Here is a 57,671-nt window from a genome sequence, read left to right as displayed (position 1 = left end):
CTGGGCGGTGCGCCATAACAGCGGTCAGCATTTTCTCGTAGCGGTTGGTCATGCCATCCAATACGTGATGTACTTTTTGCTCAAACTTGCTTGGCTCTTCATTTGCCTTAAGCATTTTTGAACACATCATCGGCGACAGAGTCAGAGCGATGATACCAGACACAAATACCGCGCCAGCTAGGGTTAATGCGAACTCTTTAAATAGCGAGCCCGTGATACCGCCCATTAGTGCGATCGGCGCGTATACCGCACCTAGTGTCAGTGTCATTGCGATTACTGGCACAGCGATTTCACGAGTACCAATGATAGCGGCACGGAACGGCGATTCCCCTTCTTTGATGTGACGGTCGACGTTCTCAAGAACCACGATCGCGTCATCCACCACCAGACCGATGGCGAGTACCATTGCCAGAAGTGTCATCAAGTTCCACGAGAAGCCCATCGCCTGCATTACCATCGCAACACCAATCAATGATAGTGGGATAGTAACGATAGGGATGATTACCGCACGGAATGAACCAAGGAACAGAGTGATTACCACAAGTACGATAACTGCCGCTTCAAGAATGGTTTTCACAACTTCGTGAATAGATTCGTTGATGGCGATAGTTGAGTCGTACATCACGTTCATTTTGATGTTGCTTGGCAAGTTACGCTCTAATTGAGGTAAAAGTTTCAGCACATCTGCCGCGATGTTGATTGGGTTAGCACTTGGTGCCGCGTTGATCGCTGCAACTACAGCCTCTTGACCGTTCGCACTTGCGCGGTAAACGTCGTGGCTCTTCTCTAAGGTCACTTTCGCAATGTCGCCAAGACGAATGACGTCACCTTCACCAGTTTTAACAACCAGCGCTTCGAGTTCAGCAACGTTGGATACTTGAGTATCTGCGCTACCGTTGTAAAGTACGAATTCACCTGTCGCCTGACCGGTTGCCGACTGATAGTTGTTGGCGTTTAGTACCGTCATCACGTCGGTTGCTGTCAGCTTAAGTGCGCCCATTTTCGCTGGATCTAGCCATACGCGTAGCGCGTATTTCATACCACCGTATAGGTCAACTTTCGATACACCATTTACCGTAAATAGCTGCGGGTTGATTACACGCTCAAGATAGTCGGTGATCTGGCTAGAAGACAACTCGTCACTGGTGAAACCGATGTACAGTACCGCGGTAGTCGAGCCAGTCGACATCGTTACTGTTGGGTCTTCCGCTTCTTTTGGAAGTTGTGAGCGAACGGAGTTGGTTTTTGCCAGAATGTCAGACAGCGCCGCATTCGGGTCGGTGTTCAACTTCATGTTTACGGTAATGGTAGATGTACCAAGCACCGAGGATGAAGTCATATAGTCGATATTATCGGCTTGCGCTACCGCTTGCTCCAAAGGCTGGGTAATAAAGCCTTGGATCAGGTCGGCACTCGCACCGTAATAACTGGTGGTTACAGTAACCACCGTGTTTGTCATTTCAGGGTATTCACGAACTTGCATCTTGAATACGGCTTGCAAACCAAGCAACGCAATCAAAAAGCTGATCGATACCGCTAAAACTGGACGTTTAATAAAAACATCAGTAAAGCGCATGATGCCTCCAATTAAAGCATTGGTGTTTCAGCAGGTGGTGTCAGTGCTGCATCTTCAACGATAGTCACTTTTGCGTGGTTACTTAGACGGATTTGACCCGATGTGACCACGACGTCACCTGGTTTCACGCCTTCTAGGATATGCGCGATGTCTTTAGTACGCTCACCCACTTTCACAACGTGCTGTTTAACGCGTTTTTCACCGTCTTCTTCAGTCACGATGTAGACGTTGTCGCCGTAAAGCGTAAACGTGATAGCCGTTTGTGGCAGCGTTACTTGGTTCTCTAGCTTAGGCAGAATGATGTTTGCACGCGCGAACATACCGCTGCGAAGTTTGCCATCGCTGTTAGGAATGTCGGCTTGAACTTGGATCAGACCACTTTGAACGTTAACTGCTGGTTCAATCGCTGAGATAGAACCTTTGAAAGGCTTATCAGGGTAAGCATCAACAAAGATGTCCACTTCTTGGTCTAGCATGATGCGAGATATGTCTGTTTGTGGAACAGTGAAACGTAGACGCATCACGCTGGTGTCTTCAAGACGAACGATATCGGTACCTGCTTGTAGGTACTGACCAAGATAAACATTACGAATACCAACCACGCCAGCAAAAGGCGCTTTGATTTCACGGCGGTCAATGGTCGCTTTCAAGCTTTCGATGTCCGCTTTAAGTGAGAAGTAGTTTGCTTCAGCTTCGTCGTATGCTTCTTTAGAGATAGAGCCTTTTTTGAAAAGACCTTGGTAGCGTTTGTACTTAGCTTGAGCTGCTGGCAGTTTTGCTTGTGAGCTCTTAAGGTTTGCTTTTTCTACCTCAGAGTCCAGAAGAACCAAAGGTTGGCCTTCTTCAACTTGAGTACCAGAGTCGAAAGAGATCTTATCGATCACGCCGCTGGTTTCGTTCGCAACAGTGACACCTTGGTTAGGTTCAATGAAGCCGATTGCCTCGATAACAGGAACCCAATCAACCGCTTTTACTTCTGTTACGGTTACTGGGAATTCTGGTTCCGGACGATTCGCCATGTATTCAGCAATTTTCTGTTGCTTGAATAAATTGAAACCTATCACGCTCCCGAATAGGAGAATCGCGATAAGCAACATAAAGAAAGTCCACTTTTTCATTCTATTAAGAACTCCAAGTTAGTGTTTAATAATTGCATCCCAGCTAGCTTCAACGGCTGCTTCCAGCGCGTCTTCATCCAACTGATAAAATCCCAAAGCATGTTTTCTAGCAAGCGCAACACTAGCTTCGAAACTCAACCCTGAAAGAATCTCGTTATCTAGGAGTTTGAATACCCCTTCCGCCTTACCTTGATCGAAAAGACGATCTACTTGGGCAAACATTTGCCTTTCAAGTTCCCGAGTTCCTTTACGATTTGTACAAGGTAGTGATTCATATTGGACACGGTTGCTTAAGGTGTCTAAATTTGAACCAGCAAGGTGCCAAATATTGAGCCACATGGTGCGGTAACGCTCTTTCAGAGGCATATCGTCATGAACATCCGCTTGAACGGCGTCCGCAATACGTTTGGTAACAGTAAGGCGAACCTCTTCCAAAAGATGTTCTTTATCTGAGAAATATCGGTAAATCGTGCCCGCTGCGACACCTGCTTCAGTTGCGAGCTTTTGCATGGAAAGACCATGAAAGCCCGACTCAGCGATTAAGCGTTCGGCAGCTGCAATGATTTGCTCGTATTTATCTCCAGTAGTGCTATTGGTCATAACCCCACCACTCAATGAATGAACGTTCATTCATTATAGCGTAAAGAGTGGTCGCTTATGCAACAAAATGTTGCAACTCTCTGTGTAAAAATTACGTGAAAATGACCGTAGCTTTCACACACTCACCCCTTTATCATAGGCGCCACTATTTCCACCCGCAGAGAATTTTTATGAAGCTGAACCCAAGACAAGACGAAGCCGTTAAGTACGTATCAGGCCCATGCTTGGTACTTGCGGGTGCTGGCTCGGGTAAAACTCGTGTAATTACCAATAAAATTGCTTATTTGGTTCAGCAGTGTGGCTACAAGGCGCGTAATATTGCTGCGGTGACCTTTACCAACAAAGCTGCACGTGAGATGAAAGAGCGTGTAGGGCAGACATTAGGCAAAGCTGAATCGAAAGGCTTGATGGTCTCGACGTTCCATACTTTGGGGCTAAACATCATCAAGCGCGAGTACAAGCACCTTGGTTTGAAAGCGGGCTTTTCTTTATTTGATGATCAAGATCAGCTAGCGCTGCTTAAAGAGCTGACAGAAAAGCAGCTAGATGGCGACAAAGATCTGCTGCGTCAGTTGCTAAGTTGTATTTCCAACTGGAAGAACGACATGCTGACACCAGAGCAAGCCAAAGCGTTGGCTCAAGGTGAGCAACAACAACTGTTTGCTTTCTGTTTTGAGATGTATCAGAAGCAAATGAAGGCGTACAACGCGCTCGACTTTGATGACCTGATTTCTCTGCCAGTGCAATTGCTACGTAACAATGAAGAAGTGCGTCAACGTTGGCAAAACCGCATTCGTTACTTATTGGTGGATGAGTATCAAGACACCAACACCAGCCAATACGATTTGGTGAAGTTAATCGTTGGTGAGCGCGGTCGTTTGACCGTAGTAGGTGACGATGACCAGTCTATTTATTCATGGCGTGGTGCTAAGCCGCAGAACCTTGTGTTACTTGGTGAAGACTATCCTAACCTGCGTTTGATCAAGTTGGAGCAAAACTACCGTTCGACGAGTCGCATTCTGCGCGCAGCTAACATCTTGATTGCGAATAACCCGCACGTGTATGAGAAATCGCTGTTCTCGGAAATTCCTGACGGTGAAAAACTCAAAGTGTTGCTGGCGAAGAACGAAGAGCACGAAGCGGAGCGCGTAACGGGTGAGTTGATTGCGCACAAGTTCCTAAACCGCACCGAATATAAAGATTATGCGATTCTATATCGAGGTAATCACCAATCGCGTTTGATTGAAAAATCACTGATGCAAAACCGCGTGCCATACAAGCTATCTGGCGGCACATCGTTCTTTGCTCGTGCCGAGATTAAAGACATCATGGCTTACCTGCGCGTGTTGGTGAACCCAGATGATGACAACGCGTTCCTACGTATCGTGAATACACCGCGTCGTGAAATCGGTCCGGTCACACTAGAGAAGTTAGGCAGCTATGCCAACATGCGTGGTAAAAGTCTGTTTGAAGTCAGCTTTGAAATGGGATTGGAGCAACACCTTACAGGCCGAGGTTTGGAAAACCTGCGTCGTTTTACACAGTGGTTAGTTGCGATTGCCGATCAAGCCGAGCGTGGTGATACCGTTGAAGCGGTACGTTCACTTGTACGTGATATTCATTATGAAGACTGGCTGTATGAAACGTCAGCAAGCCCGAAAGCGGCGGAAATGCGCATGAAGAACGTTTCTGATCTTTACTCGTGGATTGTTGCTGACTTAGAAGGTGATAACTACGACCAAGAAGAAAAGACGTTAAAAGAGGTGGTTCAGCGTCTTACTCTGCGCGACATGATGGAACGTGGTGAGGAAGATGAAGACAGTGATGCGGTGCAATTGATGACACTACATGCGTCGAAAGGCCTCGAGTTCCCATTTGTTTACTTGATTGGTTCGGAAGAGGGTATTTTGCCACACCAAACCAGTATTGATGAAGACAACGTCGAAGAAGAGCGTCGATTGATGTACGTAGGTATTACGCGTGCACAGCGCGAGCTGACTTTTACCATGTGTAAAGAGCGCCGACAGTTTGGTGAATTGATCAAGCCGACCCAAAGCCGTTTTCTCGATGAGCTGCCATTTGATGACGTTGAATGGGAAGCAAACAAAAAGCCAGTATCAGCGGAAGAGCGTATGGCAAAAGGTCAGGCACATATTGCCAATATCCGTGCAATGTTTAAAAAGTAGTCACGGACGGTTCTAATTTGTCAAAAATAAAAAGGCTTGCCACGCGGCAAGCCTTTTTCATTGATGTCTTTATTATAGACCTTCAATCATGTGGTCGATGGCTGCGATGATTTCGTCATCAGAACAGTCCATACACGTACCTTTAGCTGGCATCGCGTTGAAGCCTTGGATTGCGTGGTTGGTCAGTACGTCTTTGCCTTGTGCAATACGAGGTGCCCAATCGCCAGCATCACCAGTTTTTGGTGCACCGTTCACGCCAGATGAGTGACAAGCAATACAGAAGGTACCGTAAACTGCCGCGCCATCACGTGGACCAGTTGGTTCTGCTTTTACTGGTTCCGCACCTGCAAGGTAAACATCACCGACAGGTTTGATGCGTTCTGCGATCGCATCGTATTCAGTTTGGCTGATGTCAGAAGCTAAAGCTGCCGTAGAGAAAGTTAAGGCAGCGAACAAAACGCTAATCATTCGTCGAGACATATCCATTAAACCCACTTCACATTCCGAGGTAAGTGACTTACCTATTTATATAGTTAGAGTATTTAGAGCTGTTGGATAAAGTTTTAGGTGGTTGCTTCTATAGTGAGCAAAAAACCTTATCTAACAGTCTAGAGTGATTGAACAACCAAGTTGCAGCTGTTAAATCAATGTAAATAATGGGTGATTATATCCCGATAACTTGTTGCAATAAACAACAAGTTATCCATGACAGGGCGTGAATCACATCAAAAATTCACTTTAAAGGCAGATAACTGTCGAAAAAGAGACCAAACGAGAAAAAAAGTAAAAAAAGTACTAGACGGCATAGTGTGATATCCGTATTATTCCTCTCCGCCGATGGGGCATGCGCCCGTAGCTCAGTTGGATAGAGCGTTGGCCTCCGGAGCCAAAGGTCGAAGGTTCGAATCCTTTCGGGCGTGCCATTCCGGAATACAAATTAAAGGCACGAACAATAGTGGTGGCTATAGCTCAGTTGGTAGAGCCCTGGATTGTGATTCCGGTGGTCGCGAGTTCGAATCTCGTTAGCCACCCCATTATTTCGGTAACTCATTAAATTAGTGAAGTTTCCAGTTTTGATTCAAATATCCCAAGAGTCGAAACAAAATTCGTCGGTGAATAGCGCAGCTTGGTAGCGCATCTGGTTTGGGACCAGAGGGTCGGGGGTTCGAATCCCTCTTCACCGACCACTATTTAGTTTATGGCTATAATAGAGCGATAAACAGCAAAATTGATGGTGGCTATAGCTCAGTTGGTAGAGCCCTGGATTGTGATTCCGGTGGTCGCGAGTTCGAATCTCGTTAGCCACCCCATTAATTTAGGTGACTTCTTAGTTGAAGTATCCTGTCTGATTTGAGAGAATCAGAAAATACAGTTCGGTGAATAGCGCAGCTTGGTAGCGCATCTGGTTTGGGACCAGAGGGTCGGGGGTTCGAATCCCTCTTCACCGACCACTATTTAAAGCCTCAGTCGAAAGACTGGGGCTTTTTTACATTTGAAATTTAGAATGTTGGAACCTGAGGGACGTGGGCTGGATTGCCAGCCCAGTGGAACGCCAGTCCGCAGGGAGCCCTGCCGCGTCGAATTTCTTCACCGACCACTATTAGAAAGTCTGATTTTTAGCAGGCTTTCGTCGTTTTAGAGCTTATGATCTCACTTGGACTAGATGAGTCGGCAATATTTCAATGGATTTGAACCCATATGGGGTTCGCCTGAAGTTAGAATATGGCTCTTCATCGACCGCTATTTAAAGCCTCAGTCGAAAGATTGGGGCTTTTTTGTATTTCTCACCCTAAAAAATCTGCATTCCATTTCAATATCAGTAAACATGTACAGCTCTGGAAGGTTTTGGTCACCTATGATCTAAATGCGATTCGAGCTGATAAAAGAAACCCCAGCACGTTGGCTGGGGTTATGTGTTTCTTGAATTAAGCGCTTTACTGAGCGAGCGTTTTTAGGATTTCATTCAGCTCAACCGTCTCTCGCACTTGATAGTTGGGTTTGATATCGGTTGTATTTTCCGTACCTGTTGCGTTTACCCACACGCTCAGAATACCCATATTGTTGGCACCCGCAATGTCTGCTGGTAGAGAGTCGCCAATATGAATCACCTCTTCTGGCTTTGCATCCACAAGGTTGAGTGCTTTGCGGAAAATGCTGGCTGCTGGCTTCTCTTCTGGCTCTTCCCCACCGACGATAATGTGATCAACCCATTCGCTCATTTGTGTTGCTTTGAGTTTTGGGTGCTGTGAGAAGATTGGACCGTTAGTGATCACCACTAATTTGTAGTGTTGACGTAGCTCGGTCAGCATCTCTTTTACGCCAGGGAAGAAGTCAAAAGCCCCCATGCGAGCCGAGTCAAAATAGCTCTGCGCCTGTTGAGCCTTTTCTGTATCAATCTCTATACTTTGCTCTGCCAAGATGGCCTGAATTAAACCGCAGCGGAAGGCATTTTCATCTGGCAGTAGAGCAATAAGTTGAGGAAATTCGTTATTGAGCTTTTTGTATACGCCTTGCAAGTAGCGCTGAACAAAAGCAGTTGAATCGGCGACTTGCGGGTAATTTTGAGCAATCCAAGCAGCAAATTCTTCTCCTGCCACTTTATCGGCTTGAGATGTGCCGCATAACGTTTCGTCCATATCAAAAAATATCGCTTTAAGCACAGGGGCTCCTTCATTCACTACTCGATGTTGGAGCTTGATTATCGCTGATCTCACTCAAAATGACAGTGGAAAGCGTAAAACTGATGGCTGAACTTCTCTTTTCCCCCACCAAAGCTCCCAGTTCGGAGAGTGTTTTAAATCCATAGAAAATTAGCTTAATCACAAAATCGCATAACAGACGCATAACTTGGGGTAGGTGACAGATTTCATTTGTTTTGCTGAACTGCTCACGTTTTCGCCTCTGTTTACTAGAGTGAATTTTGGCTTTTTATGTATGCAGACTATTTTGTTAGTAACATTTTATGTCGAAATATCCCAATGAGAACGGAATATTGTTTGGTTAATGTTAATAATGACGCGTGAATAATAGGGATACTATCAATAGTGACTTTATGCGTAATTTTAGAGCATTTTTCTGTTTTTATTGGTGCGTATCGCACAAAAATGGGGTGTTATGAAAATGGTTAAATACTTGTTAATGCATTTCTATTCGCTCATTGTGCGTGTAAATAATGTTTTTTCGGCGGAATATACTTTAATTGTTGCTTTTTTGTGTAATTTTTGCCAAATTGTCTCCGCATTAAGATTTCAGAGTATTATTCTGAATTTGAACGGATTCATTCAGGTGATGAATGGCGCTTTTATTGCGCGATTCGATACCACAGACAAGGCAGTAGAGGTCTGAAATGTCACTATTAGAGGTGAAAAACCTTCGTATTGAATATCCATCCCGTCACGGTGTCCATGCGGCCGTGAAATCGCTTTCTTTTCATATCGATCGTGGCGAAATTGTGGGTGTTGTTGGCGAATCAGGTGCGGGTAAATCCACCGTTGGTAACGCCGTTATTGATTTGCTTAGTCCTCCGGGACGTGTTGCTAGTGGCGACGTGTACCTTGATGGGGAGAAAATTTCTGGTTTAACACCGGAAGCGATGCGTAAGGTTCGCGGCTCTAAGATTGGCTTTATCTTCCAAGATCCAATGACCTCACTTAACCCTCTATTTACGGTTGAGCAGCAATTGAAAGAGACCATTCACGCCAACATGAAGGTGTCGGATGAAGAGGCGTATCAACGTGCGCTTTCTCTAATGCAGCAGGTTGGCATTCCTCAACCTGAAAACCGTCTTAAGCAGTATCCGCATCAATTTTCTGGCGGTATGCGTCAGCGTGTGGTTATTGCTATCGCTTTGGCTGGTGAGCCAGACCTGATCATTGCCGATGAGCCAACGACAGCGCTCGATGTATCTATTCAAGACCAAATCCTAAACCTTATCCGCGAACTGTGTATCAAGAACAACGTAGGTTGTATGTTGGTTACGCACGACATGGGCGTGGTTTCAAACGTGACTGACCGTGTGGCGGTTATGTACCGTGGCGATTTGGTGGAGTTTGGTCCTACAGCTAAGGTATTGGGCGACCCTGATCACCCATATACGCGCAGCTTGATTTCTGCCGTTCCGCGTTCTGATGTAAAGCTCGATCGTTTCCCATTGGTGAGCTACATCGAAGAAGCTACAGAGTTACAAGAGCTAGACATTAAGAATCACTGGTTGGGTCAAAGCCAAGACCAACGTGAGTACACAGGTCCTTTATTGGATGTGAAGAACGTTAACCTGCGTTTTGTAACCAAAGATTCATTGTTTGAAAGCCGCCGTGAATACGTGCAAGCATCAAACAATGTTAGCTTTGAAGTGCATGAAGGTGAGACGTTTGGTTTGGTGGGTGAATCTGGTTCAGGTAAATCGACCATCGCACGTGTGATTGCTGGTTTGTATGAACCAAACTCAGGTCAAGTAAGCTTTGAAGGCATTGACCTGACGGCGCTTAAATCGGAAAAAGCACGCCGCCCATTGCGTCGTCAGATGCAGATGGTTTTCCAAAACCCATATACCTCAATGAACCCGCGAATGAAGATTTTTGACATCATCGCGGAGCCAATTCGTTTCCATAAGCTAACGAAAAATGAAGCGGAAACGCGCCAGATTGTGAATGACCTACTTGATCACGTAGGTTTAGGCAAAATGGCAGGTGTGAAATACCCTCATGAATTCTCCGGTGGTCAGCGTCAGCGTATCTCAATTGCGCGTGCGCTGGCGACCCGCCCTCGATTACTGATTTGTGATGAACCAACATCTGCGTTGGATGTATCGGTACAGGCACAAATTCTAAACTTGCTGAAAGATCTGCAAAGTGAACTGAATCTCACCATGCTGTTTATTAGTCACGACTTACCGGTTATTCGTCAGATGTGTGACCGAGTAGGTGTGATGCAGATGGGTACGCTACTGGAAGTGGCTCCGACAGAGCAATTGTTTACTGCTCCTCAGCATGAATACAGTAAGAAACTGATTTCTCTGATGCCTGAATTCACAGGTTTGAGAGAAGAAATCAAAACGGCATAAACCAAGTTTTTCGCTTGGCTGACCATCAAGGTCAACAAACCTTAGTCATAACAAAGACGCAAACACAACAAGGGATTCGAATTCCCGCATGAAGGAGTTATGCAAATGAAAACCATGAAAAGCAAGTTAGCAGTGGCGCTAATGGCAGCAGGTCTAAGCTTTAACGCATTGGCAGCAGATATCAAAGTTGGCTATGCAGCTGACCCAGTATCTCTAGACCCGCACGAGCAGCTATCAGGTGGTACGCTGCAAATGTCACACATGGTATTTGACCCTCTAGTTCGTTTCACACAGGACATGGACTTTGAACCTCGCCTAGCGGAAAGCTGGGAGCGTATCAATGATACGACGGTTCGTTTCAAACTTCGCCAAGGCGTTAAGTTCCACTCAGGCAACGACATGACAGCGGATGACGTTGTGTGGACTTTCGAACGTCTACAAAGCTCTCCAGACTTCAAAGCTATCTTTGACCCGTACGAAAAAATCGTGAAAGTGGATGATTACACGGTTGATCTAGTGACTAAAGGGCCTTACCCGCTAGTGCTACAAACAGCAACGTACATCTTCCCAATGGACAGCAAGTTCTACACGGGTAAAACCGAAGATGGTAAAGACAAGTCTGAGCTAGTGAAGCATGGTAACTCATTTGCATCAACACACGTTTCTGGTACTGGTCCGTTTATCGTGACGGCTCGTGAGCAGGGCGTAAAAGTAGAATTCGAACGTTTCAAAGATTACTGGGATAAAGAGTCGAAAGGTAACGTAGACAAACTGACGTTACTTCCGATCAAAGAAGACGCGACTCGTGTTGCAGCACTGCTTTCTGGCGGTGTTGATATGATCCACCCAGTAGCGCCAAACGATCACAAACGTGTGAAAGACGCAAAAGGTATCGATCTAGTAACACTACCTGGTACGCGTATCATCACGTTCCAAATGAACCAAAGCAACAACGAAGCACTGAAAGACGTTCGCGTGCGCCAAGCGATTGTTCACGCAATCAATAACGAAGGCATCGTGAAAAAAATCATGAAAGGCTTCGCAACAGCTGCAGGTCAGCAAAGCCCGGCAGGCTACGTTGGTCATGATGACAAGCTGGTTCCTCGCTACGATCTTAAGAAAGCAAAACAGCTGATGAAAGAAGCGGGTTACGAGAATGGCTTTACGCTAACGATGATTGCACCAAACAACCGCTATGTGAACGATGCGAAAGTGGCACAAGCGGCGGCGGCAATGCTGTCTAAGATCGGCATCAAGGTTGACCTGAAGACTATGCCTAAAGCGCAATACTGGCCTGAGTTCGACAAGTGTGCGGCAGACATGTTGATGATCGGTTGGCACTCAGATACAGAAGATTCAGCAAACTTCAACGAGTTCCTAACCATGACACGTAACGAAGAGACAGGTCGTGGTCAGTACAACTGTGGTCATTACTCTAACCCAGAAATGGACAAAGTGGTTGAAGCGGCAAACGTAGAAACGGATCCAGCTAAACGTGCAGAAATGCTGAAAGGTGTTGAAGCAACGTTGTACAACGACGCTGCATTCGTACCGCTACACTGGCAAAGTGAAGCCTGGGGCGCGAAGTCTAACGTGAAAGCTGCAGACATCGTTAACCCAATGGTAATGCCTTACTTCGGTGACCTAGTGGTTGAATAATCACGGTTAGTCGATGTTGAGGAGGGATGGATGTCCCTCCTCAACTCTACGTACTCGGCTCAGTTTTGTTTCAGTCGGACTGAGTTGTTTTTAGACTGAATTTTCTCTCTGAATAGAGATCTATGGATAGTTAAGGGGCAAGGAATGTTTTCGTTTCTGGTCAAGCGCCTGTTTCAGGCACTGATAGTGATGTTTGTGATCAGTTTGGTGGCGTTTGCCATTCAGGATAACCTGGGTGACCCGCTACGTGAGCTTGTAGGTCAGTCGGTTTCAGAAGCGGAGCGTCAAGCGCTGCGTGACGAACTGGGCCTGAACGATCCCTTTATCACAAAGTACACTCGCTTTGTGAGCAATGCGCTACAAGGTGATTTAGGTACGTCTTACTTCTTCAAGCGACCTGCAGTTGAGGTCATCCTCGATAAGCTGGTGGCTACATTAGAGCTCGTGTTTGGTGCGACGCTCATTATCATTGTTTTCTCTATACCGCTTGGGGTGTATTCAGCGATACATCCGAAGAGTATTTTTACAAAATTCGTTATGGCGATGAGTAGTGTCGGCATCTCGATTCCGGTGTTCTTAACCGCAATCATGTTGATGTACGTCTTCTCCATAGAACTCGGTTGGCTACCTTCCTTTGGACGGGGTGAAACGTCTAATATACTCGGATGGGAGTCTGGCTTCTTTACCATCGATGGTATTAAGCACCTGATCCTGCCGTGTATTGCACTCGCATCTATCATGCTGCCGTTGTTCATCCGTTTGGTGCGTTCAGAAATGCTGGAAGTACTGAGCTCTGAGTACATTAAGTTCGCCAAAGCGAAAGGCTTGAACTTACAAAAGATTTATTACCAACATGCACTTAAAAACACCATGCTACCTGTATTGACGGTCGGTGGTGTGCAAATTGGTACCATGGTGGCATACACCATTCTGACAGAAACCGTGTTCCAATGGCCGGGTACTGGCTTTCTTTTCCTAGAGGCAATCAACCGTGTAGATACACCGTTGATCACTGCCTACGTTATCTTTGTTGGTCTGATCTTCGTGGTAACTAATACCATCGTTGACTTGCTGTACGGCATCATCAACCCAACTGTGAACCTAACTGGAAAAGGAGCTTAATCATGAGCCAATCAAATGTAACACCAGCTCCTGCTGCCGCACCGTCAGCCTGGCAGCGTTTCAAAGAGTCGGACTTCTTGTATTACTTCAAGCGCGACAAAGTTGCGATGGCAAGTTTTACCGTCTTCATGATGTTTTTAGTCTTGGCTGTAGCAGCACCGATTCTAGCTCCAACTGACCCATACGATTTGACGTCTATCGACATCATGGACTCAGAGCTACCTCCATCTTGGATGGAAGATGGCGATGAGCGTTTCGTATTGGGCACTGATGAGCAAGGTCGTGATATTTTGTCGACCATTCTTTACGGCTCTCGTTTATCTTTGACGATCGGCTTCCTCGCGGTTGGTCTTCAGCTTATGCTGGGTATCATCATTGGTTTGTCAGCAGGTTACTTTGGTGGTCGTATTGATAGTTTCTTGATGCGTTTTGCTGACGTTCAGCTGTCGTTCTCGACCATGATGGTTGCGATCATCGTGTCAGCTATCTTTAAAGCCAGCTTTGGCAGTGATTTTTACAGCCAATACGCGGTAGTCATGCTTGTCGTGATTATTGGTGTGGCGGAGTGGCCGCAATATGCACGTACCATTCGTGCTTCAGTACTGGCTGAGAAGAAGAAAGAATACGTAGAAGCGGCACGAGTGATGGGCTTTAAAGCCCCGCGAATCATGTTCCGTCATATTCTTCCGAACTGCCTATCACCAATCTTGGTTATCTCGACGGTACAGGTAGCAAACGCAATCATGTCAGAAGCGGCATTGTCATTCCTTGGTCTAGGTTTGCCTGTAGACCAGCCATCATTGGGTGCACTAATCAGTATTGGTTTTAACTACATCTTCTCTGGTGCGTGGTGGATTACCGCCTTCCCAGGTATCGTGCTAGTGACATTGGTACTGGTGATTAACCTACTGGGTGACTGGTTACGTGACGTGTTCAACCCGAAAATCTACAAGGGTTAATGACGCGATAAAATCGACGTATTATTTGCCTATTTAATAAATTTCTTTCTAAACTGAGAGCCGGATGCAATTCCGGCTCTTTTTTTGCTTATCACTTTTTATGCATGTTTTATTGACGCTCTGTCGCGATAATTTCATCACCTACTGTTTAGAGTGAAGCTATGGAAATGAAAAAGGCACTACATTCCTCCCGTATCGTCCAATCTGGCTTGAGCCTTGGGCTGCTGGTGGCGTGCGCTCAATTTTCGACTCCGGTTTTGGCGAGTGAATTTCTTTGCCAAGCCTCTCAGGCCAGTAATAAAGAATTGCCTGTGCTTGAGCAATCTTGTCCGATCGGTAAAGGGCTATGGGGAAAGAAAGTGCCGCAAGGAGGCAATGATTTCTTCTGGATCCAGTGTGGTCTATTGCCAAAACCGATGTCTTTAGCCAAAGCAAAGCCGATTTACGGCAAAATCACCACCGATGTTTGGATGAAGCCAGAACAAAAAGGCTATCGTTGCCTCATTGGTCCTTATACGGAATTTGCTAAAGCATCTCAGGACTTGCAACGAGTCAAAACCTTGTCGACCTATAAAGAAGCATTTATTCGTGTGGTTGGTAAAGGTGGCACAGTCCCTGCGAAACAGACTAAGCCAATGACCAAGCCGGTGGTAACACCTGTCGTACCAGCTGCTACTCGTGCTAATACGGACGCATTTAAGACAAAAGATGCGCCAAAGCCAAAGTCGCCAGAACCAGTTGCCGCTAAGCCTGCTAAAATGACCAAGCCAGCTCAACCAACTATCAAGAATGACAACGTTGAAGTGCGTTTGAAAACGGTACTGAAGGGCAAGACATTTGTGGTGCCGTATTTAATCGAGAACAACAACCAGTTCTACATGGAACATAGAAAACCATGGAATCGTCTTAGCTACTCGAGCTCAATGAAAGTTTGCCAACAGCTAGGAATGCACTTAGCAACTGCGTCAGAGTTTAAAACATTGCGCGATTCTGGCGTGATGGAGAAGAACAAGTGGCCTTTGCAGTTACCTTACTGGGGTAAAGATAAAAAGGGCTTGTTTGCTGACCGAGAGCCAAATCAGCTAACGGGCACCTCGTTGCTTAACGTGATTTGCGTGAAGTAAAAAATGGATTAAAAAAGCCCCGCAAGAGCGGGGCTTCGTGTTTATGAGCTTCTAGTTATCACTTTTCAAAACTAAAGATAATGCGTTCTGCTTCATCAGTACGCTCTGGAGTGGCTTCGATAGTGTAAAGCCCCGCAGGAATTGCTGCTGAATGATCTAAAGGCATGAAATCGATGTAACAAGAGCCTTCAGCATCTCTATATTGTGGTTGGCTGCTGAAGTAGTTGTCAGCACTGTAGCTGTCACCGTGAACTTGGATACGACCGTAGTCGAGATAGATATCTTTTAGGATTTCACAAGTTTTTGCATTACGACCATAGATTGAAGCTGAAGTGTATGGACTGCCTTGGTAATCAAATTGTTGAACGATGCCAGAAACTTTCAGTTCAGTTACCACAATATCATTTGCGCCTTCTTCAGATGGCATCGCAATGAATGTTTCACGGTCTACCCAATTAGCATCTTCTTGAGATTCGCTAACGTCGTTGTTAAGCGCTTCTTCGACATATTGAGCATTTGTGTGGTAAGAATACAGCTCGGTTGATTTTTCATCGCCTTCTTCATCTGTGAATGACACGAGGAAATGCTCGTCGTCATCAAAAGAGTGTTGTTTGATGACATCCAATGTCATTTTCATACCATCTTCTTGGGAGATAATTTTGCCATCAACGATTGTGTATGGGACACCTTCTGTAAACTCTGACATGTCTGTGTCACAAGTTGATAGGTTGTCGCTATCTCGATCGTTCCAGTACATCGTTTTCGTGTTCGCATCTAGGTAGATTGAATCACACCATCCTTTAGCGAAGTTGGTACCGTTGTGACCAATTTCTACGAAATGTAGGAACTTACCTTCTAGCGGATGTCCTGCAGGAGGAGGTGTTACGTCATCTGCTGGTTGAACGTTTGGCAGTGTGATCGTTACGTATTCAGAAATTACGGCATCGTCAGCATCTGGGTTTACACCTGCCGCAATCACGAATGAACCGTTTTTCGTTGCACTAGTTGGTGTGCCAGAAACCGTCAGTGTGCCGTTGTTATCAACATTGACTTTTAGACCCGGAACGGTTGTTGCGTACTCATCTTCTTCTGTACCAGCGTAGTATTCGATTGCACCTGACGTGTGCTGAGCTTCAAAGACTTCAGTAATATTGAAATCTGCATCAACAGCTTCACCAACTTTTAGTGTTGTTAGCTGTACTGTGATTTCTTGTTGAAGTTCTGCAAGATCACCGCGATCAATTTCAATCGATGCTTCAGGTTGTTTTTCAATGTCATCTAGCTCGAAGACTTTGTAAGTCGTATTGATACCGTCAAATGCAGAGATCGTGATTGTTTGACCTTCAGGGTAAATGCGAGATGGCTTACCTGTGATTTTCAGCTCAGTCTGACCTTGTGTTTCTACAAGTTCAAGTACTAAGCCATCAACAGATGTGTATGCTTCAAATGCAAGCTTTTCGTCGTCAGAGAACAAGTTGTCAATACGGAATTGTTCATTCTGAACTTCAACACCTTGGTATAGCTCAATACTGTCAATCCACTCTTCGATTGTATCAGCGGCTTCTGTGTTGATTGTTGGCGCTGGATTTTCAACGTTTACTTGTAGGTCGAAAGCGGTTGTTACAGCACCAAAGGACTTATCTTGTTCTTGTGAGTTGTAGTCAGTTGCCGTTAGCTTGATTTGGTAAGCAGGACGAACTGGAGTTAGCTCACCTGAAATCGTTAACTTGCCACCATTGATAGCCGTAGTTGTTAGATTTTTGACCACAGAACCATCAAGTGTGATGACGCTTACTGTGATGTCGATGTTTTTGTTATCGTCATCTTCAAAAAGGGCAAGATCGCCAGCAGCAAGAGGCAGTTCTAAATTGATTGAGTGGCTATCAAGAGGCTTCAGTTCTGTATTGATAGCTTTTACAACGCTCTCATTTGCAAATAACTTGCTGTTGATAACGGGTTCGCTAACTACGCCATTGTTGACTTCAATAACTGGTTTGAAGTTTGGATCATCTAGTTTGTCTGCGTTGTTTTTATCATTAACGACGTCAGTTGCTTTATCGGCAATTGCAATAGCGGTTTCTGCAGAGTAGCTGTCTTTTGCTTGTGCTTTAGACTCGGTTAGAATCTGAGCCGTTTTATGTAAAGCGGTATTGTTAGCGGCGATTACATCAGTAAATGCAGTATCACCCTCGATACCTAATGTCTCATTTACTTTGTTTTTCGCTGCTTGGATTTTTTCTGGTGTTGGGTTAGCACCAGCTTGGATTGCAACAAGGTCAGTCAGCGGAGAGATAACTTTCTCACCCGGAAGTGTACGGAATACAACCTCATGAGCCATAGCTTGGGTTGGGTTGTCCATATCAACCGTGTATGTGCCAGCAAAAAGTTGTGGATCGCGAGCAATCAGTTCAGCTTGAACAGTACCACCCGGAATAATGGTTTGAATCGCAAGGTTCTTTTCAGCAGAGTATTGTTTGTCTGTTAGCGTCACCTGACCCTCATCATTGGTTAGACCAATAATTGGGTCGTTGCTATCTAGCTTTCCATTGTTGTTTACATCTTCAAAAACGACTGCTTCTTTGAAGTAGCCATCAAAGCCTGTAATCACTACACCAGAGTTGTTGTTGCTTGAACCACTATCTGAACCACCACAACCGGTTAGCGCGATAGCCACTGACGCTGCTAGTAAATTCACCTTATTCATTGTTTATTTGTCCTTGTTTCGTTTCCGAATGAGAAAGTCGCTTTTTATTGTTTTATTTTCTAATCTCACTAGTGAGATTAGAAAAGCTGCGCATTTTTAATCGGATTTGGAAGCGGCTTCAAGACACGGAAAACCAAAGAAAAACCGTAAAAATTTTTGGAATATTTTTTCTTGGAATTTCTATCAATAAAAATATCAATTAACTTTAAATTTAGGTCTTTATAAACAATGACTTGTGTTGTTTTGGTTTATTTATAGGCTGCTGTATTTTTTGGGTAGTGGTAAATCATGTTTATTTTTAGCTCTTCTACTTTGCTCGCGTACTGAGGAAATGGGCGTAGGATGTAGCTATAAACCTCCCCCTGAATAAACTCATCATTAGCATGATAATCATTGTTGAAGTAGACATAAGCGTATGCGGATGGCTTAGGTGCAGTCGCGCAATCGGTATTATTGGAGTAAGAAATTACCTCGCTAAACATCCCTTCACCTGCAAGGATTGAGGTGTCCCAAAACTGACAGAATTCATGAGCAAATAAGTCGCTATTAGACGTGACTATGTTGAGATCTGAGTCGAAACCGTCGTAATACTCACCACCTTGAGCATGCCTTCGGTCAAAAATATAGTTACCCGCGAGCGCATGGCGATAACCACCGGCAGTCGGAATGAGCAGATCAAATAGGGCGGACTGATACAGCTCTTTTCCAGTATTGACGTTCAAACGCTCTTCCATTGAGCGCTTGTTTTTTTGCATGGTGTAGCTTTCGAAACGATTGTTATCAAAGACGGTAATAAAGTAGTTCTCAGTGTCTTTGTGAACTCGTGACCGGTAGGTTTTCTTCGTAGTCCAGATCTGACGGCTACCTTTGATGTGGATGATCAATGAGTCATCACTGATCTGGTATTCCCCGACTTTATTCAGCTTATGCTCGTCTGGGCAGCGAGTTTTGTTGCTTGAAGCAGCATAAAAAACTTCATCATCAATGAATTTAAATGCTTCACAGTACACTACTTCGTAAGGGTACTTGCGTCCACCGAGCAACGTTGTGGTTTCAAGGCGATATACCACACCATCAATGAGCGGATGTTCTGTATCGTTCTGCTCTGCAGTGACAGCTGGTAGCTCGAAGCGTGTCGTGACCCAAGCGTGATCTTCTGTCCCGTGATGGTCATCACGTGCAGAGACTGCCAAATATGTGGTTTGGTTGAAGTCTTTTGGCGCGCCTTGCAGCATGATTTGCCCTTGGTTGAGAACGCTCAGTCCGTTGGCGTTTTCTAGCCAAATTCGCGTGGTGAGTAAGTCTCCTTCTGGATCTTCGAACAGCTGTTCCAACCCTAATGAGTAGTTGATAGGGTTGTTTTGTGTCAGTTCCCAACTATAGATAATGGTTTGTAATTGCTGCTCAACCGCTAGGTTTATTATCGGCTTGCCGTTCTCTGTTGCATCGTCGTGTGCAGATTCACTGATGTAGGTTATCGTTAGGTTTTGGGAGTAATTGGCCTCCAATGATCCCAAGGCATCTTCAACCTGATCAGGACGGTCTGACAACGTGGATTCAAGCGCTTTTTCAAACGCCAGTTCATTGCTTCTTTCCAATGCAGATGCGGTGAGTGCCTGTTTTACTTCGATAAGGGAAGTGCGTTCTCTGTGAGGCGTATTTCTCTTTTCCTCGTTATTATTCGCTGGTTGTATGTTGGCTGCCGCAGCTGTGGTTTGCTCGTCTGTTAGCCAGTAAAGCGCCATCAAGCAGGTACTCAATGCACCTGCAATCCAGTATTTCTTCTTCATGATTTTACGCGTGTGCCATTCTTGATTGCAGCCAACTGCGGGAGAACTTAAGGTCTTTTTCAATCAAACTGGCGCTGCATTCGAGCAGTTCACAGATCTCTTGGTTTTTCATGCCCATCAGATATTTGAGCTTTAACGCGTTGGATTGGCGCGGGTAGCGCACACTAAAGTTATCGAGTGCTTTATCCATGATGATGAGTTGCTCGAAGCGATCTTCTTCTTCTTTCATCAGCGTGATGTGTTGGCGTTTTTGCGCTTGATGTGAGCGAGCGTTGTCGATCAGGATTTGGCGCATTACTTTGGCTGCCATTAAGAAGAAATCGCGCTTGGTTTCAATCTCACTCATGTCGCAGTTAGACATCTTTAAATACGCGTCATGGATCAGCGCGGTGGTGCTGTTTACGCTGTCCGACAGTACCTTATTGTCGGTTCCGTATTTCTCTGCGTTGCGCTCGCGTTCTTGTTGAGCAATTTTACGCAGTTGTAGGTAAGCGAATTGGTACAACTCACTTTCCGCCTGTTTATCGCCTGCTTGCCACTGTTGGATAATTTGCGTCAGAGTAGATTTAGAAGTCATTGCTATACATCCTCACTTACTTTTACAAACTCAGAGATGGAATAGGTTTCAACGCGATCAGAACCATCGCGATTACGGCTAATGTCTTGTTGGTAACGATACAAAATGCCTTGCTCCCAGCTTTTGCCTGCAGGTAGGTATTCCCACGTGGTGTAGTTGATTTCTGCTGGGGTTGGTGACCAACGCACCATTACGTTCATTTGCGCGAGTTCAGCACTTGGCTGGTCATTGTTGACCCACCACATGTCCAAATACTCGTTGGTGACATCTTGGGTGTATAGACTGGTATCTGTAGGGCAGGCAACGGCATCGACAGGTAAACGCAACACTTGGTTATGACGCATTAGTAGACACGATTGCTTCATTGAGTCTTGTAGGTATTGAGTTTGTTGCCATACACCTTGGTAGGTAATTTCGCTATCGACAGAGTCAGGATAGGTAAACCACAACATCTCAGTACGGTTGTGGTGCTTAACGTGCTCGTTTGGTCCCAACCCCTGTACTTTTTCCATTAATAGCTGGGTGCTCGGATCGAAGTTGAGTGCAACCGATCGATATTTCCAATCGCCTTCATCGTCATAATCTTCTAACGAGAAGCCATTAAGGTCGCTACGGGTACAGCCTGAATCGACGCATCCGACCAAGCTTTCCCATTCAGAGAACTTTTCAATCGGTTCGACAATTTCTTCGGTTACGCTCTGGTTAAGTGCTAGGAAACAGCCTTGGAAGTAGTCGCCAACACTTGGATGTTGAATCAGGCTCTCTTTAGTGATGGTGAAGTTAATCTCGCCAATTGGTGGGCGGTAACGCGGGTGGTGTTGATAGCGAATATCGAATGCACAGGCGCGACCCTGCCAATCCTTTTTCTTGATGATGATGTTCTTAAATCGCACGTCACGAGGCTCAAAAATGATCTCATTTGAGGCGAAGTTCTTTTCGATGTAGCGTTGGCTTTCATTTAGATGTTCAACCGCTTCTTGCACCGAAACCCAATCCAAATTGAGTTGGTGTTTGGCGTCGTCTAGGAAATTGAGGTCGAGACGCTTGAGCTGTGCTTGGAAGGTTGGATCGGATAATACCTTGTTGATTAGCACGATTTCTTGACGGTTTTCCGGAGTGCTGTCGAGAGAGAGCAACAAGCGGGTCATATTGATGCTGCGACTGGGTTTTGTGGTCGCCATGGTCGGTGTGAGCACTTCTTGGCTCGACATTGTGGTGAGCAAGTAGCCGTTATCATCATTGCCGAGGAAGAAGCTGATGACATCGCCAGGACGATACTGAAATGCGCCTTTTTTTGTGTGACCAGACAGGTTGGAACTGGTTTTGTAATACAGACCAGTTACCGGTGAATCGATGAAGAAACCTTGTTTTATGGTAGGCGCTGTCGCTTCTGCCGACGGAGTCGTAGAAGTAGAGTTCGCCCATGCTGGTGCTATCGCTAACGCAGACAACCAGATCGCAATGGAACGTGTGTACATTTTAATTTTTAAGCCTTTCTTATGTTTAGCCTTACTGTTGAGTGCGGTCCTTTGGTGCACAATTTGGCTGACAACTTATTGATTTAGTGAGGTGCTTCTCTGGCACCGGTGTCATCATCGCCAACAGCATTTTCTGTTTTATGTGTTTGGGGATATCTGGGTTAGACAGAATCCGCCTGCGTGTCAGTTCCATCATGGCACTGACGGACATATGCTCGACGTTTTGCCCTTTGGCATGAAAGACAAGGCGCGTCACTTCGTACATGATGTCTTCTGCAATCTTCTTCTCTTGTTGCAGTTGTATGTTCTTTTGAATCAGAGTGTTACCAAACAGCAAACCAGATAACACTAAGATTGCGGACAACAGCGACGGCAGCGGTCGGCGTTGTACTAAACGAAGCGTACTGTACAGTGGCCAGTGCTTCTTTTGCTCTATTGGGCGTCGTTCTAAAATACATTCAATATCTTGGCGCAGTGTCCGAACATTGAGGTAGCGCTGCTTTGCTTTCGCTCGCGTTGCGCGTCTCACCACCCAATAAATATCTGACCATATTGGCTGATCAGGAAACATCAGCGCCAGAATCTTACCCAGTGAATACACATCACTTTGCTCAGTCAAAAACGCTCCGGCTTGCTGTTCTGGGCTGGCGTATTTTTCACTGAAGGCAATTAATGCCGGAGACGAATCATCACTGTTTGATTGCACCTTTTGTGTCAGGTTGAAATCGAGCAGTTTTGGTCGTTTATTGCGATCAATTAGGATGTTTTCTGGTTTGAGATCCGCATGCAGGACTTGATGCTGGTGGGCGTGTTCCATTGCCTGACAAATCTGCTTAAACAGCAACAACTTGTCATCGTCTTCCATTGGCGTGAGCAACAAATACGAGTCTAAGGTCTGACCAAAAACGCGTTCCATCACGATGTAAACCGAATCATCGTGCAAGCCGCCATCAAACACTTTGGCAATGTAAGGATGGTTCAAACGAGCCAGAAGCTGAGCTTCATCAAACAGCGCGCGTTTGCCTAATACATTACTGAGATTGGTTTGGATGAACTTGATCGCAAGGTCTTGTTCGAACGTCTCGTCAGCGCGCAGTGCCGCATATACGACCCCCATGCCTCCACGCCCTAACTCGTGGGTGAGTCGGTACTTGCTAACCTCTTCGCCCGTTAGGTCGACCTCTTGTTTGGTTGCCAAATTCGCACCGAAGCCGAGCAACTGTGTCAGTTGTTCTTCTTCGTTTTCATTTGCTAAAAGAGGGGCAACTTGGAGGTAAAGCTCAGGTTGACTCTGCTGCAATTCGTTGAGGTATTGCTGCTTTTGAGAGTCGTCCAGATCAAGCAGGTGATAGTAAATCTGGGTTTCGCTGGAGCCTAACTGCACGGTGCTTTATATCTTATTGTTTTAGGTACGCTATCTTATAAGAAACTCAATATTAATGTCATTTATTTATTCGGCTTTGAGTCACAATGTTTAGTTTGCATCTTGATGGTTATTTGAGCACTAAGGTTATGATTTTATTAATGATGTAGTGGATGTTTTTTACCAAGCTTGTCGACGAGGAGTCTATTCGTCATAATGTTACTAGTAACATTACTGATAAATTAGATATTTATGGCTCAGCAGAATAAGAAAGCACGAACGACATTGCAGGATGTCGCAGACAAAGTTGGCGTAACAAAAATGACCGTCTCGCGTTACATGCGCAATCCAGACTCAGTGGCAGAAAAAACGCGAGTGAAAATTGCCGCTGTAATTGAAGAGATGGGCTACATCGAAAACCGTGCTCCGGCGATGCTGTCGAAGTCTTCCAGTAAAGCGATTGGTATTTTGTTGCCTTCACTGTCCAACCAAATTTTTGCGTCTTTTGTTCAGGGCATTGAAACCGTCACTAAAGCTAATGGCTATGAAACACTGCTTGCGCACTTTAGTTATGACGAGCTGGAAGAAGAACGCAAAATCGCGTCGCTGCTTTCTTACCAAGTTGACGGCTTAATCCTAACCGAAAGTCACCATACTCAACGCACTTTGCAGATGATCAAGAACGCAGGTGTGCCCGTGGTCGAAACCATGGAACTGCCAGAGCAGCCGATAGATATGGCGGTTGGTATGGATCACGAAGACGCTTCTTACAGCGTCGTAAAGCGCATGTTGGAATCGGGCAAGCGTACCATCGTTTACTTCGGTGCTCGTTTGGATACGCGTACTAAATTGCGTATGCAGGGCTACGATCGTGCAATGATAGAAGCAGGGTTGGAGCCAAAACACGTGCTAACGGGCGATCACTCAAGCTTCTCGCTGGCACATGATTTATTAGAGCGTGCACTGGCAACCTACCCAGAACTTGATGGTGTATTTTGTACCAACGATGACATCGCGATTGGTACCTTATTAAGTGCTCAGCAACGCGGCATCAAAGTGCCAGATCAACTTGCGGTGGTGGGCTACAACGCATTAGACATCGGGCAAACCATCAGCCCTAAATTGACCAGTGTGGATACACCGCGTTTCGAGATTGGTGAGAAAAGTGCCGAGCTACTGATTGCGCGCCTCAAGGGTGAAGAGCAAGCCGAGACGGTCGTGAACATGGGCTATCAAATTACGGCGGGCGAGAGCGTCTAACTCGCTCTGACTCACGTTTATTTTTCATCATTCGTTTCTGATAAGGACACGGGCATGCCACATCAACTTGATGCGTTAGATCTTAATTTAATGCGCTTACTTAAAGCCGTGGTAGAAAATCGCAGCATCAAGTTGGCGGCGATGCAGCTTGGCATTTCGCAACCCAGTGCCAGCCGTGGTGTGATGAAACTTAAAGATGTGTTTGATGATCCGCTGTTTGTGCGTAAAGCCCACGGGGTAGAGCCATCCCCAATGGCGATTCGCTTAGCGGCGGAGTTCGATAACATGCTGTCGCCGCTAGAAAAAGTAGTGCAGGAGTTTTCGGACTTTGACCCACTCGAATACCAAGGTCAGATTGCGATAGTGACTGACCCTTACTTGATGGACGAACAAGGTCAGCGTTTATTGCGCGGTTGCCATCAGGCGTTTCCTCAAGCCTCGTTTGCTTTCTCAAGTTGGAACATTTATTCCCAAGATGAGATGTTAGAGGGCGAACACGACTACTGTATTCTCGACCAAGAAACTGAGTTGTCGAAAGACATCTACATGCGCCCGTTATTTGTTGAAAAGCGTGTGATTTTGGCGCGTAAAGACCACCCGACGTTGTCGCAAATCAGCAATGACTGGGATACGGTGTCGGAATTGCCACTGGTCTCTTTGCCTGCGCCAGCATCCTACAACCCGCTGTGTACGGTGGAGTCAGAATATCGCCGAATGGGTTACGAGCCGGTCGTACTACTTAAATCCTACAACTTGCGTGTCGCTTGCCAAATGCTGCTTGAGACCGATGCCATCATGTATGCCAGCCAAAGTACTGCACATTTGATGCACGAGCTTGCCTCTTATCCAATGCCGATGGTCAACCGAGAGTTCAGCCAATTTGTTGTTTCTGGGGGTTATTTACAGACCTACCGTAACCACCCATTGCACCGCCATTTGCACCAAGTGGTGCAGCAAACCCTCAATACGCCATTAACGTGATCGAATAGGCAAACTGTCCTTTAAGATATTCAAAAATGAATATCTCAATTACCTGTCTGTTTTAATGAAGAAGGGCTAATCTGACTACAAATAGTCAGGAGAAGCGGCTCTTTTTATCTTATCAATTCTTTGAATGTCTGATTCTTAAAGGACATTCACCATTCTCCGTTATGCAGTTTTTTAATTTCTGGGGAGGATGAATCATGCTCATTGCACGTCTATTTTTATTGCTCGCCATCGTTGCCGAAGTTGCCGGTACCAGTACGATGTCGTTTATTGGTGAAAGTAATGCGTGGGAAGGCTATCTGGTGATGTACGTTCTGATCGCCATTTCCTATTACTTCTTGTCGAAAGCGGCAAAGAAAATCTCTATCGGTGTCGCGTACGCAACATGGGAAGGTTTGGGTATCGCCTTGATTACCCTGGTTTCTATCGTTTTGTTTGACGCCAACTTAAGCACGCAGCAGTTGCTTGGTTTGGCGCTGGCAGTCGTCGGTATCGTGTGTGTGACGCTCGGCGAATCACACGGTCAGCCTCAACAGAAAGATGAGTTGCCAAGCTCATCGAATGCGAGGTGTTAATCATGAGCCAATTTTTCACTGTTTCATTTGGATTTGTTGTCATGGCGGCGTTGGTCGACATCATGGCGAACATGGCGCTGACTCGCTCTAAAGGATTTAAGCACAGAGGGTGGGGCATCACGGCGATTGTATTGGTGATGGCAGCGTTTACTTTGCTTGCTCAAGCTGTAAAAGAGATCGACCTTGCGATCGCATACGCCTCTTGGGGTGCGATTGGTATCTTAGGTACCGCGATTGGTGGCGCTTTGCTGTTCAAACAAAAGCTTAAGCCGATTGGCTGGTTTGGTATCTTCGTGGTGATTGCAGCGGTTGTGGTGATGAAGACGGCTTGATGTTCTTTGCCTGAATCCTAGATATCGTAACTCTGAACGGCGAGGGACGAGCATGATTCAGAATCTACGAACAAAAAGTGCTGTGGCAGAGGTATTTCCTCTCGCTTCACAGCACTTTGATATTAGATTCCTGATCTCGCTTAGGCTCGTCGGAATGACGGGGTCTTTCTTCCCGTCCTAAACAATAAAGCTTGCGCCTTCTTCTGCGCTCGAAACGCTCTGACGAATCACGCTAAAGAAACCACGACCCCAAGTCTGTTGTTTCGCTTCAGTATCCATCTCTAACAAGTCACGACCCGTAACGTCGCTTAGGTTATTCAGCTCGCCAGTTTGGCAATCAACGCGGATGATGTCGCCATTGCGCACCAAGCCAATCGCGCCGCCACGAATTGCTTCTGGAGATACGTGGATTGCCGATGGAATCTTACCGGATGCACCCGATAGTCGACCGTCCGTTACTAGCGCGACTTTAAAGCCCGCTTTCTGCACGTTGCCGAGGATTGGCATCAGTTTATGTAGCTCTGGCATGCCGTTCGCTGCAGGACCGTTGTGCGTTACGACCACGATGCAATCTTGGTTTAGATCACCGCGTTTGTACGCCGCTTCCACTTCGTGTTGGCATTGGAATACGAGCGCAGGCGCTTCGATGATGCGCTGATCTTCTTTCACCGCAGACACTTTCACCACTGCTTTACCCAAGTTACCGTTAAGTACGCGAGTACCACCAGTGTTTTGGAAAGCTTGTGTTGGCGCAGCAATCACTTCGCCGTCTTGGCTGCCACCACATGGTGTCCAAGTCAGTTTGCCATCGACTAATGTAGGTAGTGTCATTTGGTCTTCGAACTCGCCGAATACCGGTTTCACGTCACGATGAAGCAAGCCCGACTCGTCCAAACGATGCAATAGCGCAGGTACGCCGCCCGCTTCTTGGAATGCGTTCATGTCAGCTGGACCATTCGGGTAAACACGCGCCAATAGTGGCACCACTTCAGATAGGTCGCTGATGTCTTGCCATGTCAGAATCAAACCCGCTGCACGCGCCACTGCCAACATGTGAATAGTGTGGTTGGTACTGCCGCCCGATGCCAACAGCGCAATAATGCCGTTGATCAGGCTCTTTTCGGTGACCACTTCAGACAATGGACGGAAATTGGCTGAACCTGCATTCATTGCCGCAATTTTCAGAGCTGCGTGATCGGTTAGCGCCTTACGTAGCTCAGTATGTGGGTGGATGAATGCTGAACCTGGCAGCATCAAACCCATAGCTTCAAACACAAGTTGGTTAGTGTTTGCGGTGCCGTAGAAGGTACACGTACCTGCTGAGTGGTAAGCACGACACTCCATATCAAGCAGTGCGTCTTTACCTACTTCGCCCGCCGCGTATTTTTGGCGAACGTCGACTTTCTCTTCATTGCTGATGCCCGTTGCCATCAAACCTGCTGGCACAAATGCCGTTGGTAGGTGTGCGTAAGACAGCGCGCCCATTAATTGTCCCGGTGCGATCTTGTCGCAGATGCCCAGCAGCAAGGTCGCATCGAATACGTTGTGGCTCAGGGATAGTGCTGTCGATTGAGCAATTAAGTCACGAGAAAACAGTGACATGTCCATGCCCGCTTGACCTTGAGTCACGCCATCACACATTGCCGGAACACAGCCAGCAACTTGCGCAGTGTGACCGTAACCAGACAGCACTTGTTTGATTTGATCTGGGTAGTGTTGGTAAGGCTGGTGGGCACTCAGCATATCGTTGTAAGCACTGATCAGCGCTACATTCGAATGCGTGAAATCCAGAATGCTTTTCTTTTCTGAAGAGCAAGATGCTGCAACAGCGTGAGCCAAGTTACCGCAAGATAGACCGACACGACCTTTACCCGCTTCGGCTTGGACTTCAGTGCGAGCAAGAAACGCCGCACGCGCCTCTTGGCTGCGCTCAACTAAGCGTTGAGTAACGTCTAAAATTACTTGATGAGTCATGCCATTGCCTCGTCTTGCACTAGGATTAACTCAGCGGCATTCGACACAACGTCTTCGATGGTTGCATCAATGCTGACGAAAATGGTGCGAGGCTCATCTTCTGGGCGCTCTAGGGCTTCGAACTGGCTGTTGACCATGTTCTCTTTCATGAAGTGACCTTGGCGAGCACGCATACGCTCAAGGATCAGTTCTTTACTTCCGTCTAGGAAAAGGAAGGTCACGTTCTCGTTGCCTTCGCGGATTTGGTCACGATAAATCTTTTTTAGTGCCGAACAGACAATAATGCCGTGCTCGTTTTTGCTTTCTAAGCTATAAGCAGCGTCGCGGATACGTTCTAGCCAAGGTTTGCGGTCGTCGTCGTTCAGAGGTTGACCTGATGCCATCTTCTGAATGTTTGCTCGTGGGTGAAGATCATCACCATCAATGAATTTACGTCCCAGCTTTTTCGCCAAGTGCTCACCAATTGTGGTTTTGCCACTCGCACAAACGCCCATAACGACGACACTACTACCAGCCATAACTTATCCTCATAACAAATTTGCGCGTGATCTCAATTTTTGAATTCACTTTAAAATATGGGTTTATCTTATTCATGTTATCGGTAACATGTTACCGGTAACTCAAATAAATGTGAACCACAACACAAACAATAATTTTTAAAGGTGAACCCATGGAACAGCTAACCCAAGCTCCAGACCCTACGTTCCTATTAACGATTGCAGTCCTCGCGATTGCGGCGTTACTTGTATTGATTATTAAGCTAAAAGTGCACGCTTTCGCTTCCCTAACTATGGTGAGTTTAGGTACTGCGATTGCGACTGGCGTTTCTTCTGACCAAGTTGTCCCAACCATGATGAGTGGTTTCGGTGGTACGCTGGCTTCAGTAGCATTGCTGGTTGGTCTTGGCGCAATGATCGGTAAGATTTTGGAAGTAACTGGCGGTGCGCAAGTGCTGGCAGATACTTTGATTGGTCGCTTCGGTAAAGAGCGCGCACCATTTGCATTGGGTGTGGCTTCACTACTGTTCGGTTTCCCAATCTTCTTTGACGCTGGTCTCGTGGTGATGATGCCAATCATCCTAAGTGTGGCAGCGCGCTTTGGTGGTTCGCCAATCAAATACGCACTACCAGCAGCGGGTGCGTTTGCCGTAATGCACGGCTTTGTTCCTCCGCACCCAGGTCCAGTTGCAGCAGCAGAATTCCTAGGCGCAAACATTGGTCTACTGCTTGTTGTTGGTATCCTAGTGGCTATCCCAACTTGGTACCTAGGCGCTTACCTATTTGGTCTGTACGCGGGCAAGAAATTCGATATCCCACTATCAAAAGCGTTCTTCAACGGTGAAACACAAGTTGATGAATCTAAGCTGCCAAAATTTGGCACAGTAATGACCATCCTAGTGCTGCCTGTACTGCTAATCTGTTTAGACACAGTACTGAACACGCTAGCGGTTGCGGGTGTGATTGATGGCAAAACAGCTCTGGTTGAGTTCCTACGTATGCTAGGTAAAACGCCAGTAGCCCTTCTGATTACTCTGCTTGTGTCTCTTGCGGTATTCGCGAAAGACTACGGCATGGCAAAACTTGAGAAGCTGTGTGGCGACTCATTGGCGCCAATCTGTGGCGTTATCCTAGTAACAGGTGCGGGCGGCATGTTTGGTGGCGTACTGCGTGCAAGTGGTATCGGTGATGCACTAGCAGACGTTCTGACTGACACAGGTATGCCAGTGATCGTAGCAGCGTTTGTTATCTCTACCTGTCTGCGTGTTGCTCAAGGCTCAGCAACCGTAGCACTAACGACAACAGCAGCACTTATCGCACCAGTAGTGGCAGCATCAACTGGTTTGAGCGAGCTAGACCTATGCTTTATCGTTATCGCGATTGCAGGTGGTGCAACAGTGCTTTCTCACTTCAACGACTCTGGTTTCTGGCTAGTATCTCGTCTACTAGAGATGGATGAGAAAACAACGCTAAAAACTTGGACGGTAATGGAAACTTTACTTGGTGGTATCGCATTTATTATCGTAGCAACATTAAGCTTTATTCTTTAGAGGTTACCCATGACAACACTTGAACAACGATTAAGAGAAATCAAAATCGTCCCAGTTATCGCAATCAACGATGTAGCACACGCTCTGCCACTGGCAAAAGTGTTGGTAGAAAACGGTTTACCATGTGCGGAAGTAACATTCCGCACTGAAGCGGCGGCTGAGTCGATCCGCATCATGCGTGAGGCGTACCCAGAACTGCTGATTGGTGCTGGTACAGTACTGACAACAGAGCAAGTGGACATCGCGATTGAAGCGGGCGTGGACTTTATCGTGAGCCCAGGTTTCAACCCAACGACAGTGAAATACTGTCAGCAACGCAACGTGACAATCGTACCGGGTGTGAACAACCCAAGCTTGGTTGAGCAAGCGATGGAAATGGGTCTACGTACCCTGAAGTTCTTCCCTGCTGAGCCATCAGGCGGCGTAAACATGCTTAAAGCACTAACGGCGGTTTACCCAGTGGAATTCATGCCGACAGGTGGTGTAAGCCCATCTAACGTGGAAGATTACCTAGCGCTGAAATCGGTTGTAGCGTGTGGTGGTACTTGGATGGTGCCAACCGCTATGATGGACAACGGCGATTGGGAAGGTATTGCTGAATTGGTTCGCGCAGTTAAGTAAAACGCGCAAACGGCTCCGAAATACCCCCGAACGTTGTAAAACGTGAATAGAAAAAGGGTCATCAAGTAATTGATGACCCTTTTTGTTTATCTGCTTAAATCGCAAAGTGATTAACGCATCGTCACGAACTCTTCAGAGCCTGTTGGGTGGATAGCCACAACAGAGTCGAAGTCTGCTTTGGTTGCGCCCATCTTCATTGCTACACCGAAGCCTTGAATCATTTCATCAACGGTGAAGCCGATGCCGTGAAGACCAACAACTGTTTCTTCTTCGCCAGCACATACTAGCTTCATCTTACATGGTTGACGGTGCTTAGTAACCGCTGTGTACATCGCAGTAAAGCCAGATGTGTAGACTTTGATGTTGTCTTTGCCGTACTTCTCTTCTGCTTCTTGAGTCGTTAGACCGATTGTACCGATTGGTGGGTGGCTGAATACCACAGTTGGTACCAAATCGTAGTCCATCTTCGCGTTTGGTTTGTTGTTAAACAGACGCTCAGAAAGTTGACGACCCGCTTTCACAGCCACTGGTGTTAGCTCGATACCGCCTTCCATGATGTCACCTACACAGTAGATGCCTTTCACGTTCGTTTCTTGGTATTCGTCTACCTTGATGTAGCCACGATCGTTCGTTGCAACGCCAGTTGATGCTAGGTTGATAGCATCAGTTGCTGGGTGACGACCGATTGCCCAGATTAGGGTATCAACGTTTTGGCTCTCACCGTTTTCTAGGTGCAGAGTTAGGCTGCCGTCTGCTTCTTTTACCACTTCTTTTGGCACAGAGTGGGTGTGCAGTGTTGGACCTTCTGCGTCCATTACTTCTACTAGCGTTTCGATGATCATTGGATCGAAGCTACGTAGTGGTGATTCTTTACGAACGAATAGGTGCGTTTCTGTGCCAAGCGCATGTAGAACACCAGCGATTTCAACCGCGATGTAACCTGCACCGATCACTGCAACGCGTTTTGGTTGCTCAGCAAGCTCGAAGAAGCCGTTTGAATCGATGCCGTATTCTGCACCTGGGATGTTTGGAATTGTTGGACGACCACCCACTGCGATCAGGATGTGATCCGCTGTGTAGTGTTCACCGTTTACTTCAACTGTTTTCTCGTCAACAAACTTAGCAAAGCCTTTGATAACGTTTACTTTGTTGTTACCAAGAACACGATCGTAAGATTGGTGAATACGACCAATGTAAGCCTGACGACTCTCAACCAGTTTGCTCCAGTCGAAACCTTTTACATCTACATCGAAGCCGTAGTCTTCTGCGTACAGGTTCATTGCTTCTGCAACTTGCGCGCCGTGCCACATCACTTTCTTTGGCACACAACCAACGTTTACACAGGTACCGCCAAGGTCTTGAGCTTCGATAAGCGCTACTTTAGCACCGTACATTGCCGCACGGTTTGCTGATGCGATACCGCCGCTGCCGCCGCCGATACAGATATAATCAAAATGAGTCGCCATTACTTTCTCCAAGAGCTTATTAATTTTGTCTGACAATAATTACATTGGGGTGGTGGGGGATGAACTCAACAGCCCAACGGAATTGTTGTTAATTCCATGTCCCTATCATAAATCGAGTCTAGCAATTTCCTAAATGGGAAAAAGTGACATTGCTTATGACAAATAGCGATGAAAGGATAGCAAAGCGGAATAAGGCGCTATTCCGCTTGGTGTTTTTCATGCTCAGGGGAGGGGAAAACCATTAACCGCAGCAGCTTGATGTGCCACAGTCTGACTGGGCTTGCGCATCTTTACCATCCGCTAGGTAAGTGTTGGTTAGGTAGAAATCGCTAAACAGCTGCACGAAGTCTTCCGATACTGTCTTCTCTACCAATCCTGATTCTAGGATGTGCTTTTGCCACGCCTGCATTTTTGGCAGACCACAGAAGAAGTCGTAACCAGAGTGCGCTTTGACGATGGCAGCGCGATGCAGAAGCGGCAACCAAGCCATGTCCACATTGCTTAGTTCATCGGATTTAAAGAACTTGGTTTCACCAGACAGTTGGTTTTCTGCTTTTTGGAACGCTTTGATCAGCTTCTCTGCTCGTTCTTCAAAGGTTGCTTGGTCTTTGCTGCTCATAGTGCCGCATTGTGCCAAGTAATGTTTAGAGCCTAGGTAGCTCCATGCTCGGTCTAGTGCGCGTTGTTCGTTTGTCACGCCTTGCTCTAACGGACCGTATTCGTCTTCGATGTATTCGATGATGGCATCAGACTCAAACAGTGCCGTGCCAGATTCTGTCACCATCACAGGCACTTGACCGTTTGGTGAGATATCTAGGAACCATTGTGGCTTATCTTTTAGGTTGATGTATTCAATCTCGTAAGGGATCTGTTTTGCTTCTAGTGCCGCAGTTACGCGCTGAACAAATGGGCAAATTTTAAAACTGATAACTTTAAGCATGGTCATTTCTCTCTATGTTTTAGCTTGTTTACATCCCTAAGACGCAGGCAAAAAAGAAAAGACGAAGCGCAGGCGAAAATTTTTTAGAAAATAAATAAAAAAAAGCGCAACGAGGTCATCGTTGCGCTTTAAGTTTCTGAAATTCAGTGTTTTTTATTCTGGAACGATCCAGTCGACTTTCCAGTGACCCGTTGCTGGCGCGATCGCTTCTTGCAGGAATGGCAGAATTTCTTTCATCTGGCTTTCCAGTTTCCACGGTGGGTTAATCACGATCATGCCCGATGCCGTCATGCCGCGCTCGTTGGTGTCTGGAGATACGCCCAATTCGATTTGCAGAATTTTGCGAATGCCAAGCCCTTCCAAACCTTCAATCATGTCTTCGATGTCATGGCGGTTTACCACTGGGTACCAAATCGCGTATATGCCCGTTGCCCAACGTTTGTGGCTTTGGTAAATCGCCTGCACGACGTCGCGATATTCTTTCGCTAGCTCGTATGGTGGGTCAATCAGCACTAAACCACGACGTTCTTGCGGTGGCAGGCTGCCTTTCAGACGCTTAAAGCCATCTTCTTTGTAGATGCTCACTTGGCGATCGCGGTGGAACTCTTGTTCTAATAGCGGATGATCGGCTGGGTGCAGCTCAGTTAGAACCATGCGGTCTTGTGGGCGGATTTGCGCACGTGCAACACGCGGTGAGCCTGGGTAGTAACGCAGGTTCTCACCGTTGTTCAATGTTTTGATTGAATCGATGTAGCTTGCGATCTCTTCAGGGATGTTTGAGTTGTCCCAAATGCGTGCGATGCCTTGTTTGTATTCGCCCGTTTTCTCAGACCATTCGTGAGTCAGATCGTAGCGTCCCACACCCGAGTGGGTATCGTGATAAACAAACGGCTTATCTTTCTGCTTTAGTGCATCAAGAATGAGGCTTTGAACGATGTGTTTTACCACGTCAGCATGGTTGCCAGCGTGGAAGCTGTGGCGGTAACTTAACAAATTAAACTCTCGAAACACTCTTTGACTGAGTGTGGTCTGTGATTTTCGCGATATGGCGGTATTATACTCAAGTAACTTAAAGAAGTAGAACTTCGATTCAAATCAGTATCACTGATAGGGATTCGCTATTGAAATTTCTTTAAGTCACCCATACTTAGTATAAGTAAACAAATTGAACCTAAGTGGGATTGCGCCGCTCCAATAGAGTGCCAAACCGAACTTAGGCATAACAAGACTCAAGGACAGAGTAAGCGCTCTTTGACCCATTCGGTCATTGCTGCATCGAGAAAGGGAACGGAAATCCCCCCATCCATGTTGTCGGCTTGCCTGTGCATTGAGTTCGCCTACTGTTTTGCAAATACCAATCGGTGCTTTGCAAATGCGAATAGGCAAATACAGAGCCAAAACACAAAAGGAATTATTCATGTCTAATCCACTTCTTACGTTTACGGATCTTCCTCCGTTTTCGCAAATCAAACCAGAACACATTAAACCTGCAGTGGAGCAGGCGATTGCGGATTGTCGTGCCAAGATTGACGAGGTACTTAAAGACAACGCAAACCCAAGCTGGACCAGTGTGATCGCGCCAATTGAAGAAGCGGATGACCGCTTGAGCCGCATTTGGTCACCAGTGGGTCACATGAACTCAGTAGTGAACAGCGAAGCGCTGCGTGAAGCTTACGAAAGTTGTCTGCCAATCCTGTCTGAGTACGGTACTTGGGTTGGTCAGCACAAAGGTCTTTACGAAGCGTACAAGGCGATCAAAGCCAGCGAAGAGTACGCGACGCTGACGCGTGCACAACAGAAGACCATTTCTGATTCTCTACGCGACTTCGAGCTTTCGGGCATCGGTCTACCATCAGACGAGCAACATCGCTACGGCGAAATCAGCAAGCGCATGTCTGAGCTGAGCTCAAAATTTTCCAACAACGTGCTGGATGCAACCATGGGTTGGACTAAGCACGTTGCCGACGAAAAAGACCTAGCGGGTATGCCAGAATCTGCACTTGCAGCGGCAAAAGCGGCAGCAGAAGCAAAAGAGCTCGATGGCTACCTAATCACGCTAGATATCCCATCTTACCTACCAGTTATGACGTACTGTGATAACCAAGACCTACGCAAAGAAGTGTACGAAGCGTACGTAACGCGCGCCTCTGACCGTGGTCCAAACGCAGGCAAGTGGGACAACACAGAAATCATCACTGAGCAGCTAAAACTGCGTCATGAAATCTCTCGTATGTTGGGTTTCAACACTTACAGCGAGAAATCTCTGGCAACCAAAATGGCAGAGAACCCAGCGCAAGTTCTTGGCTTCTTGAACGATTTGGCAACCAAAGCGAAACCACAGGGTGAGCGCGAAATTGAAGAGCTACGCCAGTTTGCTAACGCAGAATTTGGTGTTAGCGAGCTAAACGTGTGGGACATTGCGTACTACAGCGAGAAGCAAAAGCAGCACTTGTTCCAAATCTCGGATGAAGAACTGCGTCCTTACTTCCCTGAATCAAAAGCAGTAAGTGGTCTGTTTGAAGTACTAAACCGCGTGTTTGGTATGACAGTGACAGAGCGTGAAGGCGTGGATACTTGGCACGAGTCAGTGCGTTTCTTCGATATCTTCGACGGCGAAGGCATACTACGTGGCAGCTTCTACCTAGATCTATACGCACGCGAACACAAACGTGGCGGTGCGTGGATGGATGATTGCCGTGGTCGTCGCGTAACGCTATCAGGCGAGCTACAAACACCGGTTGCTTACCTAACGTGTAACTTCAACCGTCCAGTGGGCGACAAGCCTGCACTGTTTACGCACGATGAAGTGGTGACTCTGTTCCACGAGTTTGGTCACGGTATCCACCACATGCTGACGCAAGTAGAAACAGGCGCGGTATCGGGCATCAACGGTGTGCCTTGGGATGCGGTTGAGCTACCAAGTCAGTTCCTAGAAAACTGGTGTTGGGAAGAAGACGCGCTGGCGTTTATTTCTGGTCACTACGAGACTGGCGAGCCGCTACCAAAAGCGATGCTAGATAAAATGCTAGCCGCGAAGAACTTCCAGTCGGCGATGGGCATCCTACGTCAGCTAGAGTTCGGCTTGTTCGACTTCACTCTGCATACAGAATACGACCCAGAAGTGGGTGCTCGTGTACTTGAAACCTTGGCAGAAGTGAAAGAGAAAGTGGCAGTTGTACCAGCGGTTGAGTGGGCGCGTTTCTCACACAGCTTTGGTCACATCTTCGCTGGTGGTTACAGCGCAGGTTACTACAGCTACCTATGGGCAGAAGTGTTGTCTTCAGACGCGTTCTCTCGCTTTGAAGAAGAAGGCATCTTCAATAAAGAAACCGGTCTGAGTTTCTTGAATAACATCCTAGAAATGGGTGGTAGTGAAGAACCAATGGAGCTATTTAAGCGCTTCCGTGGTCGTGAGCCAGAAATCGATGCGCTATTGCGCCATTCTGGTATCGCAGCGTAATCTCGATTGAGAATGAAAATGGGCAGCCAAGTGGCTGCCCATTTTTTTATTCGTAGATTCAGCTTTTAGTATCTGATTCAGAGCGTTATGGATTTACGCTGCGATTGATCGGGTTTTGCAGCGAGATCAGCGTCTCGGTGGATTGCACTTCGTCGATCGCTTGAAGCTTATCAATCAATACAAATTGCAGCTCCTCAATCGACTTGCACATCAATTTGACGAATATGTTATACGCGCCAGTGGTGTAGTAAGCTTCTACCACTTCATCGAGGGCATTGAGCTTTTCTAGCGCTGAATGATAGTCGCGCGCGGCATTCAAGTTGATGCCGATAAAGCAACATACGTCATATCCTAGCTTTTTGGTATTGACGATTACCTCAGTACCCTCGATGATGTCTGCCGCTTTCATTTTCTCGATACGAACGTGGATGGTCGCTGGGCTGACATTAAACTGTTTTGCCATTTCCGCGTAAGGCTTACGCGCATCCGCCATCAGAGTTTTGAGAATCGCGCGATCGAGATCGTCGAGTTTAGGCAAGCTCGCATTCATACAATTATTTCCGTTGGGTATGAGGTTTAAAGTTCATTTTATACTCACAGCGGACAGGATTCACAAGGTTTACGCAGGGATAACCGCGAGGTAGCTCTGAAGTCATGGAGTTGATGTGCCATTTTTTCTGTTTTGCATAGCGATCATGTTCAGTGCTGTCGCTGCGGCGCAAGAGCAAAAAGTCCTCGTTGTTCACTCTTACCACCAAGGTTTCTTCTGGACTGATTCTATCCAGCGTGGTTTCACCCAGCAGCTTGAGGGGCGACAGCTCGATACTCGCGTGTTGTATCTCGATTCCAAGCGCAGTCAAAGCCAGCACTTCTTCAGTCAGTTGGAATCACTTTACCGCACCAAACTGGGCGAAGAGCATTTCGACGCGATCGTTGTTAGTGATAACAATGCACTTGCTTTGATGCAGCGCTTATCTTCTGTCATTAAAGACACGCCGGTGATTTTCAGTGGCATCAACAACTATCATCCTTCACTGCATCAAGGGCTGAACGCGACAGGCGTGATTGAAGACGTCGATCTGTCCGCCAACCTCGCTTTAATTGAGCGTTTGCATCCGACCCACAAACAAATTCTTATCGTCAGTGACCACTCTGTTACTGGAGCGGCACTTCGTGCTCAGATCGAAGACTTTCTTGATAGTAACCCAGCATATCGCGACAAAATCCTTCATTTAGTGCCGGAAACGGTAGATGACTTAAAGCAACAAGTGTCGCAAATGAGCATCGACAACGTGGTGCTGTTTTGGACTTACTACCGCGATATTCACGGTAACGTTGCGACCGATAAAGACTGGCGTGATATCAACCAAGCCTCTAATGCGCCGCTGTTTATGGTGCACGATATTGGACTTGGGCATGGTGCAGTCGGCGGTGTGATTCAAACCGGTTATCGCCAAGGTTTTGAAGCTGCGAAGTTATTGGCGCAAGTGCTGGATAACCCACAGCAACTTTTACCTGCAATTGTGCGTGCAGAATCGGACATCAAACTCGACTATCAATCGGTTGTGCGTTGGGGTTTAGGCGCAGAACAAGAAGCCTCGTCGGTGTTCTTCAATAAGCCAGTGGAATTTACTGAGCGTTACGCCCGAGAAATCAAACTGTTTGGCAGTGTGCTGGTGGCGATGACCATCGTGATTATGCTGCTTAGTTACTACTTGCATCGCATTCGTCGCAGCGAAAGTATTGCTCGCGAGAGCCAGACGATTTTGGAATCGGTGTTTGACCAAAGCATGCAGTACATGGGCATTCTCGACCAACATGGTTTGCTTAAATCCGGTAACGATCGTCTGCAATCGTTACTCAATCATCAGGATATGCGTCTCGATCGTCCGCTTTGGCATCATAAAAACTGGAGCGAAGACGCACGCCAGCTGCTTGCCAATTACTTCCAGTCCAGCCATCGCCAAGTCTCCACTTTTGAAACGGAGATCTGGAGTAAAGAACATGGCGCTATGGTGCTGGAAGTGTCCCTCAAACCGTTTTCTCAGCAGGTGGCAAACCAAGAGCAATACTTGTTTGAAGCGCGTGACATTACCAGTCGTAAGGCGATGGAAGACAAGCTCTACCAACGTGAATCGAGTTTGCGTAACTACTACGAGCAGCAGCCGGTAATGATGGTGACGTTAGATAACAATAACCGCATTCAGGAAGTGAACCGTTTTGCTCAGCAGCTTTTGGGTTATCAACCGTTGGATATGCTCGGGCATCGTCTACGTGAGTTCTATTCAGACGAAAAAGCGCTGATTCCGCGCCAAGTGTTATTGCAACCGCAGCAAGTGATGCACGGTGTTTGGCGTCGCGAAATCGAATATCGTCATGCGGATGGTCATCGCGTTTGGGTGCGTGAAAACATTCGCCCATTAAGAGATTCCGACCAATTGCTGATCGTTGGTGAAGACATCACTGAGACCAAGAAGCTCGCCAAGCAGCTAGAGTACCAAGCACGCTATGACTTGCTGACTGACACCTACAACCGCAACTATTTCGAGCTAGAGTTGCAAACCGCACTGCGAGAAGTAGAAAGCCACCGTCGTGTGCATGCAATGTTGTACCTCGATCTCGACCAGCTAAAAGTGCTTAACGATACCGTGGGTCACGATGCGGGTGATGCGGCTATTCAGTTCTGTGCCAGCATGTTGGAAGAGGTACTGCCTTACAATGCAGTCTTGGCGCGCATGGGGGGTGATGAATTTGCTGTGTTGTTGAAAGATTGCGATGAGCACGGTGCGATTAATGTGGCGAAGCAGATTATCACGACCTTGAGCGAACAGCTTTTCCGTTGGGAAGACACGCAATTGTTTATGAGCTGCTCGGTGGGCATTCGTATTATCGACCACACCGCCGAAACGCCACAAATGGTTCACGCTCAAGCAGACTCCGCGTGTCATGTTGCCAAAGAGCAGGGGCGGAATCGCTACAACCTATTCAGCTTAGATAACGAAGAGCTGCAACGTCGCCAGTTAGAAATGCAGAGCGTTAATCTGGTGCACGAAGCGCTATCGAGTAAGCGTCTTGAACTGTTTGCTCAGCGCATTGTTAACTTGAGCGGTGAAGGCTCACCATTGTGCTTTGAGATTCTGGTACGTATTCGTGATGCACAGGGCAATTACTTGTCTCCTGGTGTTTTTATCCCAGCCTCTGAACGCTACAACATCGCGCACTGGATTGATAAACAAGTGATTACTCAAACCCTAGAATGGTTTGAAGCTCGCCCAGAGATAGTAGAAAAACTCGGACGCTGCGCGATCAACTTGTCCGGTCAGTCGATGGGGAATCAAGAGTTTATCGACTTCCTGCTAGAGCGTTTGCAGTCGTCCTCGATTCCTTGTGAGAAGATCTGTTTAGAAATTACCGAAACTGCAGCGATGAGCAATATCGACCAAGCGCTCGGCTTCTTCACTCGCGTACGCACGCTGGGCTGTTTGATTGCGTTGGACGATTTTGGTTCTGGCTTGTCTTCTTTCGGCTACTTAAAGCAACTTCCTGTCGATATCGTGAAAATTGATGGTCTTTTCGTGCGAGATATCAACGTAAACGAGATGGACCGTGTGATGGTGCGTTCAATCAACGACTTAGCCAAGCAGATGGGTAAGGTCACGGTGGCGGAATTTGTTGAGAATGACCAAGTCAGAGAGCTCCTGATCGAGCTTGGTGTCGACTATGGGCAAGGTTATGGCATTGGGCATCCTAAACCTTTGGCTGAGCTGGTCGACGAACTTCAACAGCTTTAACCATCCAGACGAACGTCATCTAACTTCTCCCCAACCTAGCAATTATAGGCGGGTTGGGTATACACTCAGCGCCAGTTAAACCGATTTTTACTGGAGCCTCCTTTTGCAACTGCAATTGATTTGTGAAGACCCATCTCAACAGTCTCACCTTGATGAACTCGCTGCGCGTTGGCAGCTTTCTCACACTGATGACAGTGACTTTGCCTTAGTCCTAACGACAGAGCGTTTAGAGCTGCGTAAAGCGGATGAGCCAAAGCTGGGTGCGATCTTTGTGGATTTGATTGGTGGTGCAGTAGGGCATCGTCGCAAGTTCGGTGGTGGTAAAGGTCAAGCAATCGCGAAAGCTGCGGGTTTGAACAAAGGCGCAACCCCAACCGTGCTTGATGGCACCGCGGGCTTAGGGCGCGATGCGTTCGTATTGGCGTCGTTGGGCTGTAAAGTCCAAATGGTTGAGCGTCACCCTGTAGTCGCAGCATTGTTGGATGACGGTTTGGCTCGTGCGAAACACGATCCAGAAATCGGCACTTGGGTATCAGAGCGCATGTCTTTGATTCACGCTTCTAGCCATGATGCGTTAGAACAATTGGCGCAAGATAAAGACTTCATTCAGCCAGATGTGGTTTATCTCGATCCGATGTACCCGCACCCTGAAAACAAAAAGAAATCGGCATTGGTGAAAAAAGAGATGCGCGTCTTCCAATCTTTGGTTGGTGCAGATCTTGATGCGGATGGTTTGTTGGCGCCGGCTATGGCATTGGCGAGTAAGCGTGTGGTGGTCAAGCGCCCTGATTACGCTAACTGGCTTGATGAACAAAAGCCGAGCATGGCAATCGAAACCAAAAAGAACCGTTTCGATGTGTATGTGAAGGCATCAATGGCGTAATTCGACTAGGGTCTATTGACCTTTTGAGCTGATTTTTGCAGCCGTTTGTGGATTCTTTATACAAGGCAGAGGCTTTGAAATGTAGTTGTCCTACCTGATAAGCCGATAACGCAGTAGAAAGGAGCCACAAACGCTGCCCGAAGGGTTCGGCTAAAAGCGTTTTACTCTTTGTTGAGAGGATTTTGCTTAGAATAACTAGGCTACAAACCTCTCGCCGCGATTAAAACGCTTTTATCTCGAACAAAATTTAACCGCAAAAGGTCAACAGACCCTAAACACCTGACGACACAAAACTTCTTCTCACAGCGCCTAATTTGGCGCTGTGTTTGTATCTGGTTTTTGCTCTGCTTATTGATACTTTTCTCTTGCTAATTCGGCACGCTGACTGTATATCTAACTAAGAATTATTATTATTTCACTTGTGTGATGCCGTAGAGTAAAACAGTCAAAATTGGGAAGCTGGAGTAGTAGCATGGCGAAACGTTTATGTAAGATGAGCCGCAAACAGATTGCTGAGAGTTTGGGTGATATTCACCGCCTGGTGGTAGCACCTAAGTTTGTCTGTCGCTCTTGTGCCCGTTCTTCTGCATCGAAAAACACCTTGTGTAAGCCTGCCGCGATTCCACCTCAAAAGTGCCAAGACAAACCGCTATCCGAGCAACAGGCTTGTGGTCTACTGGCGGAAGCACTGCCAACTCCATCTCTAACTCAAGATACCCCAATCATCATGGCGCCAGAACAAAGCGCAGAGAAAGCCGCGATCGTCAAACGTGTTGTGGAACGAGTGAAAGAGAAAAAACTAGCAGCAAAAGTCGCAGCCGTAACCTCAACCACTGAGCTAGAGGCGCCAGCTATGTTTGATTTATCAGATAAAAAAGCGCTGAAGAAGGCGAAGAAAGCGGTTAAGAAACATTACAAGCAGCAGAAGAAGTTGCTTAAGTTAGCTAAAAAGCAGCAAAAATTGCTCAAACGCCAGCGCAAGCTTGAAGCGCGAAATGCCAAACTAGAGGTGTTGCTACCAACGCTACCAAACACGTTGATGAGCACAAGCTCGCAGACCAAAGTGCATTAATCAAATCACATCAAAAAAACGCTCTCCAGTTGGAGAGCGTTTTTTATTGTCGAAATGTTTGTAGGATTAGCTGTGTTACTTGTTGGCGTAACTCATCTCTACGCGTTTTTTCACCCAAGTTTCGTTAATCCACAGTGATAGCATGATGATCGCACCACCAATGGCAAGTCGCGTCACATCGACATCGCGGTTCCAAATCACGATATTCACAATCAAACCAGCTGGGACGAGCGCGTTGTTCATTACCGCAAGTGCGCCAGCATTCACCATGGTTGCGCCTTTGTTCCACGCAAAGTAACCAAAGCCTGATGCAATCAAACCAAGGTAAGTCAGAATACCCCATTGTGTTGCTGTGGTTGGCATCTTGTCTAAGTTACCCATCAGAGCAAAGGCGACAGTCGCTACGCACAATGCACCCAAGTAGAAGTAGCCAAATACCGTGTGCTGCGGCAGTTCAACCGACTCGGTTTCCATAATGTATTTATAGCCGACCTGACCGATGGCAAAACACAGGTTCGCTCCTTGTACGACCAAAAAGCCCATCAAGAAGTTTTCATTGATGCCTGCAAACTTAATCCACGCCGCGCCCAGCACAGCAATTGCCGCCGTAACCAAATACCAAGGCGAGAATCGACCTTTCAAGAAATCATAAATCAAGGTGACGTAAATAGGGGTAAATACGGTAAACAGCAGTACTTCTGGTACAGAAAGGAGTAGGAAAGACTGGTAGTAGAAGCAATACATTAAGCCGAGTTGGAAGCCGCCCACGATCATCAATTTCGCGATCAGAGATTTGCTTACGCCACGGAATTTTAAGAAAGGAATGAAGACTAGGCTCGCCAACGCAACGCGCATAAAAACAGAGAACCAAGAGTCAACCTGACCGGCAAGGTAAACGCCGATCAGACTAAATGAGAATGCCCAAAGTAGGGTAACTGCGGATAGATAAGCCATGGATGAGAATCTTTATCAACAACAAATGTGCCCGCAGTCTAACCAAGTTTTAAGGTCACGCCAACGCAAATCAATCTTTTAGCGGTACGACCAGCATATCGACAGGTGAGCAGTTAATAAGCTGACGCGTCGACGAAAGAATCTTGCTCCAGAAATCTTGGTGATGACCACAAACCACCAAATCGATATTGTAGTCCTGAATGGTATCGCACAGCTCGTTACTCAAATCACCGCTACCGACTAACGTATGCGTGATTGGGTACTCTGCGTATTCTTCAAAATTCGCTAACTGTGTACGAGACGCTTCCATCGCTTGGTGTTGCGCCTCCGCCATGTTGATGTCGATAAGCCCGGTGTAAAGCTCGGCGTAATTCACATCGATATGAATGAAAGAGACTTTCGCATCCAGAGGTTTAGCCAGTGACACGGCTTTCTTAATCAACACTTTACTGTCGTCTGAGAGGTCGACTGCCACAAGTACGTGTTTGTAACTCATATTGCTATCTCCTTGATAAGGTCATAGTGTCAGATTAGCACTAAGTCTCAGATAATTTTGCTGAAGTGATCTCATATCAATATCGTAGGTACAAAGTGTTGCCACAGTAATCATGTTATAGTGGCGCAAAACGCATGCACATAAATAGGAGTTAACATGCTGTCTCAAACTATGGTTGAACAATTGAATGAGCAAATTAACCTAGAATTTTTCTCATCCAATCTATACTTACAAATGAGTGCTTGGTGTGAAGACAAAGGTTTTGAAGGTGCGGCTGAATTTTTACGCGCTCACGCCGTAGAAGAAATGGAGCACATGCAACGTCTTTTCACTTATGTAAGTGAAACTGGCTCAATGCCAATCCTAGGTGCGATTGAAGCACCTAAGCATGATTTTGCTAGCCTTGGCGATGTTTTCCGTGAAACCTACGAACATGAGCAAATGATCACGGAAAAGATCAATAAATTGGCGCATGTTGCATTTACAAGCCAAGACTACTCAACGTTTAACTTCCTACAGTGGTACGTGGCTGAACAGCACGAAGAAGAGAAGTTGTTTAAAGGGATTTTAGATAAGATCGAATTAGTTGGTGAAGACGGTAAAGCATTGTTCTTCATCGATAAAGATCTAGCACAAATGGCAAAAGAAGGTTCATCTTCAATTATGGGTGCTCCAGCTGCATAACGTGTTCCCGACGCGGTAAGCAGCGGGTTAAGGACGAAGCATTGATCGTCTTTATCTCTTGAGCATCGTTGAAGATGTAGGGAGGAAAAGATGATCAGTGGAGACACAATCTTATTTGCGCTAATGGTAGTAACGGGAGTAAACATGGTCCGTTATCTCACCGCTCTTCGTTCTTTAATTTACATCATGCGTGAAGCGCATCCTTTGCTTTATCAGCAAGTGGATGGCAATGGATTTTTCACCACCCATGGTAACGTCACCAAACAGGTGCGGTTATACCATTACATTAAGAGTAAAGAGTATCACCATCATCACGATGAGATCTTTACTGGCAAATGCGAAAGGGTGCGCGGGTTATTCATTTTATCGACCGCTTTACTTGGTGTGACCCTACTGGCTGCCTTCATTCTTTAAGCCAGTAAGCTGTGCTTGGAATTTAAGCGCTTTTCCCGCTCGACTTTTGTCGTTAGAATAGCGCCCGCAGAAAGCAAGGATGTGCATTACGCACATCCTTTTTTATTTTTGGATTTTGGACAAACCAATCTAAATAAGTAATTGAGCGTTACCTTGATGTGTGCAGCAGAAGCAGGCAAACGCGGACGCAGTGTGCTCGTGCTGGATCATGCGAAAAAGCCAGGACGTAAAATCCTTATCTCAGGTGGTGGTCGTTGTAACTTCACTAACTACGACGTCTCAGCGAGCAACTACTTATGCCAAAACCCACACTTCGTGAAATCGGCGTTGTCTCAATACACCAACTGGGACTTTATTTCGATGGTCAGCAAGCATGGCATCGAGTTTGAGGAGCGCGATCACGGACAGTTGTTCTGTGTTGATGCGTTTACTGCAAAAGACATCGTTAAGATGCTACTAGCAGAATGCGATATGCCAAACATCCAACAACGCTACCAATGTGATGTACATTCGATCGAGAAAACCGATGCGGGCTTCCGTCTGCATGCTGGTACTGAAAATATCGAATGTGAATCTTTGGTGGTAGCAACGGGTGGTCTGTCGATGCCTAAACTGGGCGCGACGCCATTCGGCTACAAGATTGCTGAGCAGTTCGAGCTTCCGGTGATTACGACTACAGCAGGTCTGGTGCCGTTTACGCTGCATAAAGAAGACAAAGAAGATTTCGCTGAACTATCGGGCATCGCGATCCCGGCAGAAATCACCGCGCAAGACGGCACCATGTTCAAAGAAGCGCTGCTGTTTACTCACCGTGGCTTGTCTGGTCCATCGGTGTTACAGATCTCTTCATTCTGGCGAGCGGGTCAAAAGGTGACGATTAACCTCGTACCAAACGACGACATCGCCGAACTGCTAGAACGCAGCCGCGAGAAGCACCCGAACCAATCTCTAAAGAACACGCTAGCAAAAGTGCTACCAAAGCGTTTGGTTGAAGTGCTGATTGAACGTAAAGAATTAGCAGACAAACCTCTTAAGCAGTTCAACCAGAAAGAGATGGCAACCATCGTTGAGCGTCTAGAAAACTGGGCAGTTGCACCAAACGGTACGGAAGGTTACCGCACGGCAGAAGTGACCCTCGGCGGCGTAGATACCGATCACCTGTCTTCAAAAACCATGGAATGTAAGAACATCAAAGGTTTGTACTTCATCGGTGAAGTGATGGACGTAACCGGCTGGTTAGGTGGCTATAACTTCCAATGGTGCTGGTCGAGCGGTTTTGTTGCTGGTCAGTGGGTGTAAGAAATAAGAAGCCTAGCTTAATTAGCTAGGCTTTTTTCTTTAAGGCTGAAGTGCCATTACCAGAATACGATGTATAGGATGACGGTGAGTGCGCAAACCAGACCGCCCCATTTTAAAGCCGCTTGAGATGGCGTCATATCTAAGGTTGTATTGGATTTAAACTCGACCCTCTCTTCTTTAAAAATCATGCCATAGACTGTCAGTATTGCGAGTACCGCGATTAGACAGTAAGACATGTTGTAGAGAAAGTGAATGTGAGGGTAGTTCGCTTGCATAAACGCGTAGATGATGGCGTTTGCAACAATACCAATCACACCAGCCCACTTGCCTGATGTTCTATTGATTAAGCCGTAGATAAATACCGCTAAAATACCCGTCGATACATAACCTTGGAATGACTGAATAAAGCCAAAGATTGATTTGAATTCAGCAAGCATCGGTGCGACGACACATCCAATTACTACGAACACGCCAATGCAAATACGTCCAAACTTAACATATTCACCTTGAGCTGCTGTTGGACGGATATAGCGTTGATAAACGTCCATTGTGAGCAATGTTGAAGCGGCATTAAGGACTGCTGCAAGGGATGAGATAATTGCTCCCATCAAAGCTGCGATTACGAAACCGAGAACACCCGTATTTTTGGGGATCAACTTAGTGATGAGTAGCCCCATCGCAGAGTCATATTTATATGGGTTGATCGCTTCTTTTACTACGTTTCCCTCTCCTAAACGAGCGACTACTTGTTGGTTATGTTCTAGGATTTCTTCAGCTTTGTTAGGGTGAGAGTTAGCGTATTTACTATCAAGAATAAATACCTTGTTGGTATCGATGTCAGAGACAGCCTGCTCATAACTAGAGAATACACTGCCGCCAGCGTCTAGGTTGGCACTTGCTTCCATATCCGAAGAGAAAAGGTTGAAAGCGATGATGCCTGGTATAACGATAATAAATGGGATGATCAGTTTTAAACCAGCAGCTAAAACTAAACCTTTTTGTCCATCACCAAGAGAAGCGGAACCCAAGATTCTTTGGGTAATGTATTGGTTTAAACCCCAGTAGTAAAAGTTTGGAATCCAGATACCTAGCAGTAATACTGGCCATGGCATTGCTGGTGTATCCATGTGCATTGATTCACTGTTTAGTGCATTGAATTTGGTCAGAACACCAGCATCAGAATTGATGTGGGCTGCATTCCCTGTTGAAGAAACTAATTGAGACACATCAACTGCACCAAGAGCATCAAACGCGAAATAGGTAATGATCGCTCCGCCCACAATAAGAGCAGTGCCTTGTAATAAGTCCGCCCAAGCACACGCTTTTAGACCACCAAAGGCTACATAGAGTGCAGCCATCCCACCTAGGATCCAGCATGCAAAGGGTAAAGAGACAAAATAGCCGAATTCAGCAAACAGCTTTGTCATCGTTATCGCACCAGCATAAATCACCCCAACTAAGCTAACTCCCACAAGAATTAGAATCATTGATAAAGTCATCGCTAAGCGCGCCCAGTGGTTGTAACGAACTTCTAAAAACTCGGGAATTGTTGTTATGCCGGTTTTAAGGAAATAAGGAAGTAAAACGAAGGCAACGACAACAAGTGTAATTGCAGCGATCCACTCCCAACTTGCTACGGAAAGCCCTTCTAATCCAGCACCTTGCCCGGACATACCTACAAATTGTTCTGCAGAAATATTGGCAGCGATCAGTGAGAAACCAATCAACCACCAACTCAGACCTCGACCTGCAAGAAAATAATCAGCAGCACCGTTATCCGAGTTTGCTCCATTGGTAGCGGGCTTACTTTTTATCATGCCGACGCCAATGACGGCGATCATGAATGCCAGTGCTACAGTTATATCGAGAATACCCATTTTCTATAGACCTTTTGTTTCATTAATTTGTGGAAACGATTTCACCTATAAGTATGTAATCCTTGTGATTATTATTATTTTCAACGTAGAGTCGTCTGTTATTGTTTTGTTTTATGGTGGTATCGTTTACACAAGAATCTATTTTTTTATAAAACGTATTACGAGGTAAAAACGTATTAGCTGTGATTTTGATCACTTGTCATGGGGGGCTTATGTGATCGTGTCAGGCAAGTTAAATAATTGATTGTGATGAATAATGAGAACTTATTTTGTGCGTAAGAGAAACAACGCAGATAGGCAATATACGGTGACAGAATAGGGGGGATAAGGACAAAAACCGAGCCAGTGCTCGGTCTTTTTATTTAAACAACTTCTCTGCGCGAACTGGGGCGCTGAAGCGGAAGCCTTGTCCGTAGATGCAGCCGCGCTCGAATAGGTATTGAGCTTGCTCGTCGGTTTCGATGCCCTCGGCGACCACTTTCAATGACAGGGTTTGTCCCATCGCGATGATGGCATTCACGATCGCATTGCTGTCGGTATTGCTTGGAACATCGCTTACGAAAGAGCGGTCGATCTTCAACTTATTGATTGGTAGACCTTTGAGGTAAGACAGTGACGAGTAACCGGTACCAAAGTCATCAAGGGAAATCTCAATGCCGAGCTCGCGCAGCAAGTTGAGTGAGGCGATGGCTTGTTGTGGGTCAATCAGCAAGAAGCTTTCGGTGATTTCTAGCTCTAGACGTTGCGCCGGGAATTCAGTCTCTTTTAGAATCACCCCAAGTTTACTGATGAAGTCCGATTGTTGCAGCTGAAGAGCCGATACGTTTACCGCGAGCTTGCCAAATTCAATGCCGTTATCTAACCATGCGCGACCTTGCAAACAAGCTTGCTCCAAGACCCATTTACCAATGCTTTGAATCAAGCCCGTTTTCTCTGCAATCGGGATAAAGTCCGCTGGAGAAATCATCCCAAGATCGGGATGTTGCCAGCGTAGCAGAGCTTCTACGCCCACCAGTTCGTTGGCGCTTAAGTTGTATTGCGGTTGGTAAGCTAAATGAAGTTGGTTCTTCTCAATCGCTTCATGCAGAGCAGACTGCATACGCACGTGAGACACGGATTTATCGGTCAAATCCGGTGAGTAGAATGCGTAGCCGTTACGACCGTTTTTCTTCGCCAAGTACATGGCTGTATCGGCGTTCTTGAGTAAGGTTTCGCTGTCTTGTCCGTCTTGAGGATAACGAGCCACGCCCACGCTGGTGGAGATGCGCAGAGACTCGTTCTTACTGACTTCAAAAGGACGGTTGAACAGGCAGAGTATGTCCTCAATGGTGTCGATCAGCTGCGAATCCGATTCGATATTCGGCAATATGATGACAAACTCATCGCCACCGATACGTGCCACATGAGCGCGTAAGTGCAGTACATCTTGCAGACGTTCAGCGAGTTTAGTCAGCAGTTGGTCACCACAGAAGTGCCCCATGCTGTCGTTGATGTGCTTGAAGTGGTCGATATCGAGGAACAGAGTCGCAAAGGCGTGTTGATGCTTCTGACCATTCTCAATGTGCTGTTCTAGCAAGCTGATCAAATGAGTACGGTTAGGAAGGTTGGTCAATGGATCGTAAAACGCCATGCGTTGCAGCTTTTCTTCATGCGCTTTACGTACCGAGATGTCTTCAAACACACAAATGTAGTTGATCAGATGGTTTTTATCGTCCATCACCGCACTGATGGTGGCGAGCTGTGGGTAAATGCTGCCATCTTTTTTACGGTTGATGAACTCGCCTTTCCATTGACCTTTGCTTTCTAGCTGACGCCACAACTGTTGATAAAATTCGCGGTCGTGATGCCCAGAGCGCAAGATATTTGGGTTCTTACCGATCACTTCTTCTGCTTCGTAACCAGTGATGTGGGTGAAGGCACTGTTTACATCAAGAATGTTGGCTTTGCGGTCGGTGATCACCATCCCTTCGTGGGAGTTATCGAAGATTTTCGATGCCAATGACAACTGAGTCTCCACCATTTTTCGGCGAGTGACGTTGCGTGTCATACCCAAAATACCAATTAGCTCTCCGGTTTGATTGCGGATTGGCGATTTGATGGTTTCCAGCCAAGTCGGATTGTTGTTGTCATCAATTATGGTGCACTCTTCCACCGTGTTTTGGCTGCCCGTGGCGATCACCAACTGGTCGGTATCAATGAACTTCTTCGCTCGACGGCTGCTGAATAACTCGAAGTCATTCTTGCCGACAATTTCACTGCCCGTCATTTGCCAAGAGTCTTCAACGCTGCGGTTGGTCATCGCGTAGCGACCATCGGTGCTTTTTATCCACGTGTGGTCTTCTAAGCAATCAATGAATTCTTGCAGGGATGGCAGTAAGTCTGGCAATTGAACATCGTGACGCTGCTGCTCTTTATGATAAGTCTGAGCAACATCAAAGCCGACGCGTCCTGCCAATGCGCTTAACCATCCAGAAATGACCGTACCTTGTTCGGTTGGATGAACCAATGCGAAGGCAGCAAACAGCTCACCGCTCGGCAACCATATCGGGCAGTAACTCAAGGTTTGGTTTTGAAAGGGCGTTTGCTCAACAACAAGCTGAGGATAGATAAAGTGCTCAGTGGCTGGATCGAGAATCGCGACTATTTCACGATGATGTTGCGGCGATGTCGCCACCTCACTCAAGCGCCATTGGCGAGTGTAGCTGAAAGTATAAAGCTGACCGTGCGCCTGTGTGGCATCACAGCATTGTTGCAAAGCCTGTTTCCAGTCTGTCATCAATGTAGGGGAGATAGCGAAGCGAAACATAGTTAATAAAGCATCCTGAGCGCCCTTGGATTTATGTTGTTAACATCTAATTAGACGTTCATATCGGGCTTTGGCTATATCGTATCCAAAGCCCGAACAAATCCAAGCAAGGAACACTTCATTAATCGAGTAAACTGTTAGCTAGCTCTCTTTTTTATAAATCGCGTCTCATTTTTGCAATGGTTTCGGACGTCATCATTGAGCGGTGTTCGCCTGTTTTTGCTTTTTGCCGAACTTCACTTGTTGAATCACCAAGCCGCTGATGATCAGCACTAAGCCAATCAAAGTGGATGGGTGAATCTCTTCACCAATGATGGTGGCAAGCAGCATGAGCGAGATGAATGGTGAAGCGAAAATCAGGTTGCTGATGCGTGCGGTGTTCTCGGTGAGCTTGAGTGCCGTTAGCCACAACACGAAGGTTACGCCCATCTCAAACAGACCAACATAAGTCACTGCCGCCCAACCTTTCGCGGTGATTTGGCTCCAGTCAGCGCCTTCATAAATGCTTAAGCCAATCGCAAATGGAATTGCAACCAGAAAGCCCAATAGCACGCCCACCACAGGGTCGGCTTTGTTTTTCGTGTTGAGAATCCAGTAACTTGCCCACAGCAATGTTGAAAGTAGCGCTAATCCCACACCAAGCGGACTTTCGAATTCCATTCCCAACACGTTACCTTTAGTGGCAATTACGATGACACCCAAGTAACTAAAGCCGCAAGCAATCCAGTCTTTATTGCGGATCTTCTGCCCCAAGAAAACCGCCGCCATCAAGGTGAGCGTGATCGCCCAACTGTAGTTGATCGCCTGCGCTTGGGAGGCTGGCAATAAGTCGTATGCTTTAAACAAGATGAGGTAGTACGCCAGTGGGTTAATCAATCCGAGCAGTAAGTAGTACCAAGGATTGGCAAGAAACGTTGAACTGAGCTGATTCAACTTGCCTTGCACGCCACATACCACGATGAGCGCAATAGCCGAGACAATACTCGCCATGGTCAGCATCTGAATCGGTGAGAATTCCGCCAAAGTCAATTTAAATGCGGTCGCTACTGTTGACCAAAGTAATACCGCTGATAGCCCAAATCCTAGGGCGCGACGCTCGTTCATGATGCCTCTGTGTGATGATGTACCGCTCATCGCTGTTGGTTTGAGCAGGTGTGAGTATGTTGTACGGAGCGCCTAGTGTATGCGAGGATTTTTCATCCAACAAACTGGACATTTATCCAGTATGTAAATACCATTATTAAAGATAAAAAACACAGGCTAACTCGCTATTATGCAATGGATTCTTGAGCATCAATCTCTCATTCTGTCTTCTCTTTTTACCGCGACCATCAGCGGTGTTGCAGTGGGTTGGTGGGTTAAACAACGCTTTGCCACGCAAACTCAATTGCTCGAACAGCAGCTCTCATCTGAAAAACAGCTTCATCAACAACAACTTGAACAGGTGAAGCAAAGCCTCGCCGAAGCACAGCAAGAATTGGATGAGCTTGATGATGAGCGAGATAAAGCGGCTTTCGAGGTGCGCCAAACTCACGGTAAATTGATGGCGGCGATGGAAAAGCTGCGTTACTTCGAAGCAGTGAAGCAAGAGCGTCAGCAGTATTTTGATGAGCTAGGGCAGATGCGAGAGCACAAATCGCGTCTTGAAACCCAGCTTGGTGAGCAGCAAGCGCGCCACGAGCAAATCAACCAAGCCAATGCAGAAAAGCTGCAGATTCTTGAGCAAGCAGAAGTACGTTTGAAGCAGCAATTTGAACACTTAGCGAATCAGTTGTTCGAAGAGAAAACCGCCAAAGTCGACATGCAAAACCGTCAGAGCTTGGAAGGTTTGCTGTCTCCACTCAAAGAGCAGCTGGAAGGGTTCAAAAAACAAGTTAACGACAGTTTTAGCCAAGAAGCCAAAGAGCGTCACACCTTGGTGCATGAGTTGAAGAACCTGCAACGCTTGAATGAACACATGACCCGAGAAGCGGTCAATCTGACTCAAGCGCTGAAAGGTGACAACAAACAGCAGGGTAACTGGGGTGAAGTGGTTCTGGCTCGTGTCTTGGCAGAATCTGGTTTGCGTGAAGGGCATGAGTACCAAACTCAGGTGAGCTTGCAAAACGAAGCTGGCAAACGCTATCAACCGGATGTGATTGTTCACTTACCGCAAAACAAGCAAGTGGTGGTCGATTCGAAAATGGCGCTGGTGGCGTACGAGCGCTACTTCAACGCAGAGAACGACATTCAACGAGAGCGGGCGCTGAGCGATCACTTAGCCGCGCTGCGCGCGCACATCAAAGGCTTGAGCCTTAAAGATTACCATCAGTTAAAAGGCATTCAGAGCTTAGATTATGTGTTGATGTTTATTCCGGTGGAGCCTGCATTCCAAGTTGCGATTCAAGCCGACCCAAGTTTGGTTAAAGATGCGATGGAGCAAAACATTATTTTGGTCAGCCCTACCACTTTGCTGGTGGCGCTACGTACGATAGATAACTTGTGGCGTAACGAGCGCCAAAACGAAAACGCCCAATTGATCGCGGAACGAGCGGCGAAGCTGTACGACAAACTACGCTTGTTCATTGATGACATGGAAGGACTGGGCGGCGCATTAGACAAAGCCAACCAAACGTACCAAGGGGCGATGAATAAACTGGCAACAGGGCGTGGCAACGTGATTCGTCAGGCGGAAAGCTTCAAGCAATTAGGAGTGGAGGTAAAACGTCCAATTTCGCCAGATCTTGCTCAGTTGGCGCAGAGTGAGTCATTTTCGGAAAATGCTTCTTTAGTAGAAAGACATCCGGCTGAGGATAAAGTAAACTAATCGCCCGCAGTACAGTGGGCGACCCTATTTGTTATCAACCGCCCCGTAGTGAGAAAGTGCTGCCCAAGAGGAATCAGAATGACGGACACAAGTGTGCAATCAAATACAGCGTTAGATAACGACACTACCCACTTTGGTTTTACCACAGTGGCAAAAGACGAAAAAGTGACCAAAGTTGCCGAAGTTTTCCACTCAGTGGCAGCAAAATACGATATCATGAATGACTTGATGTCAGGTGGCGTTCATCGCCTTTGGAAGCGTTTTACTATTGATTGCAGTGGCGCTCGTCCGGGACAACGTGTTCTTGACCTAGGTGGTGGTACTGGCGATTTAACGGCGAAATTCTCGCGCATTGTTGGCGACCAAGGTCACGTGATCCTAGCGGACATCAACAACTCAATGCTGAATGTGGGTCGTGACAAACTACGCGACAACGGCATTGTTGGCAACGTGCATTACGTTCAAGCGAACGCAGAAGAACTGCCGTTCCCAGATGATTACTTTGACGTAATTACTATCAGCTTCTGTCTACGTAACGTCACCGATAAAGACAAAGCGCTGCGCTCTATGTTCCGCGTGTTGAAGCCTGGTGGTCGTTTGTTGGTACTTGAGTTCTCAAAACCAATCCTAGAGCCACTATCAAAAGTGTACGACGCATACTCATTCCACCTATTGCCCAAAATGGGTGAACTAGTAGCGAACGACGCAGACAGCTACCGTTACCTGGCTGAATCTATCCGCATGCACCCAGATCAAGACACGCTGGAAGGCATGATGAAAGAAGCGGGCTTCGAAAACACCAAATACTACAACCTAACGGGTGGTATTGTGGCGCTGCACCGCGGCTACAAATTCTAAGGATAAGCGGTATGCCATTTGAACCTCTTATCACTGCCGTTATTGAAACGACATTAAATACGCTGATTAAAGACGATCCTGAATTGGGTCGTCGTTTGTCACGTCTTAAAGGTCAGGTGATTCAAATTCACCTGAAAGAGATCAATAAGACGCTGACGTTCATCTTCAGCCAGCAAATCGATGTCTTGGGCAATTACGAAGGTCAGCCAGATTGTTATCTGTCGCTGAATCTAAGCGTGCTGCCTGAGTTGCGCGATCAAGCCAATATCACTCGCCTTATCAAGCAAGATAAACTTGAACTTGAAGGTGACATCCAATTGGCACAGAAATTCTCTCAATTGATGGTGGATTGCAAACCTGATATCGAAGAGTGGCTGTCTCGCGTGACAGGTGATGTTGTGGCTCATACTTTTGTGCAAGGTACCAAGAACGTCGGCGGTTTCTTTGCCTCTCAAGCAGAGAAACACCAACGTCATCTTGCTCAAGTGGTAACAGAAGAGTGGAAACTGGCGCCAGCACCGCTAGAAATTGCCCACTTCTGCGACCAAGTAGACGACGTTCGCAGCCAAGCCTCTCGCGTTGAAGCGCGTCTAAACGCATTACTAAACAAGTTCGATTCGGATAAGCCTGCGCTGGAGAACTCATGACGCCAGCAGAAATAAAGCGCTTATACCACATCATTAAAGTTCAGCTGGAATACGGCTTGGATGAGTTGTTGCCCGATCATCAACTGACCAAAGCGCCGCTTTTGATGCGCAAAAGCTTATTCTGGATGAAGAACAAGCACCCAGAAAAGCCGCTGGGTGAACGCCTTCGTCTCGCTCTGCAAGAACTTGGTCCGGTTTGGATTAAGTTCGGTCAGATGATGTCGACTCGTCGCGACCTTTTCCCTCCGCATATCGCTGATCCTCTTGCACTTTTGCAAGACCAAGTTGCGCCATTTGATGGGCAGTTAGCGAAAGAACAAATGGAACTCGCTCTGGGCGGTCCATTAGAAAACTGGTTTACTGAATTTGATATCAAACCGTTAGCGTCTGCGTCGATTGCTCAGGTACATACCGCGCGATTAAAAGACACTAACCAAGAAGTGGTATTAAAGGTCATCCGTCCAGATATTCGTCCGGTCATTGATTCAGATCTAAAACTGATGCACCGAATGGCGCGTATAGTCGCCGGAGCGATGCCTGAAGCACGTCGTTTGAAACCAGTTGAAGTGGTTCGCGAGTACGAAAAAACCTTACTTGATGAACTCGATTTGCGTCGTGAAGCGGCGAACGCGATTCAACTGCGTCGCAACTTCGAAGGCAGTGAAGAGCTTTACGTACCAGAAGTTTTTCCTGACTTTAGTAATGAAACTGTCATGGTTTCTGAGCGAATATATGGCATCCAAGTCTCTGATATTGAAGGCTTGGAAGCGAATGGCATCAATATGAAATTGCTTGCGGAACGCGGTGTGAGTGTGTTCTTCACTCAGGTGTTTCGAGACAGCTTTTTCCATGCCGACATGCACCCGGGCAACGTGTTCGTTAAACCGGAGCATCCAGAGAATCCGATGTGGATTGGGCTGGATTGCGGGATCGTTGGTACACTTAATAGTGAAGACAAACGCTATCTGGCGGAAAACTTCCTCGCTTTCTTCAATCGTGACTACCGCCGCGTAGCGGAATTGCACGTTGATTCGGGGTGGGTACCTGCCGATACCAATGTCGATGAATTTGAATTTGCGATTCGCATTGTGTGTGAGCCAATCTTTGCTAAACCACTGTGTGAAATCTCTTTCGGTCACGTACTGTTGAACCTGTTCAACACTGCGCGTCGATTCAATATGGAAGTGCAGCCGCAGCTTGTATTGTTACAAAAAACGCTGTTGTACGTCGAAGGACTGGGTCGCCAGTTGTACCCGCAACTTGATTTGTGGGAGACCGCGAAACCTTTCCTTGAAGAATGGATGATGAACCAAGTCGGTCCGCAAGCTTTAGTGAATGCCATTAAAGACCGTGCGCCGTTTTGGGCAGAGAAGTTACCGGAACTGCCGGAGCTGCTTTACGATAGCCTTAAACAAGGCAAAGCCATGAATCAACGCATGGATCAGCTTTATCAGGGTTACCGTCACAGCAAGCGTCAGCAGGCGACAGGAAAGTTTTTATTTGGCGTTGGAGCCACTTTAGTCGTATGCTCGGCAATATTGGTGGATAACGCTTATGAGCAGCTATCGATCGCTAGCGGTATCGCAGGGGTCACATTTTGGTTGCTTAGTTGGCGAGCTTATCGTCGATAGACGTTAAACTCTTGAAATAATTTTGTTTAAAGACCCGAGGTAAAAAGAATGGGTGGTATCAGTGTTTGGCAACTTCTAATCATTGCTGTAATTGTTGTATTGCTATTCGGAACTAAGAAACTACGCGGTATCGGTGGCGATCTGGGTGGTGCCGTTAAGGGCTTCAAAAAAGCAATGAGCGAAGATGAGCCTGCGAAGAAAGACGACAAAGACGCAGACTTCGAGCCAAAAAGTCTAGAAGAGCAGCAAAAGAAAGAAGCAGCTCCTGAATCGAAAAAAGACAAAGAGCAGGCGTAAAACGTGTTTGATATCGGTTTTTGGGAACTGGTATTAATATCTGTTGTTGGTCTGGTTGTTCTTGGTCCAGAGCGTTTGCCACATGCCATCCGCAGTGTCTCTCGTTTTGTCGGAGCAGCGAAGAGTATGGCAAATAGCGTCAAAGACGAGTTGTCACACGAGCTGAAAGTTCAAGA

The 57,671-nt window shown here is 46.7% G+C and carries 46 protein-coding genes and 5 tRNA genes (2 of these 51 cut by a window edge); 30 read left to right on the top strand and 21 right to left on the bottom strand.

Annotation, left to right across the window (positions count from 1 at the left end):
- The 3 genes in view from vmeD to AACR11_RS20775 are tightly spaced (at most 18 nt apart) and all read right to left on the bottom strand, a layout consistent with a single transcriptional unit that may run on beyond the window.
- Positions 1 to 1,576, bottom strand: partial view of a multidrug efflux RND transporter permease subunit VmeD gene (gene vmeD / locus AACR11_RS20785; protein ID WP_005446354.1) — the 5' portion only. The gene continues 1,547 nt to the left of window position 1, outside the view; 1,576 of the gene's 3,123 nt are visible here — the first part of the coding sequence; its start codon is at positions 1,574 to 1,576; its stop codon lies off the left edge, out of view.
- An 11-nt stretch (positions 1,577 to 1,587) separates the two neighbouring features.
- On the bottom strand, positions 1,588 to 2,694 hold the full coding sequence (gene vmeC / locus AACR11_RS20780; protein WP_005446353.1) for a multidrug efflux RND transporter periplasmic adaptor subunit VmeC: 1,107 nt from the start codon (positions 2,692 to 2,694) through the stop codon (positions 1,588 to 1,590).
- A gap of 18 nt (positions 2,695 to 2,712) precedes the next feature.
- Positions 2,713 to 3,294 carry a TetR/AcrR family transcriptional regulator gene (locus AACR11_RS20775; RefSeq protein WP_029789272.1) on the bottom strand — a complete coding sequence of 194 codons (582 nt, stop codon included), beginning with the start codon at positions 3,292 to 3,294 and terminating at the stop codon, positions 2,713 to 2,715.
- A 170-nt stretch (positions 3,295 to 3,464) separates the two neighbouring features.
- Between AACR11_RS20775 and rep the strand changes: the two genes are divergently transcribed.
- Complete coding sequence (rep, locus tag AACR11_RS20770; protein WP_009703181.1) at positions 3,465 to 5,480, top strand: DNA helicase Rep; 2,016 nt, start codon at positions 3,465 to 3,467, stop codon at positions 5,478 to 5,480.
- Between the two features lie 72 nt (positions 5,481 to 5,552).
- Here the strand turns inward: rep and AACR11_RS20765 are convergent, their stop codons facing one another.
- Positions 5,553 to 5,966 (bottom strand): c-type cytochrome, encoded by a 414-nt coding sequence (locus AACR11_RS20765; protein WP_005446350.1) that lies wholly within the window; start codon positions 5,964 to 5,966, stop codon positions 5,553 to 5,555.
- A 360-nt stretch (positions 5,967 to 6,326) separates the two neighbouring features.
- Between AACR11_RS20765 and AACR11_RS20760 the strand changes: the two genes are divergently transcribed.
- From AACR11_RS20760 to AACR11_RS20740, 5 genes are all read left to right on the top strand, one after another.
- Positions 6,327 to 6,403 (top strand) — tRNA-Arg (locus AACR11_RS20760).
- A 35-nt stretch (positions 6,404 to 6,438) separates the two neighbouring features.
- Positions 6,439 to 6,514, top strand: a tRNA-His gene (locus AACR11_RS20755).
- 76 nt (positions 6,515 to 6,590) lie between these two features.
- A tRNA-Pro gene (locus tag AACR11_RS20750) sits at positions 6,591 to 6,667 on the top strand.
- A gap of 47 nt (positions 6,668 to 6,714) precedes the next feature.
- A tRNA-His gene (locus AACR11_RS20745) sits at positions 6,715 to 6,790 on the top strand.
- Between the two features lie 64 nt (positions 6,791 to 6,854).
- Positions 6,855 to 6,931: transfer RNA gene (locus AACR11_RS20740), tRNA-Pro, on the top strand.
- A gap of 483 nt (positions 6,932 to 7,414) precedes the next feature.
- Here AACR11_RS20740 and AACR11_RS20735 read toward each other — a convergent pair.
- Positions 7,415 to 8,140, bottom strand: coding sequence for an HAD family hydrolase (locus tag AACR11_RS20735; RefSeq protein WP_026138170.1), 726 nt, complete (start codon positions 8,138 to 8,140; stop codon positions 7,415 to 7,417).
- Between the two features lie 686 nt (positions 8,141 to 8,826).
- On the opposite strand from AACR11_RS20735, the gene AACR11_RS20730 reads away from it, so the two are divergent.
- The 5 genes from AACR11_RS20730 to AACR11_RS20710 all read left to right on the top strand — a co-directional run bounded on the left by AACR11_RS20730 (position 8,827) and on the right by AACR11_RS20710 (position 15,406).
- Positions 8,827 to 10,542: an ABC transporter ATP-binding protein gene (locus AACR11_RS20730; RefSeq protein WP_005446346.1), complete on the top strand. Its 1,716-nt coding sequence runs from the start codon at positions 8,827 to 8,829 to the stop codon at positions 10,540 to 10,542.
- A 105-nt stretch (positions 10,543 to 10,647) separates the two neighbouring features.
- Positions 10,648 to 12,201 (top strand): ABC transporter substrate-binding protein, encoded by a 1,554-nt coding sequence (locus AACR11_RS20725; protein ID WP_005446344.1) that lies wholly within the window; start codon positions 10,648 to 10,650, stop codon positions 12,199 to 12,201.
- Positions 12,202 to 12,345: 144 nt separating this feature from the next.
- Positions 12,346 to 13,323, top strand: coding sequence for an ABC transporter permease (locus tag AACR11_RS20720; RefSeq protein WP_005446342.1), 978 nt, complete (start codon positions 12,346 to 12,348; stop codon positions 13,321 to 13,323).
- Positions 13,324 to 13,325: 2 nt separating this feature from the next.
- Positions 13,326 to 14,282 carry an ABC transporter permease gene (locus AACR11_RS20715; protein ID WP_005446340.1) on the top strand — a complete coding sequence of 319 codons (957 nt, stop codon included), beginning with the start codon at positions 13,326 to 13,328 and terminating at the stop codon, positions 14,280 to 14,282.
- A 161-nt stretch (positions 14,283 to 14,443) separates the two neighbouring features.
- Entirely contained in the window at positions 14,444 to 15,406 is a 963-nt protein-coding gene (locus tag AACR11_RS20710) for an SPOR domain-containing protein (RefSeq protein ID WP_079325110.1), read from the top strand.
- 58 nt (positions 15,407 to 15,464) lie between these two features.
- Here the strand turns inward: AACR11_RS20710 and AACR11_RS20705 are convergent, their stop codons facing one another.
- From AACR11_RS20705 to AACR11_RS20685, 5 genes are all read right to left on the bottom strand, one after another.
- A complete protein-coding gene (locus AACR11_RS20705) occupies positions 15,465 to 18,110 on the bottom strand; it encodes a hypothetical protein (protein ID WP_029789276.1) in 2,646 nt (881 codons plus the stop codon).
- Positions 18,111 to 18,358: 248 nt separating this feature from the next.
- Positions 18,359 to 19,900, bottom strand: coding sequence for a hypothetical protein (locus AACR11_RS20700; RefSeq protein ID WP_029789277.1), 1,542 nt, complete (start codon positions 19,898 to 19,900; stop codon positions 18,359 to 18,361).
- 4 nt (positions 19,901 to 19,904) lie between these two features.
- Entirely contained in the window at positions 19,905 to 20,477 is a 573-nt protein-coding gene (locus AACR11_RS20695) for a sigma-70 family RNA polymerase sigma factor (protein ID WP_005446332.1), read from the bottom strand.
- A 2-nt stretch (positions 20,478 to 20,479) separates the two neighbouring features.
- Positions 20,480 to 21,955 (bottom strand): hypothetical protein, encoded by a 1,476-nt coding sequence (locus AACR11_RS20690; protein ID WP_029789278.1) that lies wholly within the window; start codon positions 21,953 to 21,955, stop codon positions 20,480 to 20,482.
- A gap of 31 nt (positions 21,956 to 21,986) precedes the next feature.
- Complete coding sequence (locus AACR11_RS20685; protein WP_029789279.1) at positions 21,987 to 23,339, bottom strand: serine/threonine-protein kinase; 1,353 nt, start codon at positions 23,337 to 23,339, stop codon at positions 21,987 to 21,989.
- A 231-nt stretch (positions 23,340 to 23,570) separates the two neighbouring features.
- On the opposite strand from AACR11_RS20685, the gene AACR11_RS20680 reads away from it, so the two are divergent.
- The 4 genes from AACR11_RS20680 (at position 23,571) to AACR11_RS20665 (ending at position 26,472) form a co-directional block, all read left to right on the top strand.
- Positions 23,571 to 24,578, top strand: coding sequence for a LacI family DNA-binding transcriptional regulator (locus tag AACR11_RS20680; RefSeq protein ID WP_029789280.1), 1,008 nt, complete (start codon positions 23,571 to 23,573; stop codon positions 24,576 to 24,578).
- A gap of 54 nt (positions 24,579 to 24,632) precedes the next feature.
- Positions 24,633 to 25,559, top strand: coding sequence for a LysR family transcriptional regulator (locus tag AACR11_RS20675; protein WP_009699062.1), 927 nt, complete (start codon positions 24,633 to 24,635; stop codon positions 25,557 to 25,559).
- A gap of 203 nt (positions 25,560 to 25,762) precedes the next feature.
- On the top strand, positions 25,763 to 26,140 hold the full coding sequence (locus AACR11_RS20670; RefSeq protein ID WP_005430013.1) for an SMR family transporter: 378 nt from the start codon (positions 25,763 to 25,765) through the stop codon (positions 26,138 to 26,140).
- A gap of 2 nt (positions 26,141 to 26,142) precedes the next feature.
- Positions 26,143 to 26,472, top strand: coding sequence for an SMR family transporter (locus AACR11_RS20665; RefSeq protein WP_005434604.1), 330 nt, complete (start codon positions 26,143 to 26,145; stop codon positions 26,470 to 26,472).
- A 177-nt stretch (positions 26,473 to 26,649) separates the two neighbouring features.
- On the opposite strand, the gene edd is transcribed toward AACR11_RS20665, so the two are convergent.
- Both edd and AACR11_RS20655 read right to left on the bottom strand, forming a co-directional pair.
- Complete coding sequence (gene edd / locus AACR11_RS20660; RefSeq protein ID WP_029789282.1) at positions 26,650 to 28,446, bottom strand: phosphogluconate dehydratase; 1,797 nt, start codon at positions 28,444 to 28,446, stop codon at positions 26,650 to 26,652.
- On the bottom strand, positions 28,443 to 28,964 hold the full coding sequence (locus AACR11_RS20655) for a gluconokinase (RefSeq protein WP_005449047.1): 522 nt from the start codon (positions 28,962 to 28,964) through the stop codon (positions 28,443 to 28,445). The genes edd and AACR11_RS20655 overlap by 4 nt, the downstream gene beginning before the upstream one ends.
- A 152-nt stretch (positions 28,965 to 29,116) precedes the next feature.
- On the opposite strand from AACR11_RS20655, the gene AACR11_RS20650 reads away from it, so the two are divergent.
- Positions 29,117 to 30,493, top strand: a complete 1,377-nt coding sequence (locus tag AACR11_RS20650; RefSeq protein WP_005434597.1) for a GntP family permease — start codon at positions 29,117 to 29,119, stop codon at positions 30,491 to 30,493.
- A gap of 9 nt (positions 30,494 to 30,502) precedes the next feature.
- Positions 30,503 to 31,114: a bifunctional 4-hydroxy-2-oxoglutarate aldolase/2-dehydro-3-deoxy-phosphogluconate aldolase gene (locus AACR11_RS20645; RefSeq protein WP_005430025.1), complete on the top strand. Its 612-nt coding sequence runs from the start codon at positions 30,503 to 30,505 to the stop codon at positions 31,112 to 31,114.
- 110 nt (positions 31,115 to 31,224) lie between these two features.
- Here the strand turns inward: AACR11_RS20645 and gorA are convergent, their stop codons facing one another.
- The 3 genes from gorA to AACR11_RS20630 all read right to left on the bottom strand — a co-directional run bounded on the left by gorA (position 31,225) and on the right by AACR11_RS20630 (position 34,513).
- The gene (gene gorA / locus AACR11_RS20640; RefSeq protein WP_005429991.1) at positions 31,225 to 32,580 is read right to left on the bottom strand and encodes a glutathione-disulfide reductase; all 1,356 of its coding nucleotides are present in this window, start codon (positions 32,578 to 32,580) and stop codon (positions 31,225 to 31,227) included.
- Between the two features lie 241 nt (positions 32,581 to 32,821).
- On the bottom strand, positions 32,822 to 33,526 hold the full coding sequence (locus AACR11_RS20635; RefSeq protein WP_029789284.1) for a glutathione S-transferase family protein: 705 nt from the start codon (positions 33,524 to 33,526) through the stop codon (positions 32,822 to 32,824).
- A 147-nt stretch (positions 33,527 to 33,673) separates the two neighbouring features.
- On the bottom strand, positions 33,674 to 34,513 hold the full coding sequence (locus AACR11_RS20630) for a 23S rRNA (adenine(2030)-N(6))-methyltransferase RlmJ (RefSeq protein WP_005434590.1): 840 nt from the start codon (positions 34,511 to 34,513) through the stop codon (positions 33,674 to 33,676).
- A 424-nt stretch (positions 34,514 to 34,937) separates the two neighbouring features.
- Here AACR11_RS20630 and prlC point away from each other — a divergent pair, with 424 nt between their 5' ends.
- Complete coding sequence (prlC, locus tag AACR11_RS20625; protein WP_029789285.1) at positions 34,938 to 36,980, top strand: oligopeptidase A; 2,043 nt, start codon at positions 34,938 to 34,940, stop codon at positions 36,978 to 36,980.
- Between the two features lie 85 nt (positions 36,981 to 37,065).
- Here prlC and asnC read toward each other — a convergent pair whose 3' ends face one another.
- Positions 37,066 to 37,530 carry a transcriptional regulator AsnC gene (asnC, locus tag AACR11_RS20620; protein ID WP_005430014.1) on the bottom strand — a complete coding sequence of 155 codons (465 nt, stop codon included), beginning with the start codon at positions 37,528 to 37,530 and terminating at the stop codon, positions 37,066 to 37,068.
- Positions 37,531 to 37,645: 115 nt separating this feature from the next.
- On the opposite strand from asnC, the gene AACR11_RS20615 reads away from it, so the two are divergent.
- From AACR11_RS20615 to AACR11_RS20605, 3 genes are all read left to right on the top strand, one after another.
- The gene (locus tag AACR11_RS20615; RefSeq protein ID WP_029789286.1) at positions 37,646 to 40,771 is read left to right on the top strand and encodes an EAL domain-containing protein; all 3,126 of its coding nucleotides are present in this window, start codon (positions 37,646 to 37,648) and stop codon (positions 40,769 to 40,771) included.
- 103 nt (positions 40,772 to 40,874) lie between these two features.
- On the top strand, positions 40,875 to 41,654 hold the full coding sequence (locus AACR11_RS20610) for a class I SAM-dependent methyltransferase (RefSeq protein WP_029789287.1): 780 nt from the start codon (positions 40,875 to 40,877) through the stop codon (positions 41,652 to 41,654).
- Between the two features lie 472 nt (positions 41,655 to 42,126).
- The gene (locus AACR11_RS20605; protein ID WP_029788993.1) at positions 42,127 to 42,726 is read left to right on the top strand and encodes a hypothetical protein; all 600 of its coding nucleotides are present in this window, start codon (positions 42,127 to 42,129) and stop codon (positions 42,724 to 42,726) included.
- A 75-nt stretch (positions 42,727 to 42,801) separates the two neighbouring features.
- On the opposite strand, the gene AACR11_RS20600 is transcribed toward AACR11_RS20605, so the two are convergent.
- Both AACR11_RS20600 and uspA read right to left on the bottom strand, forming a co-directional pair.
- The gene (locus tag AACR11_RS20600) at positions 42,802 to 43,680 is read right to left on the bottom strand and encodes a carboxylate/amino acid/amine transporter (RefSeq protein ID WP_005434580.1); all 879 of its coding nucleotides are present in this window, start codon (positions 43,678 to 43,680) and stop codon (positions 42,802 to 42,804) included.
- Between the two features lie 70 nt (positions 43,681 to 43,750).
- Positions 43,751 to 44,176 carry a universal stress protein UspA gene (gene uspA, locus AACR11_RS20595; protein WP_005434578.1) on the bottom strand — a complete coding sequence of 142 codons (426 nt, stop codon included), beginning with the start codon at positions 44,174 to 44,176 and terminating at the stop codon, positions 43,751 to 43,753.
- Positions 44,177 to 44,332: 156 nt separating this feature from the next.
- Here uspA and ftnA point away from each other — a divergent pair, with 156 nt between their 5' ends.
- The 3 genes from ftnA (at position 44,333) to AACR11_RS20580 (ending at position 46,573) form a co-directional block, all read left to right on the top strand.
- On the top strand, positions 44,333 to 44,860 hold the full coding sequence (gene ftnA / locus AACR11_RS20590; protein ID WP_005434576.1) for a non-heme ferritin: 528 nt from the start codon (positions 44,333 to 44,335) through the stop codon (positions 44,858 to 44,860).
- Positions 44,861 to 44,950: 90 nt separating this feature from the next.
- The gene (uspB, locus tag AACR11_RS20585; protein ID WP_005448571.1) at positions 44,951 to 45,274 is read left to right on the top strand and encodes a universal stress protein UspB; all 324 of its coding nucleotides are present in this window, start codon (positions 44,951 to 44,953) and stop codon (positions 45,272 to 45,274) included.
- A 156-nt stretch (positions 45,275 to 45,430) separates the two neighbouring features.
- Positions 45,431 to 46,573 (top strand): NAD(P)/FAD-dependent oxidoreductase, encoded by a 1,143-nt coding sequence (locus AACR11_RS20580; protein ID WP_079325106.1) that lies wholly within the window; start codon positions 45,431 to 45,433, stop codon positions 46,571 to 46,573.
- 56 nt (positions 46,574 to 46,629) lie between these two features.
- On the opposite strand, the gene AACR11_RS20575 is transcribed toward AACR11_RS20580, so the two are convergent.
- The 3 genes from AACR11_RS20575 to AACR11_RS20565 all read right to left on the bottom strand — a co-directional run bounded on the left by AACR11_RS20575 (position 46,630) and on the right by AACR11_RS20565 (position 52,360).
- On the bottom strand, positions 46,630 to 48,450 hold the full coding sequence (locus AACR11_RS20575) for a sodium:solute symporter family transporter (RefSeq protein ID WP_029788976.1): 1,821 nt from the start codon (positions 48,448 to 48,450) through the stop codon (positions 46,630 to 46,632).
- Between the two features lie 358 nt (positions 48,451 to 48,808).
- On the bottom strand, positions 48,809 to 51,256 hold the full coding sequence (locus AACR11_RS20570; protein ID WP_079325104.1) for a sensor domain-containing protein: 2,448 nt from the start codon (positions 51,254 to 51,256) through the stop codon (positions 48,809 to 48,811).
- A gap of 195 nt (positions 51,257 to 51,451) precedes the next feature.
- Positions 51,452 to 52,360: a DMT family transporter gene (locus tag AACR11_RS20565; protein WP_029788974.1), complete on the bottom strand. Its 909-nt coding sequence runs from the start codon at positions 52,358 to 52,360 to the stop codon at positions 51,452 to 51,454.
- 169 nt (positions 52,361 to 52,529) lie between these two features.
- Here AACR11_RS20565 and rmuC point away from each other — a divergent pair, with 169 nt between their 5' ends.
- The 6 genes from rmuC to tatB form a co-directional block, all read left to right on the top strand.
- Positions 52,530 to 54,062: a DNA recombination protein RmuC gene (gene rmuC, locus AACR11_RS20560; protein ID WP_029788973.1), complete on the top strand. Its 1,533-nt coding sequence runs from the start codon at positions 52,530 to 52,532 to the stop codon at positions 54,060 to 54,062.
- A gap of 78 nt (positions 54,063 to 54,140) precedes the next feature.
- Entirely contained in the window at positions 54,141 to 54,920 is a 780-nt protein-coding gene (ubiE, locus tag AACR11_RS20555; RefSeq protein ID WP_005429980.1) for a bifunctional demethylmenaquinone methyltransferase/2-methoxy-6-polyprenyl-1,4-benzoquinol methylase UbiE, read from the top strand.
- Positions 54,921 to 54,931: 11 nt separating this feature from the next.
- On the top strand, positions 54,932 to 55,567 hold the full coding sequence (locus AACR11_RS20550) for a ubiquinone biosynthesis accessory factor UbiJ (protein WP_005448553.1): 636 nt from the start codon (positions 54,932 to 54,934) through the stop codon (positions 55,565 to 55,567).
- Positions 55,564 to 57,198 (top strand): ubiquinone biosynthesis regulatory protein kinase UbiB, encoded by a 1,635-nt coding sequence (gene ubiB / locus AACR11_RS20545; protein ID WP_029788972.1) that lies wholly within the window; start codon positions 55,564 to 55,566, stop codon positions 57,196 to 57,198. The genes AACR11_RS20550 and ubiB overlap by 4 nt, the downstream gene beginning before the upstream one ends.
- Positions 57,199 to 57,246: 48 nt before the next feature.
- The gene (tatA, locus tag AACR11_RS20540) at positions 57,247 to 57,495 is read left to right on the top strand and encodes a Sec-independent protein translocase subunit TatA (RefSeq protein WP_005429959.1); all 249 of its coding nucleotides are present in this window, start codon (positions 57,247 to 57,249) and stop codon (positions 57,493 to 57,495) included.
- A gap of 3 nt (positions 57,496 to 57,498) precedes the next feature.
- Positions 57,499 to 57,671 carry the 5' end (the start) of a Sec-independent protein translocase protein TatB gene (gene tatB, locus AACR11_RS20535; protein WP_005430029.1) on the top strand. It continues 226 nt past the right edge of the window, so only the first 173 of its 399 coding nucleotides appear in the window; it begins with the start codon at positions 57,499 to 57,501; its stop codon lies beyond the right edge, outside the window.

Source organism: Vibrio sp. L85 (assembly GCF_963871815.1).
Classification (GTDB): domain Bacteria; phylum Pseudomonadota; class Gammaproteobacteria; order Enterobacterales; family Vibrionaceae; genus Vibrio; species Vibrio harveyi.
Note: the sequence above shows the minus strand (reverse complement) of the source record. Positions and strands in the feature narration are given on the sequence as shown.

What these genes read in the sequence shown, in the direction of transcription:
- vmeC (WP_005446353.1), bottom strand. Translation starts at nt 2,694, where the DNA reads ATGAAAAAGTGGACTTTCTTTATGTTGCTTATCGCGATTCTCCTATTC.
- AACR11_RS20775 (WP_029789272.1), bottom strand. Translation starts at nt 3,294, where the DNA reads ATGACCAATAGCACTACTGGAGATAAATACGAGCAAATCATTGCAGCT.
- rep (WP_009703181.1), top strand. Translation starts at nt 3,465, where the DNA reads ATGAAGCTGAACCCAAGACAAGACGAAGCCGTTAAGTACGTATCAGGC.
- AACR11_RS20765 (WP_005446350.1), bottom strand. Translation starts at nt 5,966, where the DNA reads ATGGATATGTCTCGACGAATGATTAGCGTTTTGTTCGCTGCCTTAACT.
- AACR11_RS20730 (WP_005446346.1), top strand. Translation starts at nt 8,827, where the DNA reads ATGTCACTATTAGAGGTGAAAAACCTTCGTATTGAATATCCATCCCGT.
- AACR11_RS20725 (WP_005446344.1), top strand. Translation starts at nt 10,648, where the DNA reads ATGAAAACCATGAAAAGCAAGTTAGCAGTGGCGCTAATGGCAGCAGGT.
- AACR11_RS20720 (WP_005446342.1), top strand. Translation starts at nt 12,346, where the DNA reads ATGTTTTCGTTTCTGGTCAAGCGCCTGTTTCAGGCACTGATAGTGATG.
- AACR11_RS20715 (WP_005446340.1), top strand. Translation starts at nt 13,326, where the DNA reads ATGAGCCAATCAAATGTAACACCAGCTCCTGCTGCCGCACCGTCAGCC.
- AACR11_RS20710 (WP_079325110.1), top strand. Translation starts at nt 14,444, where the DNA reads ATGGAAATGAAAAAGGCACTACATTCCTCCCGTATCGTCCAATCTGGC.
- AACR11_RS20705 (WP_029789276.1), bottom strand. Translation starts at nt 18,110, where the DNA reads ATGAATAAGGTGAATTTACTAGCAGCGTCAGTGGCTATCGCGCTAACC.
- AACR11_RS20700 (WP_029789277.1), bottom strand. Translation starts at nt 19,900, where the DNA reads ATGAAGAAGAAATACTGGATTGCAGGTGCATTGAGTACCTGCTTGATG.
- AACR11_RS20695 (WP_005446332.1), bottom strand. Translation starts at nt 20,477, where the DNA reads ATGACTTCTAAATCTACTCTGACGCAAATTATCCAACAGTGGCAAGCA.
- AACR11_RS20690 (WP_029789278.1), bottom strand. Translation starts at nt 21,955, where the DNA reads ATGTACACACGTTCCATTGCGATCTGGTTGTCTGCGTTAGCGATAGCA.
- AACR11_RS20680 (WP_029789280.1), top strand. Translation starts at nt 23,571, where the DNA reads ATGGCTCAGCAGAATAAGAAAGCACGAACGACATTGCAGGATGTCGCA.
- AACR11_RS20675 (WP_009699062.1), top strand. Translation starts at nt 24,633, where the DNA reads ATGCCACATCAACTTGATGCGTTAGATCTTAATTTAATGCGCTTACTT.
- AACR11_RS20670 (WP_005430013.1), top strand. Translation starts at nt 25,763, where the DNA reads ATGCTCATTGCACGTCTATTTTTATTGCTCGCCATCGTTGCCGAAGTT.
- AACR11_RS20665 (WP_005434604.1), top strand. Translation starts at nt 26,143, where the DNA reads ATGAGCCAATTTTTCACTGTTTCATTTGGATTTGTTGTCATGGCGGCG.
- edd (WP_029789282.1), bottom strand. Translation starts at nt 28,446, where the DNA reads ATGACTCATCAAGTAATTTTAGACGTTACTCAACGCTTAGTTGAGCGC.
- AACR11_RS20655 (WP_005449047.1), bottom strand. Translation starts at nt 28,964, where the DNA reads ATGGCTGGTAGTAGTGTCGTCGTTATGGGCGTTTGTGCGAGTGGCAAA.
- AACR11_RS20650 (WP_005434597.1), top strand. Translation starts at nt 29,117, where the DNA reads ATGGAACAGCTAACCCAAGCTCCAGACCCTACGTTCCTATTAACGATT.
- AACR11_RS20645 (WP_005430025.1), top strand. Translation starts at nt 30,503, where the DNA reads ATGACAACACTTGAACAACGATTAAGAGAAATCAAAATCGTCCCAGTT.
- gorA (WP_005429991.1), bottom strand. Translation starts at nt 32,580, where the DNA reads ATGGCGACTCATTTTGATTATATCTGTATCGGCGGCGGCAGCGGCGGT.
- AACR11_RS20635 (WP_029789284.1), bottom strand. Translation starts at nt 33,526, where the DNA reads ATGACCATGCTTAAAGTTATCAGTTTTAAAATTTGCCCATTTGTTCAG.
- prlC (WP_029789285.1), top strand. Translation starts at nt 34,938, where the DNA reads ATGTCTAATCCACTTCTTACGTTTACGGATCTTCCTCCGTTTTCGCAA.
- asnC (WP_005430014.1), bottom strand. Translation starts at nt 37,530, where the DNA reads ATGAATGCGAGCTTGCCTAAACTCGACGATCTCGATCGCGCGATTCTC.
- AACR11_RS20605 (WP_029788993.1), top strand. Translation starts at nt 42,127, where the DNA reads ATGGCGAAACGTTTATGTAAGATGAGCCGCAAACAGATTGCTGAGAGT.
- AACR11_RS20600 (WP_005434580.1), bottom strand. Translation starts at nt 43,680, where the DNA reads ATGGCTTATCTATCCGCAGTTACCCTACTTTGGGCATTCTCATTTAGT.
- uspA (WP_005434578.1), bottom strand. Translation starts at nt 44,176, where the DNA reads ATGAGTTACAAACACGTACTTGTGGCAGTCGACCTCTCAGACGACAGT.
- ftnA (WP_005434576.1), top strand. Translation starts at nt 44,333, where the DNA reads ATGCTGTCTCAAACTATGGTTGAACAATTGAATGAGCAAATTAACCTA.
- uspB (WP_005448571.1), top strand. Translation starts at nt 44,951, where the DNA reads ATGATCAGTGGAGACACAATCTTATTTGCGCTAATGGTAGTAACGGGA.
- AACR11_RS20580 (WP_079325106.1), top strand. Translation starts at nt 45,431, where the DNA reads ATGTGTGCAGCAGAAGCAGGCAAACGCGGACGCAGTGTGCTCGTGCTG.
- AACR11_RS20575 (WP_029788976.1), bottom strand. Translation starts at nt 48,450, where the DNA reads ATGGGTATTCTCGATATAACTGTAGCACTGGCATTCATGATCGCCGTC.
- AACR11_RS20570 (WP_079325104.1), bottom strand. Translation starts at nt 51,256, where the DNA reads ATGTTTCGCTTCGCTATCTCCCCTACATTGATGACAGACTGGAAACAG.
- AACR11_RS20565 (WP_029788974.1), bottom strand. Translation starts at nt 52,360, where the DNA reads ATGAACGAGCGTCGCGCCCTAGGATTTGGGCTATCAGCGGTATTACTT.
- rmuC (WP_029788973.1), top strand. Translation starts at nt 52,530, where the DNA reads ATGCAATGGATTCTTGAGCATCAATCTCTCATTCTGTCTTCTCTTTTT.
- ubiE (WP_005429980.1), top strand. Translation starts at nt 54,141, where the DNA reads ATGACGGACACAAGTGTGCAATCAAATACAGCGTTAGATAACGACACT.
- AACR11_RS20550 (WP_005448553.1), top strand. Translation starts at nt 54,932, where the DNA reads ATGCCATTTGAACCTCTTATCACTGCCGTTATTGAAACGACATTAAAT.
- ubiB (WP_029788972.1), top strand. Translation starts at nt 55,564, where the DNA reads ATGACGCCAGCAGAAATAAAGCGCTTATACCACATCATTAAAGTTCAG.
- tatA (WP_005429959.1), top strand. Translation starts at nt 57,247, where the DNA reads ATGGGTGGTATCAGTGTTTGGCAACTTCTAATCATTGCTGTAATTGTT.